Here is a 48,366-nt window from a genome sequence, read left to right on the forward strand (position 1 = left end):
AGAGGATGAAGAGGATGACTTCAGGCGCAAAGTGTTTCCATTAAAATTCAGGATTGGTCATCGCATCGCTAATTAGAGGGAATTGATTGAAATTTTTGCAACAAGCCCGTTAAGAAAAAGGCTACAGAGAGCAGCCTTTAATGGAGTATTGATTAGAACTGATATTATATATTAACGATTCTTAGCTGTATTTTTACACTGATCATCTTTAATTCCATACCCAGTGCAACCCCAGAAGTCGCCATATTTACCATTACGCTTTTTCATTGGTCTTCCACATTTGTCACAAATAACTATTGAGTTACCACAAGAGGTATTTTGACAGGTACTGTGATTACGCATGTCTATAGATGGAGATTGACATAAACCACATACTCTCGCTCGACCAACTTCACATGCTTGACCACTACTACAAACATAAAAATTACTGTATTCACCCTGAATCATGCGGAGAACACCTGATTTACAGTTAGGACATTTAAATATCTTTTGATATTCAGATTCAAAATATGGAGATTGAATGTTTAAGTCATAAACTGGAGAAAGTAATTCCATTACGAAATCTGATGGGGAGGTTGGGCTTGCTATAATATAACATTTTTTCTTGGCACGAGTAATTCCAACATACAATAAACGACGCTCTTCGGAATGAGGATAATCATCTAATGATGGTAATAATGCTTCAACTATAGCATCATCACATCGTTCATTTGGAAATCCTTTAGGACCTTGAGATAGTCCAGTTAAAATACAGTAATCAGCTTCAAGGCCTTTTGATTTATGAAAACTCCAAAAGTGAGTATTTTGATTTAACTTTTCCTTTGTCAGCTCTTTATTTGCATCATTTAATAGACTGTTATATCTGGCAATTACAGCAATACTAGCTTCAGGGTCATTCTTTTTAATGTTTTTGACAATTTCAATAACTCGCTCTATATCACCACCTTTTTTCCCTAAATGATCATCGTATAGATAAACCTGAGATTCTTTCACTTTAGTATGAGTTTTTATATCCTTTTTATATTGCGTTGGATTTTGCATAATAAATTTACCAGCAGTACCTGCAATGCTATTGTTATATCTAAATGTTTTTTGAAGTTTAGTTAATGAATGTGAACCTACCATTTCATCAAAGCTAGTTGTAAGTTCTAGTTTACCACCAGAGAATCGATAGATTGATTGCCAGTCATCACCTACAACGGTTAATGATGGTGAAGGTCCTTTACCTATAATTTCTTTGATGAAATCCATACGAGCAGCAGATATGTCCTGAAACTCATCAACCAGAATATACTTCCATTTAGGAATATACGCACCATCAGCTACTGCGTCTACTGATCGAATAATCATGTCATCAAAATCAATTGCATTTTGGCTTTGTAATTCTTCAACATATGACTCATTCAGATTATTTAATAATGAGGCATATTTTTTTGATTGATTAATTTTTGACACTTTAAGTCGTTGAAATATTTGTTCRTGATTTAATCGCTCTACGCGGATTGCTTGTAAAGCTTTCACCATAAAATTACTCCAAGTCGATAACTGATCTTCTGTATTTAATTTGTCAAAGATCTCACTTGGATGCATTGGATTACATTTCACCCCTAACTCATTTAATTTATTTTTCAATCCTGATAAAAGGTTATCTTCGCACCATTCATAATGAAAGGTTTCGACTAAAGTTGTACCATATTCTTTATGTAACTGATTTTTCTGAAGCATTGATGCATTATATTTTTTTGCATCTATATCAGTTCTTGTATTGCCTTGACGATCAATACCAAAATGTTCGATGTAAATTAAAGTATCTGTAATATGAAAATCAGGTTTATAATCAAAACCAATATCAATTCGACGTTTACTAACATATGGAGCTTCATATTCATAGTTAACTTGATTAATATATAGAAAGTTTGCAATTAAAAGTTCCTGATAACCTTTAACTTTTTCGCCATTCAATGTTCTAAAATCATTGTCACGAACATATGCTTCATAGTCGCCTGTTGAGGCAAAGCTAAAGGGATTAACTGGTGGTGAAGTGAGCTCTATCATATCGAAGATACGAGTAGGATCTTCGGTAATATATTCATATACCCAGGTCGTAACCCAAGCAGTCAACTTATGGTTATCTTCGGTAAAAATACTCATATTTGTAGGTATATGAGCTTCTCTTAATATCTTACGACCTAGAGCATGAAAAGTCGATATTTGAGGCAGTGTTTTTAGTGCAACTCCACTTCCCTTGGCTTTTTCATCTAATCGTTCTTGAAGTTCGTTAGCTGCGGCGCGGTTATAAGCGAGGATTAATATTTCAGATGGTTGTGCTAATCCTCGATCAATAAGATCAAGAGCTTTTGCTACCATCACAGATGTTTTACCAGTACCAGCAGCAGCCAGAACCATATTTCTATCATTATTACGTAAAACACCCAGACGTTGTTCAGGTGTTAAGGGGTTAGATTCTACTTTATCGAAGAAATGACTACGTTGTTCTAGTTGATACTCTTCATGCAGAGCTTGTACATCACTAATATTTACTGGATGTAACTGTACAATTCGTTTGATTTTAGTTCGTTGCTCTTTAGTTAAGTGTAGTTTCCACCCTTGATGGTTTTGGGTATATGTTTCATGCAATTCTGCACATAACTCTTCAATACGTGATATCCATGAATCACGAGGAAACTCTTTCAAAACTAGCATGTTAAATTCAGTTAATATACGAATTAAATATTCATTTACCTGCTCATTAATAAACATATTGATCGCATCGCAAAAGTCATCAATACCTTCTGATTTCAAAAAACGGAAATAACGATATTGCCCACCTACCTGTAAGGTGATCTTATCACCAAATATTGTAGATTTCCTTTCAAGAAAGTAGTGACTTCCAGTAAGAGAATAGTGTTCCTTTTCTTGCTGACCTTTCATGGTAGTTAGCAATGAATTATTAAATGTTATGGTACTAGTACCAGATAGACGACCTATTAGATTAGTGGAGATGCTAGAACTCATTACTATTCCCATATTTTTTATGCGGTTATATCATTATTTTATCAGCATTCCTATCCCCTTATCCAACGAGTTGATGTACCGTTCACCAGTATCCCTTTACCAATCTGACGTGAAGGGGCTGGTTGCAAAAAATCCGTAGTGACCCCAAATATTCATATCGCCTTAGCGGATGGGTAGTCAATGGCCAACAACGAATTCAAATGGAAACACGTCGTATGAAACTTCGGCGCTGACTCCTCTTGGCAACTTGATGAAACCTACATAAAAGTGAAGGGGAAATGCCAAGGGTAAGTATCGTGGCAGACGCGCAAACATGGCCTTGCATCAGGATATACGTGATCAGCTAACGTTAGGCCGCAGTTACTCGCAGATACAAGAGAAGCTGGGGTGCAGTCGGACGACGATAGCGCGGGGGGTGAAGGAAAGTTAGTGTTTTGGCTTGATATGGGGTGTTATCACATCAGCCTCGGATCGCTTTAAATCTGTAATGTTAAATGGCCGTCCATCGTGGCGGTCTTTTTGTATCTGGGCACACGTGGCCACTTGTCGCTGGACGTTACGGTGTATCGGGTTGTTTTAGGGTAAATATGGTTTTCATCGCTAAATGTCACTGAAACGAATCCTCTCTTGATCTATCTTGGAAATCGCCCTGAAACCGTCACAAACTTTCAAACGGATTTATAGGTAATATCGGCTTGGGTTGATGTATGGAATGCACGCTACAGCCGTTCTAGGGATTCTGAGGGCTGTTTTTAGGGGTAAAGTCAGCTATTTACCATAATGGGCACTTAATGCACTAGTGTGTGTGGAATAAATGTTGCTGCATTTGGTATGCTAAGTAACTCATTGTGCGCATTCTGTTACAGGGAAGATGATTGATGATTAAAGTAAATTATGTTTTTAAAGGAAAGCTTGGTGAAATTGAGCTAGGACACTTAACGAGTTTTGAGTCCAAAGAAGATGTTCTAGAATCAGTTGGTACATCTACGCTTGAACACATAATAACTGAAGATGTATTAAAGATATTGAATTCTGAGATTGATCCTACACCTGTTCTCGTAGCAAGAGAGCGAGGTGGTGATAGAGGTGAGCCAATTTCACCACAGTCAGAAGCTGAGCGATTAGGTTTTTCAAAATTAGTAGCAACAATAGATGACTCAAAAGTCGTTATTATCGAATAGCGTTTTCGTTATTTCATGAAGAGATAATAACCGTCACGAATCACCTATATTTACCATAACACCCGTAAACCGAACCACGTGAAGGTCGCTCATTGCAGTCAGATTTTGGATCTTGTGAAATGAAAATAGATAGTCGAAAAGCAGAGCCCCCAGTTGCAGCACGCGGTCGAATTGCTTGTACGTATCTTTATGTAGAACAAACATATTCACAGTACAGTATGAGCAAGGCACTACGTCAGTTGATGGAGGTATAGGACAAGCAATATCCCGTGAGTGCGTGGGAATGCAAACGAGCAAAGCGGCTCGAAAAGTTACAGGGCAACGTAAACACTGTGCTCAAAACACGCTGTGACAACCTAACAAATTGATGACACTATCAAATATTTGTACCAACCATGGAACGATACGGATATAGAAAAGAGGTGCGTAAACTCATCACTTTGAGTTTTACCAACGGCATTATTCGACTTTATTCATCCTGTCAGGTAACTGATCACAAATGGCCAAATTCAACGAAACGAATTCCGCCCAAGCAAACTTAGTTGAATAGTGGCGTTCAAACTGCACAGCGACCCGACAAATATCTGGCCGCTCTTCATATATTTGGCATTGTTTAGACGTTGTATTGAGGTGACGACAAATCCCGTCACCTCGATCCAGATACCGTGTTTGTTCTGACAAATGAACGTTCGCACAACACTTTCCACACCCATTGCATGGAAAGAGTAATTGAGATGAATCAATTAAAGGTTTTTCAGCCAACTTCGTGCGCTCTCAACATTTCCAGCCTCGAACGGCAGGGTGATATTTCGACGTTCCACTTCTTTAGCAAGAACAAAACACCTTTCATACTCACAAGTAAACGACTCTAAACTATCCGTGAATTGACTAATCTCTGAAGCAGACAAGTTAAATTCCAAGGACGACAATTCGATCAAGAACCTATCCAACTCCTGATTCACACTCTGGAAGTATTCAAGCGTGCGCTTCGCCTCAGATTTGTACCGATTCAGAAAAGTCCACACCTTCTGCATGAGTGCGCTGTAGTCCAGAAAATACGTGATCCCTAAGGTCATTAAGCCTGTCGCCATAGCACTTAACACAGCCGCGATTTCCGTACCAAAGGGGAATGTCATCACATTGGCTAGGTGACCATTTAATATCACACCCATAGCAACCGCAACACCCGTAGAGAGAATACGAGTAACCTCCCTAACCAGATCGCCCGCAGATAGTTTATTAGGATTCAAAAACAGCAACTTCGCGGCAGAGACCAAACTTGACCAGGTTTCACGGATCAATCGGCCCAACAATTTCTGCGTCGTAAAAAAAATATTACCAATCGTGGTAGTAAGACTAGATAGCGCACCAGCCATCGCACCATTTTTAAATTCTTCAAGCACATCTTTAAAACGCACCTTGATACGCGACCAAATATCTTTCGCCAAAGATTTAACCCGCGCTAAAAACAGCTCCAACGTAAAATTGTCTTGTGCATCTTTGAACAGAGCAGGCACATGTTCTTTCAGTTCAAACCAAACTTCTGCCAGTAGTACCCCCACGGCCTGGCGAACCCCCATTTTGATCCCAGCCTTAGCTGATTCATATCCCGTGCTTTTCAGAAATTTACTACTGGTGTAATACGCACTATTGATCTGCTGGTTGTAGTGCTCGCGAGCTTGAGCATCCACCTTTMGCATTTCCTCATGATTTAAAGATTCCAACGTTTCAAYATGATCTTTGTCTTTGGCGATTTTGGCTTCCAACTCACGAATTTTATGACGTTGTTCTTTGGTCTCTGTTGGCATTGAGCCCAGCATTTGCTGATTCTTTTTGATGTTAGCTTGCTTTTTTACAATAGTCACCGGCACAACATCGTTAAGGAATGCATCGACAGAATGTGCCGATTTGAGATTATTGATGTACGAATGCGTGGACTGAAAATTAGTGTCTTGATTCGCCAATTCCACACCACTTAAACCGGCAAGGACACGACCAGCATCGTTATGCGCTTCATGAGAAGAAATAACATGGTCAAGTTGCCGGTTTTCTTGCGCTCYCATGGTTTGATCACGGTAGGCGTCATGAAGTGAGCCTTCATTCTGGTGTTGCTTATCAGCCTTACCTCGAGCTATATAATTTGAATGAGTATGATAGAGRTCTTCTTTAACAGGCTGACCTTTTTGATTCAAAACGACATCACCCAAACCATCACGTTTTACCGGTTTATAGTCRCCCCGGTTCGCGTATTCCTGTTTGACTTGCTCAGAAATGTGAATAGATGTGTCGCCTTTTTGGTGTTCACGGACATTATGAACGGTAGCAACCYCYCCCCCTTTTTTGTCTTCAAATAACAAAAAATCAAGAGCAAATGAACTCACTAAACTCTGTACTACCGTTTTATTGAGTTCTTCCATAAGCACAAAATCTTTGCGAACCAATTCTGACATGACTTTCATTCCATTAAATTAGAGGGCAGRWYCTGCCCTCGTTATATTGCGTTATTACTTATTGTTTTTCATGTTTTTCRGCGTCKACCTTTGCCTTATCAAGCGTTTGTTGTAGAGCTTGTTCGTTGAGCACTTGCATACCATCTCTATCAGTTTCAATCTCAACAACCTTATCGTCATTAAGTACAACGTTCCCGCTCTCATCCATTTTTGGTTTAAACAACGGCGTAGTAATAATGTCCGTCAGAATAGCCGCAACTTGGTAGCCATTTTGAATGATTTGAATGACATCATCGCTAATGTTGTCAATATTGGCCCCAACMTTGATCAACTGCTCCATAGCTTTCAAGCTAACAAAGTWCTCGTTGAACAGGGTGTAGATACGACTCGTTTCATCGTAAATMTGGTCAACAAAAATACGTGTTTTCGTCAGTTGCTGACCGCCTTTCTCCATTTTATCTACCGCCTGGTTCACTTCCTCACKAGWTTGCTTGGCGTCGGACAAGGCTTCTTCTGCGTGTGAAGCAAACGCCCACCCCGCAATGGCAATAATAGGGGCCGCTACAACGCCACCCAATACCATTGCGCCGCCGGCCATACCAAAACCGCCAGCGGCAATAGAGCCTCCACCAATAGCAGCCATGGCTGCGTTATAAGCTGCAGCACCGGAAAGTGCAGCAATMGGTGTGCCCGTTGATGCAGCCGCCAAGGCCATTACACCACCATAAACCGCATAGGCAGCCGCTGCGCCTGCAACGCCAGCCCCCGCCACTTGCCCCATATACTCAGCGGTAGAAAGCGCTAAACCGTCAATTTTTTTAAGCTTATGCTTAGGAAAGTCGATGGCWATGTCTTTCGATCCACTTTCATTCAGCTTCTCCAGCAGGCTTTCTGCTATCGTACGGAAGGCTTTAAAGTCTTCACCCACTTGTAGYTGTAATTCACCCAGTTGGGTTAAGCTCTGTGTGGTTYTATTATTGATAACGTCAAAATCAGCTATTTTGGTGTCGTACTTATCKTTTGYAGCCTCAAGAATTTCATTSGCTTCCGTTTTATCTTGATAACCGTCATAGCCCTTTTTGGCACCGTAGCCCGCAGCAGCAATGGCCGCACCGGCCAAAATGAAAGGTAATGGCATTATTAGCACTCCATACGTTTTTTGTGTCTTCAATAAGACAATTTGTTAAGTCACAGCGTGAACTGTGGTTTTGTTTAAAAAAGTAAYGTCTGAACCAAACCCTCTTATCCATCGCTCTAATAAAAGAGAGTCAATCACTGTTGCCGTGATCTTATAATGGCCTTCACATTCCTCGACGATCTGATCGTGTGAAAGCGGGGTTTCTAAAAGGTGGAGACCTGCTTTTTTCGTGATCATGAATTCAATGAGGCAAAGATCGCCCTCACCAAACCCAAACCGACCGTCTGCATCATATTTTTTCAATGTAAAGTCGTTTGGGCGTTGAAAGTTAAACGTAGATACAACAACCTTTTTAATACGATGTATAGCCAACGTTCTTTCGTTATCGAATCCATCAAAACGGCAGACTAAGTACAACCGTACCCCCTGTTGAGCTAACCCTAATGGCATGATTGTCGCCRTCTGCGTTTTATGTTCAGCGTTGTCATATTCAACCGTGATCAGCCTATCTTCATACAATCCTTCGCTAATTAGACTCAGCACCTTTGGGTCCACTTTAGGTGCAAGTAGTGGCATGCTTTCACTGACCACGCGAATTTTATTTCGCCAATTATTAGCTTTCATATTGGTAGGATCGTGCTCCAAGTTATATCGCGCTTCATCAAAATAGGATTCCAGCGAATTCAAAACATTGCTGGGAAGAACCTGTTTAAGATATTGTTCCGCAAGACTGAGTAATAAGGATTCTTGCGTGGTTAAGTAATTAGCACTTAAACCATGATTGATTTTTCGCCAAGAGTAGCCGTACGGTTTTGAGCGTATATCCCGGTTGATCTCAAAGTTCTCTGTGAGTATTTCTAAGTTGCGCTGTATCGTCCGAATGCTTCTTTCAATGCCTATTTCTTGAAGCTGCATATGCAATTCTGGTGCGGTAACTTTCTTATGACGAGGGATCCGCTTTAAAATTTCAAAGGCAAGGATTAGCGACTCTTGCATATTCTTTTTACTCGTCAAAATCACACCACTCAGAAAACCAGAAAAAACCACCGACGAAAAGCAACCTTTTATTATTCGTTTTTTTACTTCCATGTCCACTCTGCGCAACAACGATGTTACCTTCGTCAGCGACATTTTGTGACGCTGCAAATCGATGCGACATAGATGAGTAAAAATAAGACAAGGTTCAAAAAATGAGATTATTTATCCATGTGAAGAGAGGAGGAGAAACAAACACTAGGTTGTTTACCTTGTAAGACGGGGCTACGATTGGATGGTCGAGATAGCGTCGTTCCAGCCCTGATGGCAGAAGTGTAGTAAATTCTGCCATCTGGGCTGTGATGTCTATACCTAAGCTCACGTGTCCACTTGCCATTGGATGTTACGACGTGTCGGATAGTTTTAGGATAAATACGCTTTTCATCGCTAAATTCCACAGAAACAAATGGGCTCAATAACCATTCGGTAAATTGGTCTGAAACCATCACAATTATCTTCGGTTAAATCGATTAACTGGTTGTGTGGGATTCTTAGGGACAGGGCGTTACCCTGTCTTTGGTCGAATTCCATTTACTCGCTATTAATGGTGTAGCAAGGGGTATATTACATAAGTCTAAATACCATGCAAAATGCCGATAAAAATACTGTAAATAAGCATCTTTAACAGAAATACTTACGTGATATATGAAATTTAAAAGTGGAATGTTTCTATGTGTTAAGTTTACAAATTAGCACATACGAACAAATGATTAGTTAATTTTCAAAAAGCTAGCGCTTTGCACTATATTGTTAATGCAAGAAAGTTCAGTTGAAATATTTATAATTTAAAGGATACATGAATGAACAATAACGATTTGATTTGTATTGTACGTAGAGCGTTAATTGAATGGAATACTGCCGGAATGTCTAATGATGAATTTGCTAATATTATAGATCTTAAGGATGAAACGTTAGATGGCGTACCTCATAAAAAATGGCGACTAAATGGGCACTTAGAATATGCAGTAAAACATAAAGGTAAATATAGAGATGGGAGTTTGAAACATCGTCAGCATTTGAAAATAGCGACTCATTATCTTTTAAACTAATTGCTATGATAGCATCAACCAGGCTAGGCCTAGGGTATCTACCCATATTCTTTACCATAACCCCTGTAAACCGTAGGGCGGGAGCATACTTTGCTTATCATTTGACCAGCGCATGCTCGAGCTTAAAATCTGAGTCATTTTTCTCTAAAACATCAGAGAGAATACAAATTTAACGGTTTGATATGCGAGCGCATCGCTCGCAGTTAGAGCCATTTAGTTAGTGTGCTCTCACCCTGCTGTAAACCGAACCACGTGAAGGTCGCTCATGGCGGCCTTTTTCTTTTAGCACTAGTACTCTATCCTAAAGAGTGCCCTGCTTGCCAAGGCGTTCGTCACAGCCACACTGAATGGATAGCTGTGTGTCGATTTTTGCGTAACAGCCAGAAGCCATACTCAAAGAAAATAAGGATGATTTTCCTGTATGAAAAGAATATTCATCATCGCCGCTGTGCTCATTACGTGTAATGCTTCAGCTGCGAACGTAAATATTGAGTCATTTAGTAAAGCTAAGAAATTACTAGAAAAAAGCGTCTATTTTGACCATCGAGAGACGTTGTATTGTGCAGCTAGTTTCGATGCGAAGAAAAACATCACGTTACCGTCTGGGTATAAGTCAGATAAGCATGTGAAGCGTTCAAAACGAGTTGAGTGGGAACATGTGGTGCCCGCTGAAAACTTTGGTCGAACTTTTATTGAGTGGCGCGAAGGAGATGCTCAATGCGTAAACAACAAAGGAAATGCGTATACAGGCCGTCGTTGTGCGAATAAAGCCAGCAAAGAATATCGCTTAATGCAGTCAGACTTGTATAACTTGTACCCCGCGATTGGATCTGTCAACGCAATGCGAAGCAATTACAATTTCACTATGTTGTCTGGCGAATCGTCAGATTTTGGCTCTTGTGAAATGAAAATAGATAGCCGAAAAGCTGAACCCCCAGTTGCCGCACGCGGTCGAATTGCTCGTACATATCTCTATATGGATCAAACATATTCACGGTACAGCATGAGCAAGGCGCAGCGTCAGTTAATGACGGCCTGGGACAAGCAGTATCCCGTGAGTGCGTGGGAATGCAAACGAGCAGAGCGGATCGAAAAGCTACAAGGCAACGTGAACACGGTGCTTAAAACACGTTGCGAGCAACTAACCAAATAGAAACTAACAGGGTATCCCTGTGTGGAAAAATAGTCAGAGGCCATTTACACATGTGTAAAAAGTCATGTTTTGACATACTAACCACGCAGTTTATGTTTTGATGCGACGAGCCTGTCAGCCTTTTTTGTCTCTGGTGTTTCATGATCACGTCAGCTCTGTGACAGGCAGAAAAAAACCGTGGGTGTAGCCACCCACGGCTTTGAATGGGATGTTTTTGGCTTTATACCTAAATAAGAAATTCGTCTAAGCTGGCGCCTGCATCAAGTGCATTTTTTAAAATGCTTGGTGTACGGCCTTGGCCTGTCCATGTTTTTTCTTCACCGTTTTCATCGGTGAACTTATATTTAGCTTGGCGTACTGCACGAGTTTTCTTCGGTGCTTTAGCCGTCATACCTAAAAGTTCTTCTGGGTCAATACCGTCAGACAGCAGCATTTGACGATACGCTTCTAATTTTTCTTCATGTTCTTTATTTGAAGCTTTAGCTTGTTCTTCTTCTGCTGTGCGCTCATTGACTACTTGATTCAGCTTTTCTAACGCTTCTTGTAGCTGTTCTAGTGTCATCGATTCACGAGCAAAAGCACGAAGGCTGCGAATGTTCATTAATAGTTTTATAGCGTCTGTCATGATTTCTGTTTTTACTTAATTAAATGATTTTGTATTTTACTATACAAGGTGTCTTTTACCTATGATGCCTAGCCTTGTGGTCATTTATCCCCTCTTTATGCGGGCTACCTACTGAGTTTTCGACTTGAAAATGTGTTATTTAACGTCGTGTTTTTTACACATGTGTAAATCGTGGTCTGTCTTGCAGTTGGCTATACTTTCCCGGTAGGCGAGCGTGAATGGAGATCAAATGGTGAATATGAAGAAGGCAGCCAGTGATGAAGTCGATTGGGAAAGCATACCGCCGAGGTTTCGTCTCTCGTTTGAACGGCTATGTTGGCTTCTCGATGCCGCCCCCCATGCCGGATACATCCAACACCTAGATACCAAGTGTTATTGCTATTATGACGTGTACCGCCCTCAGCAGCGTGACACCCCCCACGCCAGTGTTGGGTTCGCCCAAAGCTCGATTGACGGCCTATGTCGACTCGGATTGCTTGAGAGGGTCAACGTTGGCGACTATGAGGCGTTTGTCGTCACTGACATCGGGCAGAACCTTTATCGACAGGCAGTAAGCAACGAGGAATGTTTCCCTCCCATATAGGGTACCTATATCACAGCTAACCGCTCTCCGCCCCAACGCTATCGACCCAGTGCAGGCCAATAGCCCCTCACTGAGTAAAGCATCGGGGGAAACGCACCGTCCTAAGGTCACGGTTCAATGTCACACCTGGCAGGCTTCCATTTTTTCACATGTGAAAATTYCCCCTTCACGTCAGATTGGCAAAGGGGGGGGGGGGGAGGTTGGCCGGCTAACGAATGGATCAAAATGAGCTACAGCTTTCACTAAATTAGCCATTAACGGACAACGAGAGGTATTGCAAACCCTCTTATTGATTGGCCAAAATCACTCATTCACTACATTAAGAGCATCGGGCAGGCGATGAATATTCGGTATGATAAAGCAGGTAAAAAGTGCTCCCTCGAATACAGATACTATATTAGTTCAACAGAATTGAGTGAAGAAACATTTGCAGCAGGCGTTAGAGAGCATTGGGGTATCGAGAATAGTCTTCACTGGGTTTTAGACACCGCATTTAATGAAAATGCTTGTCAGATCTATCGAGAGAATGCCGCACAGGTTTTAGCTGCCGTGCGCCACATGGCAGTAAGTGTGCTTAGAAATTATACAACTAGAAAAGCGAGTATACGCCGAAAAACTAAGATGGCAGCGATGGAAATTAGTTATTTAGAGCAAATATTAGCTTCAGCGATAGCTGCTGAACAATAAATGAGCATGCGTGCTCTCACCCTGCCATTAAACCCAACAATATCTAAAAACTCGCACGGTACAGTGTTATGGCATTTTGCCCACTTGAATCGACGCAAACTTGAAAGGAGCCTCCATTAGTGGACCTTACGTATAGTGCTCCTGCACCATAAGCTGTGATGTCAAACGGCTTGCTACTTGAATAGATACTACCTCTTGGCTTACCAAATAACTTCACTCCTGTTCCAACCTCCACTGTCTTACCTTTTGGCATCGCAATGGCGTAATCAATAGACGTTACAATATGATCACTGAATTTGACCCATGTAGAATCTGTTCGTTTGCAAATTTTTGCCTGCGTACTAAAGCTTGTCAAAATTGAAAGAATAGATACAAGTGGGATCGTTATCCTTGAACGATGATATTTCATTGAACATGTCACCATAGATAAATGAGCAAGAACACACATGTCAAAACCAAGTGTGTTCACAAATACTTAAACGTTTTGGTCGTATAAACAACTACTCATCATAAGAGAAGTGGTATATGACTTGATTCGTCAACTTGGTTACGCCATTAAACGACATACCACCCCACTCCCCTTGCGGTATTGGATAGACTTCTGTATGCGCCTTTCGTTCGATGGTAAGGTTAATCTTACGTCCATCCCGCGCAATCCCTTCGAACCGCAGACTTTGAAAGTCTTTTGGAACGACTACTTCCACGGATTCACTGGACAACAATTCGTATTCACTGTCTTTGATGATATCAGATACACGCTCATATTTAGTTACTTGGCCGATGACTCTTATGGTTATCGCATGGCTCCAGTTTTCATGATGAATATTGATTTTCTTACCACCATTGACAACTCTCAGCTCATGAAACTTTCTATAGCCACAGCCACTTGAATGACAACCTCCATCAACAGCACCGACAAATTTTAGATCCCCTTCCCTAGGTTTTAGAATGTTAGTAGGTAGCTCCATTGTCCAACGAAGATGGTGATGTCGGACATCTGAAGATGAAGTGGCGTGGCCAGACGGGCAGCCTTTAGAGGATATCTGATCAAGCTCTGACCTTCTTACCCAATCAAACACTGGCTTAACCATCTGAGCATTGATGTTGGCAATGAAATCCGGAGCGACGGTAATGTAGATAGGTTGCTCCACTACAAATTTATTGTCGAACCATAGGGTGCGGTCCTTGGTTATTTCAAACTTTAATACACAACGAATCTTATTCATCGTGTATTTATCTCTTTCGGCTTCAATGATTCGACTAGGTATCACAAAGTTGACCTGGGTATCCGACACTTCTAACCCGGTAATTTCAAGAGGGCCAGATTCGTCAATATCTATTATGAGCTTAGCGTTGGAGGCCACATCCTCACTATCAAATCCCACCCCAACGCCTTTTGCAATTAACATCCAATCTCCCTTGTGATTAAAAGGTACTAAGGTGTTATCGACCGTATCCAATGAGTAAATTCCACCAATGAATGATACCTTTGCAAGCGTTTGGCGCAGGTCACGGTTAAACTCTTTTGAGATATTAGTAATATCCTCGTTAAGTTGTATTCTGAGTTTCTCCACCGCTGCAACAACGGCGTAGAGCTTGCGCTGTAACTTATCATCTAATGTCTCAACTTGCTCCTCTAACACATCATTTAGTTCCTCGATGATGTCAAAAGCAGTAACCTCGACTTGCCCAAGTAGGTCTTCAGCGAGGTTGTTGGCACTGTTTTGCAATACAACCGACAGGTCTTCAAGGTGATTTTTCAGATCTTGAATTACATTACTTACGACTTTACCGGCAACCAGCGGCCCCGCTATTGCAGAAATTGACATATGTTCTCTCCTTGCTTTTCATCAATATAAGTAGTCATGAAGTGAGCTAACTCATTTGAAAATTTTATCCGTCTCTTTTTCAATGAGTCAGTTATTGGTAATTTATTGCAGAGCACGTTTAGTACAGGGATTAGACTGACTAGGTAGATCAATGGTTCCAGGTTTTCTTTCTTAGGGAAAAGGTCTTTAATGCTTTGTTTGGATGACGTAACAAAAGAGCTATAGTTCAACATCTTATATGCTCCGTAGTCTGAAGCGGTGAAAACTAAAAACTGGAAATCAAATGCAATTGGTACAATCGTATGGTGAAAACTAGTGAGTAATACATTGTGCCCCCGAAGTTTATCGTCTTCCACAAATACTGAGTAGTCGAGGTTTCCAACGAGTATTTCAAGTAAGCGCAGCGTGTTAAGGTCACCAATTTCTAGCCAATGACCAGATTGTTGTTTATACATAGGGCCGATGCGTGTATGAATAGACTCAAAGGACTCAATGAGTATACCCATTGTTCTAACCTTGATGTCATGAGAACGTATGTGAACATTGCAGATTGTGCAGTCAAGAGAACAATCGGTAATTATCGAAACGGCCTTGTAGGAGAAGAACTCCATCCAGAACATATCCTTCGCGCTTGTGTTACCCAATTGCTTTATGGGACGATTTTCAAGTGAATTATCGTCTTCAAGAAGTATCAGGTGGTAACTTCGATCAATTCCATTTGGAGGTGATGTAATTGAGAGTCCCATAAGAGGCAGAAGAGAGCGAAAATTTCCTCTTTTTTCAACGAAACCTTCTAATGGTGTAGCGTGCTTATGTTGAAAAAAAAACTTACAAGATAAAATACTTGAGTCAGCAGTTGACGTTAACTCACCTTCTATGTCCAAATCTAAATTTAACACTTCGTCTTCAAAAAAGAGTTCAGCCCTTTCTCTACCTAAATTTCTAAACTTCCAGGGCATAGAGTCTCTAATCCAATCACCAACCGAAGTTATTTTTCTAATCATAATAATGGGCTCATCACATCAGTTTCGATGTTTGGTTGTGATGCTTGATATTGATGTAACGACAGCACTCCATCCTTTTTTACCTCCGGAAACTCGAACCGAGCTTATCGAAATATCAACAGAATCGGTAAAAACACCAACCCACTCACGAGCAACAAAATTCGGGGCGACAAGATAGGAAACGAAGCACAAGAAACCCAAAAGCCAAGGGAAATCCCAACGATAAAAGTGACTTTCTACATCCTTCGTGAAGCACCAATTGTGTGTACTTTGAGTGCGGTAACCGTCACCAATAATTTCTTTCTTGAACTCTCTTCATTGTTTGGGTCGATGTTACCTTAATACTCACCTTTGTTTATAGTGTGTAATGAATTATAGCAACTTGTTACTTTAGGTGGGGAATGATTGAGTAATGTGAAGTGAATCAAACCCCCTGTGTCAGGATAGTTGTCACTGTTAAAAATTCATCAATTTAGAGGGGCGGAAACAGAGGAAACATGTCTCGTTATTCGCAAGAAAGAAAAGAAGCCATCTTGAAAAAGTTGTTACCACCGTTGTCTCGCTCTGTCGCGGAGATAGCAAAAGAAGAAGGCATCAGTGAAGCAACGCTGTATTATTGGCGAAAACAACTTCGACAATCAGGAGCCGTTGTGCCCGAGAATAATATGAATTCAGAACAGTGGTCAGCGCAAACCAAGCTGGCGATTGTCGCAGAAACCTTCTCGATGACAGAGCATGAGTTGAGCCAATACGGTCGAGAAAAAGGGCTGTATCCCGCGCAAATACACCAATGGCGCAGTGAGTGCATGCAAGGCTTTAAGTCGACCAAAGAAAATGAGGCTGACGCAAAGAAGCAAGCAAAAGCGGATAAGATTGAGATTAAACAGTTAAAAGCAGAACTCCGTTACAAAGAGAAAGCGTTGGCTGAAACTGCTGCGTTACTGGTGCTAAGAAAAAAGCTGAGAGCCTTTTACGGGGAAGAACCCGAGGACGATTAACCTCAACCGAGGAAAGGCAAAGTCTCATCACTCTCATTCAGGAAGCGAAGCAAAATGGCTGTCGATTGGAGCCTGCTTGCCTTGAAGCTGAGGTGAGCTTAAGAACGTATCGCCGATGGTATCAATATGAAACGATTAACGAAGACCAGAGGCCGATAGCCTTAAGGCCTGCGCCAGCAAATAAGCTTTCAGAAGAAGAAAGACAAGCAATATTAGCGGTGTGTAATCAGCCTGAGTATGCGAATTTACCGCCAACCCAGATAGTCCCGACACTACTGGATCACGGTGAGTATATTGCATCAGAAAGTACTTATTACCGCGTACTCGCTGAGGCCGGCCAACTCCGCTCAAGGGGACGCCAACGTAGCCGCCAGAAAGCAGCTAAACCGACAAGCTACACGGCAACAAAGTCGAACCAAGTATATACATGGGATATCACATATCTTCCTTCAGGCGTGCGCGGTCAGTTTTATTATTTGTACCTGATAGAAGATATCTACAGCCGTAAAATCGTGGGTTATGAAGTACATGACCGTGAATGTGGCGAGCTCGCATCACAACTATTACAGCGCACGCTAATGCGAGAGCAATGCTTTAATCAACCTTTAGTACTGCATTCTGATAATGGAAGTCCAATGAAATCATTGACGTTTAAAGCCAAAATGGAAGAGCTTGGCATTATCTCGTCCTATAGCCGACCACGCGTGAGCGACGATAATCCTTATGTGGAATCGTTGTTCCGAACATTGAARTACGTACCGAGTTGGCCGAAAAATGGATTTGAAAGCCTCGGATTAAGTCGAGCTTGGGTCGGTGACTTTGTTCATTGGTATAACACCGAACATAAGCATAGCCGTCTAAATTATGTTACGCCGTCAGAACGGCACAATGGAAAAGATGCAGCAATACTGAGCCATCGAGAGAAGGTGTTATCAGCACATCGAAGCAAGAAACCAGAACGTTGGTCAAAGAATATTAGGAACTGCCAGCCTATCGGGGCAGTACACTTAAATCCCGAAAGAGAAGCAGCGTAATAATTGACCAACTAGTGACAACTACCTTGAAAAACACCGCAAAACACATCACTAAACCTACGTTATGTCTCCAAGATAAGACTACCGCTACACTATCTCATTCGATCGATCGTAGAGTTCTAGGTCTTTTGTCAGTAATGACTCGCAGACCCTACTTCAATAGACACTATGCAGATTAGAAAAAGTAGGTCAAATCGCTATCCGTAGAATATGATTGATAGAAATACTAACTTGAAAAGGGGCAAATTCTGGTTAGCGCACCGGCCAGACGTCACGCCGTGTTTGTTACCCATGCGCCAATCCCGGCTGGCGTCACCGTGCGCCCCAATTTCCCCCGAAACCCGTATCCAAAGAGTGTTAAACTAATAAATACAAGGCATAGCCTTTGTGTGTGGAATTTTCGATGATTTATAGATAATTCCAGAGGTTCGCAATGGCACAAGCCCGATCACTTTCCCGTTCTGAAATAAAACGAGCATTATCAACATGTTTGTTAATGTCTAACCCACTGCAAAAACAAGCAATACTTTCATTGTCTTTCTCAGGACTTAGAGTTACGGAATTAAGCCTTTTGCTCATTGAGGACGTTCTAACTAAGCAAGGCAAGATCAAAACTGAGATTTACTTGCGTTCAGCGATAACCAAAGGCTGTAAAGCTAGGTCGGCTTGGTTGTCAGAAAAGATGATAGACATCCTCTCTAATTACTTTGAATACCGAATTAGTCAGCATCTAGGCACATCGTCAAGCCCTAAGCGTTACAGAGGTCTAAATCCCAAGAGCAAGGTTATTCTTTCTAGCCGTGGTGCATCTTATAGCTTAAAGGCTAAAACCAAGACTATGTATGACGGGACACCTAAAACGTATTATTCAAACGACACACTTGAAGCGTTGATTAGGTCTATCTATTCAAGGTGCGGCTTGCATGGTGCTAGTTCTCACTCAGGGCGCAGAAGCTTAGCCACTTCCCTGAATAAGCAAGGAGTAGAACTAGACGTTATAGCAAAGATTTTAGGGCATTCTGAGCGCAATCCTAACGTAACATTGTCCTATATCGACATTTCGGATAAGCAAATAAGCAAAGTTTTTGAGGTGGCATTTTGATATGCGGCATACGTCAAACATCTTTACCAAAAATATTGATTTCGTAAAGCATTTTTACTAAAGTTAACTTAATGGTAAAGTATTTTGACGGTTAGATGATGAGTTTTAGACCTGTATATAAGCTATCAGACCTGAGTAAAATGGCAGGTTTTAATACAGTTGACGAGTTGGCAGAGTACGCTTGTACAACACGCCAAAACTTAGATAACTGGAATAAAACAGAGTCAAAACAAAACTTTCTTAGGGTTGTAATTATGGGGGCTAAGGTGATGAAAGCACAAGAGATTAAACGCCAAGCCAATAAACGTAATTAGAGGGGTAATCACATGGATAATAACGAATATTTAGAACTACTTCTGAAAGATGTTCAATCGGTAGTTGAAAATCACCAAAGCGAAAATTCAAAATTATACAAACAGCTTAAAAACCTACTCAATCGCCCTAATGAAAAAGGTGAACAACCTTTCAAGGTTCAAGCGCATTAAAGGGGAAATAGTGGTACAGCAAGTTTGTGGCGGTTTTTGGGGATGTTCTCCGTATACCGCTGTTCTGCTGTACCTCTATTTTTAACTAATGGCATTCTTGTTCATTCCTTCATTCCTTCATTCCTTCATTCCTTCCAGCGTTGCAAGCTCTGCTAACAGGCAGGGATATTCTTCATTTTTTATATTTACTTCCTCACCTCCGGTTGGGTCTTGGTTGAAACCAGCTGTAAAATTTCACTTTTATGTGACGGGATTCCTTGTTTTAGTGCTTGGTGTTTATTTTTGGTCGTTTTTTCAATTAAAAAATTGACCAAAAGCTTATCGGTAGTATTGTTTGTTCATCAACTAAACAGTAACGGATGACAAAAATGAAAAAGCACTCAATCACTAAGCAACTAATTGCAGAATTCAACAATGCCACCCAAGAGCTTTTTACTCAGGGATCGTGTGGGGATGATATTGGCTTATTTGATGCTAAAGAAATGACTCTGAATGAGATTAAGGAACGCCTTGACGATGACGCTTATCTCATCGCATTGGCTTTAGTTGAACACCAAGTTACTGGTATGGCTAAGTATCTTGAGTTCATGGTTGATACTGATATGACGGGCACAATGAGTGCTGATTCTGTAGAGCGGATGTTGTTTTCTACCAAAAACTATCGTGCGGTATGTACCATGGTGTTTGGCATACTGAAGTCAGAAGAAGGTTGTGATCCTCGTGAAACCACGGCGTTTTCATCAGTGACGTTAACTTGTGATGTTCTCAATCGACTTGTCAGCCGTGATGAGAACAATATTCGCTCTGTCCTGAGCAAAGATGAATTTGAAGCGTTTGGTGGTGATTACCAAGCAATGTTGGCTTGGGTTCAGGCTCAGCGTTTTTCACAGGTGCCGTCTCACGCGTAATGATGATGCATATAAGGCGTAATGGGGTCACTGTACCCTGAGGGGGAGGTATGCGGTTGTCTTATCATGCTCGGTTGCGGATGTCAGAGCGGCATTTAACGCCGGAAGATATTGCTTCGACACTCGATTATGGCGTGGTCATTAAGGAAAAATCACTGGGTAGTCGGATTGTGTTTGAACACAATGGAGTATGGGTTGTTGCAACATCTGGATGGGATCCCTGTGTGATAACGGCGTTTATTAAATAGTATGTATGGGGCGAACAGCCCCATTCAATGACTTTACATGCAGGAATGTAAACGGGTTTATCTACAAGAATCTAAATTTAGTCACTTTAAGTTTGGTAATATTGACCAGATTTGAGGTGGCCGTTATTGTCCATGACGTAGTTATTATAGGTAAGGGATAAAGTGTGGTGGAATGTCGGATGATCAATCAGTTGTTTGCTGAAGAGGCACATTGTGCACTTCAGGAACTTTGTCTTATAGAATTGAAAGAGGGAGCGTTCAGTGATGCTGTTGGTCTGTTTAATGCTGGGACACTTTTCCTTGATGACATAAGGATCCTTCTTGATGATGACTACATCTTTTCACTGTATATGTTGGAAAGACAAGTTGAAATCATGGCAAAACTCATTGTGTCAGCGACCGAAGCAGACATAACGGGCTGTAATACAGCAGACACAGTGGAACAGATGGTGTTTGCAACTAAAAACTACCGAACATTATGTGCAATCTTGCTCGGCGAGATGAAGCAAAGGGACGGTGAGGACCCAAATGATACCTTGGCTTTTTCGTCGATTGCCCCTACACGTGATGATCTCAATCGTTTAGCTAGTCGTGATGAATACACCATTAGTACCGTATTAGGCGATGATGAGTTTAACGCTTTGGGGGATGATTATGCCGCGATGTTGGAATGGGCGCAGTCCCGTCGTTTTTCACAGGTACCATCTTCAGGACGATATCCATTGACGGATCCTCATGTCGATTATGTATTTGCTGATATGGGGGAGATTAAAGGCAAAATCCTTCCAATGTTGGAGAACAAACTTGAACAGCGCAGCTGGGCTGTTAAAGGCGTCTCTTTACAGGAGACATTGGGTGGGGCTTTAACGTTAGAGCGTTATTGTATGGACCGTGGGGATATCATTAGCCTCGGGCTTCGCTTGAAATTCAGTGTGCCTGCTTTTCTTCCGTGGTTTGAAAAAGCACTGAATGAACAATATCGAAATGTAGGCAATCTTATCGATGCTATGCAATCCGGCGGAAAATCAGATGGTAAACGTGTTTATCGTGAAGATGTAATCGCTGCTTTTGAGAGTTCTGGTATTGTTAAGCATGCCATGTATAAAGCCACAGTAAAGCTGATTCCATTTTCTGTCGGTGATGTGGTGGTTGCCGTTGAAATGGCTAAATTTGGTAGTCTATTTTTACCTAAATATATAAATGGGAAAGATATTTCATCTATCATCTCGGCTGACACTTGCTCTCTCTATCCTGCCGTGACATCAGAGACAAAACCATACGGACGCAATAGTAATTTGCGCCAAATTGCAGAATTGGCTTGGTGTGATTTGGTTAAAGTACGTTTGCGTAACCAGCAAGACCTAGACCGAGTGATTTCATTTTTAATCTCTGCATGATCCTAAGATCATTGTTATCCTGGTCTTAACTGCCTAAATGTATTTCAAATGTAATACATTTAGGCAGGTTACATCCCTGTAATACACGGTATACCGTTGTTCTGCTACACCCCAGTTCTTTACTAATGGCATGCTTGTCCATTCCTTCTTCTGCCAACGTGCGTATGCGTTGATGCAGGTCGAGATCGGCATGCCGGCTCAAGTGCTTTCCCTCTGATTTTGCTTTTTCTCGTCCTTCATAGCAGCGTTGTAAGATCCGCTTACGTTCCATCTCAGCAAAGGCGGATATGGTGGTTAGATCACCCGGCCAATATCACTGTTGATATCGACATCTCCGAGATCATGAAAAACCAGCCCTGCTCCTTTGTTGGCTAACGTATCTGCGATGTGTAAGGCATCGATGGTATTACGTGCCAGGCGGTCTATTTTCATCACATGAATGATGTCGCCTTCTCGGGCGAACTCAAGTAAGGCATTCAGTTGTGCACGAGCTGCATCTTTGATGTGGATTCTATTGATAAATTTATTGGGGATGTGGTGAAATTGGCGGCAGTTTGCCGCCAATAGAGTTAGTTCTCAAAGAATCTGCATTCAAGCGAAGGGGCTTGTAAGTGGACGTTATCGTGGCAATGATAATAGTCATTACCGTTATCTTCAATGAGTGATGAGCTATATGCTCGGAGCCATAGCTTGCGTCTTTCTGCCGAAAGAACAAATCCTTTTCCGGACTCACTATTCGCTAAGCGATTTGGGTAGGCCCATCCATTACGTTGTAGCTCCGTAATAGTTAAGATTAAGTGAACCATGTCGGTTTGTTCTGGGGCTATCACTTCATGTATATGAGGGAAAAAGTCTATATCCCCTTCTGATGCCCGCCAACCGCTACAGCTATTAACGTCATCCAAAGATTCATAAGGATGAGAGTGAAATGTGCCGATCAATTCCAAATTAGGCCAGTAACGCTCAAAGAACTCTTTCTTTGTTTTAATCGAGTCAATGTCTGGCGTTACAGAGCCATGTTCGCGGATGGCTGATGTTTCAATAGTGGCACTTGTGATCACACAACGTGCAGGTTTGTCACCTCTTTGCGGAATAACATGTCCCCATAATAAGCCAAACGTTTCAATCTTCTCTTTGGCTTTGGAGCGGTGAGTCGCCTTATGCTTTATCGCATAAGCTTCAATTGCCGAGGTAAATAGTTGCGGCAATACTGCATCCTCAATAAAGATCGCAGTAGTCATGATGTTATCCTGTCTCAAATGTATATAAGGAGGCAGATATTATCATGCTTTTAGCTATTTTATTGAGAATGATTTCATGTTTTAATTTTATTATTCAATGATTTATTGTTTTCTTACGTATTACATTTGTAATACACTGATTTTTTCGCTGTGGCTTTTCCTATGATAATGCCGCCCAGCGACAACATGCCCGCTTCCTGCTTCAACTCTTTGCTTTCTCTTCCGCCAGTTAGCGGCCTTTTTACGTTCCGTTGGCACGATTTTGGTCACCCATAGGGCGTGGTTACCCACAGAAAGTGTGGATAACAAATGTGTGATCAGTCGTTAGAATGTGCATGTTCTACTGTTCGCATGAAATCCAATTCTATGCTGTGTTTTGTCGGTTACGCACACACATCAGCCCCGTACCATTTCCCGCCTACATCGCAATGATTTAACCGCCAGAATAGGTTCATTTGCATGGTGATTGCTTTGCCGTTTTCTTTTTCAAAGGTTAGGCAATCCACTTTGGCTTTGTTGTTTTTAAAATCAGGGTGGCCACGTAGATTGCCTATCTTCATGCAGGCGTAGTAGTTGTGGCGTTTGATGTTCAGTCCTTTGAGATTGCTCCCTTCTACAAGATATAGCGTGTTGCTGTCCGGGGGACTCCCGGACAGCAAGCGTGAAAAATTTTCACCAAAACTAAGGGGTAAACAATTTAAGGGATTGGTGGGCATCGTCGCACGGTTCGCCACTACCGTTACTTGTTTGTTTGGGCGTTACTCCATTACGTTGTCACGTATTGTTTCGGTGTCTTGGTTACTAATGACTGCCTATTTATTTAGTGTCCCTGGCGTGGGTTTATCCGCAACGCCAAGGGAAATACGTTTCCTTGGTTTTACGATTGTATGTAATGCGTAATTAATGATTTACCTCCCACGGAGGGATAGACAGAACACCTGACGCACTATAACTTCATTTGCTTGGAACAATTAAACTAAACCTATAACTACATAACAGTTTTACCTATAGCTTCCTATGCTTATTTACGTATCTCAACGGATGCTCAAGATGTAAACAATCAAAAACACGGCATTCTTGAATATGCTAATCGCATGGGCTTAGTGAATTTAGTCTTTGTGGAAGATGCCGTGTCAGGTGCTAAAAAGTGGCGTCAACGACGGTTAGGTTTAATGCTTGAAGAAATGATCCGCGGTGATGTGCTGATTTTTTCGGAGGTCACTAGTATGGCCCGCTCTACTATCCAGGTACTCGAAATCTTGGAGCACTGCATGGATAATGAAATAACGATCCATATCGCCAAGCAAAACATGGGGCTTGATGGCTCAATGCAATCGAAGATCATTGCTACCATTTTTGGGCTTGCCGGTGAGATAGAATGGGAGTTCATACGTCAGCGAACCAAAGAAGCATTAGTCGCTAGAGGGGTCAAATTAGGTCGCCCTAAAGGGAAAGCTGCTCGGTTAAAGCTTGATGATAAACGGGATGATATCGAAAAGTACTATAAGACGGGGTTGAGTTTAAGAGAGATAGCAACGCTATTAGGCATAGCATCAAGTACTTTGAGTGATCATATAAAAATCAGAGCGTTAATGCGTTAAATGTATTACCTTTGTAATACGTTTTCTTGCTGTTTATATTTAAAAATGAAATGAAAAAAATGACTATTTTTATCGATTGTGGGTAACTGCGTAAATCTTTGATTTTCTAGTTATCCACAATGACTATAAAGATCTATAAAGACTATAAAGATCTATAAAGACTATAAGATCTATAAGATCTATAGGCTCTGTAAGTCATTGATAAAAATAAGGAAAAAAGCAATTAGATGACACATTTTAGGTGCTCAAGCGACACATTTTAGGTGCTCGAGCGACATTTTTTAGGTGTTTGTGATCTTATTTTAGGTGTTTAGATGACATTTTTTAGGTGTTTGTGATCCTATTTTAGGTGTTTAGATGACACATTTTAGGTGTATTAGCCCTGTTATTGGGGATAAATCGCATTTTCTTGCTGACCAATTTTAAAAGTGACCTTTTTTAGGTCTGTCTTTATCAATAGATGACACATTTTAGGTTTTAATCCTGTTTTACACCTAAAATGTGTCCTATATCTCACTAAGCCAATCTAAATCGCATGCCTGAATATGGCTCCCCCCTAAAAAATGTTACTTATTGACGTGTTTTTAATATTCAGGGTTACCGCTGACTTTACTTAGCGTATCAATCTTATCTAAGAAAACATCAAGATCGTCTTGTGGTTCAGGCTCTGGCTTAGGGGTGAAATGCCGCTTGGCCAAGGTTTCTTCAATCTTCGCCGCTTTGTCGTCTTTGCCAATGTATTGATAGGCAATGGCGAGGATCTCTAATTCCCCATCCGTGAGCTTAATATTTTCCTGTAAGCGCTTGAGTTCGAGTTCTTTAATGGTTTTGATGGCATCATGTTGGTTAAGCTCATCCACCGTCCCTAGCTTGAGCCAGCGAAACAGAAATTTAATGCCGGTGATGTTTCGCCCTTTTTTTACCAACTCAAAACCGAGCTCGCCTTTGTCGCTATCGATAAACAGTAATTCTTTTTTTATTTGTGGGTGTTCTGAGAGATCTTTAATGCTTTGGCGAATACAGCGTTTCATGAACACGCTGTTGTTCTTGAATGAGCTTTTGTCTTTCTTGATTTTTCCTGCTTCATCTAGCAGCCCAAACACGCCCTTAAGCTCTTGTAAGCTTTGCGTGTGCATTTCATAGCCCTTACTCTTAAATCGGCTTAGAAGCTCGTACAGGCGTTTTGAGTACTCTTTCTTAACATCGAAAAAGTTACGGGTATTGATTAACGCAAAACCGTGGTTGTATTCGATGTATTCCGATTTAAGCATGTCATTTGGCACCATGGTTAACACACCGTTCTTGTAGGCGATGTGTTTGAACAATGGCCGGTAATCAAATTCAGTTTCCCCTTTCGCGTTTTCGAGCTTGATCCCAATCTTACGGCTAGCAAGTCGATTAGCCACTGGGCTGAGGTTACTACCAATGTGTTTAGGTTCGAGATCTAACCATTCAGAGAGTTGGTGCGAGGTAAATTCGTAATGGGGGGTGCTGTGATCCCAATCGTTACTCTTCATTTGTGCGATCATCAACGCAAACATATCCGCTTCTCTCGCGGATAAATCTTGGCGGCTAAAAACGAGCTGATGGCCTTTTTTGATATGCTTAGGAAGATTGTCGCTCACGACGGGGTAGTAATATTCTTCGGTGCTCACAAGCGCTGTCCATAGATTACATGACTAATCCTAGTATGACACAATCTAGGTGTTTCTTATAGATTAGCACCTAGATTGTGTTATCTTTTTATGTGTTGCATCGCGCTTCTATAAAGTGTTTTTTATCAATACATTGGGTGCAAAAATGTATTACAAAGGTAATACATTGTTTGTTTTACTTGAGAAATAATAGCCGACAACTGAACCAATCATGGCACTGGTAAATGCGAGTAATTCAGAAAAGTGTTTGCTCTCTGTAACAAGCGCCATCGATAAAAGTGCAAGCCGGAAAAAGAGTAAAGAAATAGCCAATAGAGGAGCAATGCGCTTGCGCAAATTCTATGTTTGGCATAGTCAGTTGGCCTCGTAAATCGCTTGAATTAACTTCTTCTCGTTGAGTTGTCCTCGCATCTTAATTAACCCACGTAATAACTTGGCACTGGTGATCTTCTTGCCGGTTTGTTCACTTAGCTCCTCCAGCCACAGGGCCAGCTCGGCCTTGTCGTTCTCCGGCAGCCGCATCGGGACCGGCGCGGTGCCGGTTGTGACATTGCGGCGGGTGCCGACGGTGGTGATCTTCTCCGCCTTCTTCGGCTCGGTTTCTGCCTCGGCTTTGCGCTGGCTGCGACGGTTTAGGGCCGTCATTCCTTTCAGTTTAGTCATGATTATGTATTACATTTGTTATACATTGCATCTTGCAATAACTTCTTCTGCAAGAGCTTTGTAGTCATTGAGTGCCGTCGAGCTCGGTTTGTAGGTCAGCAGCGGCTCGGAGCTGACACTGGCTTGCCCAATGGCTTCTGTCCGGCGAATCGTGGTTGTCATGACCTTTCCTTCCAGCGCGTTGAGTTGCTCGTCGAGGAAGCTGTTGATTAGCTTGTTGGCCTTGGCGTACTCGTTACGGAATACCGCAAAATTGACATCGTCAGTCTCTTTCACCTCCTCCAGCGCATCGAGCAGATCGGCCAGGCCGTTGAGCGAGAACGAGCCGCCGTCGACGGGGATCAGAAATAGATCGGCGGCCATCATGGCGTTGACGGATGTCAGGCTCAGGTTCGGTGGGCAGTCCAGCAGCACCACGTCGAAATCATCGCGCAGGGTATCGAGCTGCTTGAGCAGGATGCGCTCGCGGTGGACCTTGGTCAGGCTCTGCTCGATCACCCGGCTGAGGCGGATATCTGTCGGACACAGCGACAGGTTGGCGCCGCCGGCCTGAGCCGGGATGATGGCCTCGCGGATCGGGTGCTTCTTGGCGGACTCGAACACGTCCGAGACAGTGGTGCCGAACTCGAACTGTCCCCCGCTCAGTACCACGGTTAGGTTGGCCTGCGGGTCGAGGTCGATGGCGAGGGTGCGCTTGCCTTCTCTGGCGAACTGCGCGCTGAGGTTGATGGCGGTGGTGGTCTTTCCGACGCCACCTTTTTGGTTGATTATCGCTATAATTTTCACTGCATAATCTCCTTATTGTGTATTACAAATGTAATACATCACCAGGTGCTATTCTAATCTTTTGTAATGAAAATTCAATAGTAAAAGTTTCTTAATCTGTAGCCAAGAACCTGCTTTATTTCACACCTCTCCTGCAGTCGAGCCTCCTTGGTATCGCTGTTCAACCAAGCCAAAACGACGCTTCGCAAATGTCTTGGCCCATTCGGGTAACAATCAGGGATCTATTGCGATATGTTAGAGGATACATTTACTGAAATGATGGGGTTATATACGTCGTTGTAGGTTTGATGATGTGAGCCACGAAAGTGGCTTTTTTTTGTTCATAAACAACGAACGAACGATGTTCGTTCGTTGTTTATGTTCGTTCATTCGGTTATGATGTGATTCATATTGACAGGGGGTGGTGGTGATATGAGTGTTTCTCTAAGCGGTAATCAGTTACAAGATAAAGTAACCATGATTTGTAATGACCTTTATGCCAAAGGTCAGAAAGTCAGTGTGCGTATTGTGTTGTCACTATTGCCTGAGGTGAGCAGTACCAGTACGGTCCACAAATATTACAAAGCATGGAAAGACGAGTTAGAAGCGAATCAAAAATCATTGCTTGAAAAGATGGGGTTTTCTGAAGAGTTTACCCGTGTTTTCATGGCTGAAATCACCCGCCATGCGACCGAAGCAGAACGCCGATACCGAGAGATCGCGGAAGACGCCAAAGAGCAAAGCTTGATCGCTATCGATGACTTAGAGCGTGCTGAAGAGCGTTTATATAAGCAAACCGCACTGCTTGATCAACGTGAAAAGCGCATTAAAGAGGTGGAGGCCGAGCTTTCACAGGCCGACAAATCACAACAAGCTATCACCCAAGAACTACGCCAACAGATTGAATCGTTGACCGAGCAACTGAATGATTCCACGGCAAGCAATGAGCGTCTTCGTACTGAATTGGCGAAAAATGAATTACTGCTTGATAGTAATAAAGAGCTTGTGACATCAACCAAAACGCAAAATACGGAATTGAACGATCAGATCAAACTGCTAAATGCTGAGGTGGTTGAACTGTCGAAAACCAATACTCGCCTAGAGTCATCACAAGAAAGCAAGCTAGAGCTGATCGAAGAGCTGAAAGACAGTAAGAAATCAGTACAGGCACAAAATCAGCAGCTGGATCGTGACTTGCGCGAGATCCAGCAAGAGCGCAATACATTACAAGCGTCACTGTCAGATCTGAAATCGACAAACTCAACGAATGCACAACGTTTAGAGCAATCACAGTCAGAAGTGGTTGAGCTTAAAACCAATATTAAGCAGCACGTTGAAACCATAAAGCATTATGAGTCGCTTTATTCTCTTGAGAATAAATAGTGAGTAGCGCCTTGATCATCGTTCGAGGCGCTTAACTGTAGTCGCTCATGCTCACGACTCGCTGAGAGGATGCTGGTCCGTAACTCACAACTGGACACAAACGTGCCAGTTATGCACATTGTCATTGCGAATGTTAAATAAGGGACAGTTTTACTTCTGTTTGCGTCATGATTAACCACCCAACCATGTAATTCGCATAGCTACAATTTATTATCTTGAAGTGGTTAATACTCAGCGTACCCCCCACACCAAACTCACGGCCTCATCGACGAGCACCAAACTTGTCAGGCCACGATAATCCCCTTTTGGCTTACCAGAAAGATGCATCTGCGAATAAAATTTCTCTAACAAAAGACTGACAACTAGGCTTTGTCATTGAGAATCGTACCCGCTCAATTTTATCACGATGATATTTTTACTGACTAACTCGAACAGTGATTTGCACTTACTTCCGTTCGGATGAAATATCTCATAGTCCGATTTATAATCGAACACCAGACTTCCAAAGTCTTGATCATGTATGTCTTTGTTGGTGTAGTTGTAACAGCATGGATTTGACGAGTTGCGTTTACCCCGTCGTCTCCTAAATCGCGGTGTTAGGGTGGTATCATCCAGTGTTGATTCAGGTCATGCGTCTTGTCCTGACCTATATGAATGGCGATTTTACCAATTTCATGTATCGAATTTCGCTGGGTAACATCACGGTAATTTACGATGACACCATTAACGCTCTCTGTGGCCGCTGAAGGCGAGTTATTCTTGATTTTGACCTACCCGCACCTGCAATCCTCGTCGTGCCCCCTGGCTGCGCCACAGGGCTTTTTTTGGGGGGCTCTAGCGGTTATCCTTCCTTCTCCCTTACTTGCCTGATTAATGCTATCCGGAATCTCACAGTCTGCTGTTCTCTACAATGCCGCTCATTGCTTTGTCTGATATAACCAACCCTTTTGATCGATGAGCCGTTGTCAGTATTACGTCTGCTTTCTACTGTTCGACTTTAATGGAATGATTTATCGCGTCGATTAACGTAATACCGGAGTTAATGTCAGCGTCAATAATCTTGACCTGTCTGGATGTTTCGTTATCACAATCAGAGCTGTCGATAATGTCAGCCCATGAGGTGAAATAACGCTTCGAGTAGCTGCGCGTTGGTACGAGCGATAACCATCATGTGATAGGCATGCGTGTAATCAATCGCCTTGTGAATTTCAGTGTTATAACCCAACCTGTAAATTTCTGCGTTGGTTTCTACCGGGTTCAGTGTGGCACTCGCAATATCAGCTACCTGCTGCCCGTTCCTAAACGATGATGTGAGCCGTATGGATTCGTATGGCACTAACTAAAACCTGTCGACAGTCCTGGCTCAAAATTATTTCCAGCATGACAGGGTTTGCGTCTTGAATATAATGGCATCTCATCAAACAAGATGTAGTCACAATCTAGCTTCGGCTTACTTAGATGCCGCTGTTTCAAGTAAGCGTTGTGGGATGCTGGACACGATGAGTCAACAGCCGACTTCGGCCATCGTTGTTTTTATCAATCATTTGAAGGAATGTCGTTTTACCCGTCCCCGCTTTAGCTTCGACTTTAAATGACACGCTATTTTTGAATAGCACGACACCGCAATCTGCTCATCGGTTGCCAGGCATCCATTTACTGTTAAATCACTCGTAACGTGCTTTGAATTTATGAATCGAATTCTGTTGAACCTGAACTCTGTCTTTAATGGGAATGAATGTGAAATCGACACCAGCCTCTTTGGAGTACAGCGTTAGGTTTTTATGCATCGCTCCCAACTGACGAAGTTTTTTCCTGATTAAATGAAGCTGATTTTCACAGTTCATTATCAACTCTAATTCCCATTCACTTGCATAATTGAAACAACCTCGCTTGTAACCATTTACTCCCGGTTGACTCACTGCCTTGTACATTCGTGTGGGTTTGCCATTGATGTGTTTGAAGTAAATTTGTCGCCACCTAACCGCGAATGAATAACGTGAAAATTCAACACGCAATTCATAGTGTGTCTTTTCAGACCCGTTTATCTTCATCTGTCGGCGTTTAACTTCCCGTTTCGCTACTTCATTCATCCACAACGACTGTGTGATTGACGCATCCTCATACGCTTCATCCACTAGCGAATATATACGCTTTTGGATCTCCGCTATTTCATCCCTTTCCAACTCGGTTTTCCCTTCCCGACAATGCCATAAAAAGCAGTTAACAAGTTACACTACTTTTCTACTGAAGTACGAAATAGGGTGCTATTTCGTACTACTAAAAACAGTAGTACCTATTTCGTACTACTAAAATCCCAAGGCTATTTTGTACTACTAAAATTCTAAGTCTATTTCGTACTAATAGAGGATGTGCTGTTGTGAGTATAAGAAGTGAGCAATTAATTGGCTATATTTTTAATATATAGTAAGTTATTTATGGGTCTTTTGTCTCAAAAAAACAAAAAAGAACTTTTTATTTAAATAGAAAACGCAGTTGTTGAACAAAATAACGGAGAGATATTTCATGATGAAAGTGGAAAATACTCGAAAGTTAAACGCTTGGCGGAAGAAAAAGTGGTATAACTAACTAAAGGTATTCGCTTGCTAGGTAATGCATGAAATGATAAAAGTCACGACTATACAGAAGATGATCTTAAGAAGTTTTTTAAGCATCTAAATGATGAAACACGTAAGGAAAAAGAGCGGTTTAAGGGGGGGGGATGGGTTTTTCCTTTAGCAAAAAAAACAACCAACAGAGTTGATTTCACCGGATCTTCTTTCTTTGGTAAGCTAAGATATCACTCTCCAAGTTTCAAATCAGTCTTTGTTTTATTCAGACGAACAGTACCAATATGTGAAGGTCATTTGCTCATTATTTCTCCGTTTCTAGTATGTAAATGGCAGGAATTCCTTCGGGATATACAGAGATACTTTTGATGTTGAATATCTTGTGATTTTCGCTATGAATGAAACCAAAATCATTCTTCTTATTTTGTTCAATATTGCCATCATTTGGATAACCATCACCATTGAAAAACTGGTTGATTGGCAGCGTCACAATGAGTTCGATATTATCTTTTTCTAGATCAGACAGATTTATAACATGATGAACAATTACTCTTGCTTGAGCATGGAATTGATGCGCATTGTTCTATGTTGATAGCTGTTTTTTCTGCTCATAAAACGTCACAAGCACATTCTGGAAGTCATTGTGTTTTTCAATTTAATATACTTATTTATGCTTGAAAAATGAAATGCATTTGTCAATCTCTGCACGGTTTAGCGAGATGGTTGAAACAACTTCCCCATAGATCTCAGTAGTTAGATTGCATTATTTGCCCCGTCATCACATACGACCAAGTGATTATTCATCATTATGTCCATATAAGTGTGATGAATGCACACACATTACATTACCTGATGTTATCAACTGGCAATATGATTGCTGTTATGTGTTGTTTATTTTTAGCATTTTTACAGCAAAAATACACGCGGAAGTTTCATTTTGTTTTTTAACAGTCAAAATGGTTTTTTATATATAACTTTATGCTATTTTTTAGCATTGATTTGTGTCTATTTAAAAACATTTCACACACACCCGAGTTGTGTTGTGTGCGGTTTGTATATATTTAAAAAACAAATAACAGCCAATGTCGCTACCGCAATGGTGATTGTTATTGACTAACCAGAAAGAAACGGTCCTTTATCCCCCCTCCTGGGTTTGTTGTGAAAAATTCAATCTAACCCCAAGATATCACTCACTCACTCACTCACTCACTCACTCACTCACTTAGGCGGTACCTGAAATATTACGGCTTAGACAATCGGCCTAAAACATTACCTCATACACTAATGTGATAACTCGCTTGAAGAAGAAGGGGTGACAGCTAGCGGATTTCGAGCCGTGTATATCAATAATGGAATCGAGTCCGATCATGCCTCATCAAAAAAGCTCATTGCTACCACTGGCAGTTTCAAAAGACGAAAGTGAGTCGGCTCACCAATCCAAGGGCTTAAATCATTATGGATGTTAAACAAGAGGCAATTTGATTTATGGTTACGCAATGATGAACGTGAAACCCTTGTGCGGTAAAGATCCGCCTTCATAAATCGCCTTTTAATGTTAAGGCTGTTTACTTGTAATTCTTAAGCCCATCGCTAGATCAATATGTTTGTTCTGATTTTTTTGCAACAGTCCTGTCGCAACTGTAGGGAAATCGGCTAGGATTTCACTTATTAATATGCTTGTATCTGCATAGTTTTTTTACTGCAGGGGATATTGATGGCTAATTCGGCTTCACAAACCAATGGTTCGTTTGAAAACCAGAGTATGACATTGACCGAGTTGCTGACCCAAGTAGGCCAAGTCCTGCGCCGTGAAATGAAGCAACGTTATTGGTTTACAGCTGAGATTACCAGTATCAAACGCCATGTATCTGGCCATATTTATATCGACCTTTCTCATACCAATGATGGGGGCCAAACCGCTAAGACCTCGGCAACGATTTGGAATCGAAATACTAGCATTGTCTCTAACTTTGAAGCCCAGACCAGCATTAGGTTTGATCGCGATCTTGAAGTGATGCTGCTTGGTGAAATTTCATTCAACCCGCAGTATGGCTTTAAGATCAACATCGTCGATATCAATGCGAGTTTTAGCGTAGGTGCTTTTGAGCTAAAATTGCGTGAAATCCGAAAGCGCTTGCAAGAGCTCAATGAAGATAAGCTCAACAAGCAATTGACTACCCCGCTTGATTTTACTCGCGTTGCGGTGATTGCTCCTTCCAAGGCCGCCGGTTTAAGTGACTTCAAAACCAAAGCGGAACGCTTACAACATCATGGTTTATGCCATTTCGATTACTTTGAAGCGATGTTCCAAGGTGTACATCGAGAAAATTCGATCATCATGGCGTTCACTGAATTAGTTCAAAATAATCATAGCTACGATGCGGTGTGCTTGATTCGTGGCGGTGGGGACCGCGCTAGTCTCAATGAACTTGCTGAAGCAAAGCTTGCGCGCGCAGTGTGTCGTTGTCCCTACCCAGTATTCACGGGCATCGGACATGAGACCGATACGAACTTATTAGATGAATACGCACATAATGCATTCAGTACCCCGTCGATGGTCGTCTCTCATGTGTTTGATACCATTGTGCGTAATGCCCGTGATGCTAGTGAAAACTTTTCCTCGGTGCAGTACATTGCCCGCCAGATAAGTAGCCACGCAAAACAAGATGTCGAGCACAAGTGGAGTGGGATATGCGAAAATAAAGCCATAATATTATCGACTTGGCGCAACAGTTTGGAAGTTACGATTGAGCGAATTTTCACTACCTCAAAACAAGCAGTGGCCGATAGCCGTTATCACGTGGCGGAAGGCTATAACGCTTTGATGCGTGATACTCGAAATAACGTCGTGCAGCAAAAAGAGTACGTAAACCAACTAAATGAAGCCTGTCGTTATCACAGCGTGCGCCATGTACAGTTAGCCCGCCAACAAAACCGCGATATGTTTAACCGTCTCTATACCGGTGGGAGCAAACAGATCACAACTAACAAGTTTGACTTGGCCCGCCATTACAGTGAGATACAAAGCCGTGCCGGTACCCATGCGCAAGCTTCCAAGCAAGAGCTTAACCATGCAGTGAAAGTAATGTTCAATGGTGCTAAGCATTCATTAAACGCGCAGCGCGATAAAGTCACCAACAACTGCCAGCTCATCGATGCCTTCAATCCGCAAAATGTATTAGCCAGAGGCTTTGCTCTTGTGACCAATGACGCGGGTGAAATTGTTAAGCAAATTAGCCAAGTAGACCCTTACCATTCGATAACCGTCCAGCTCAAAGATGGCACAGTTACCGCTAACCCCGTATTTATCCAAGGAACTTATGATGAGTAACGAAACCACTTCTACTTATATGGAAAACTATATGAAGCTGCAGCAGGCAGCTAACGAATTGTCACAGCAAAACGTCCCGGATGTAGACAAGATTATCCCACTGGTAAAACAAGGCAGTGAAGCCTATACCCACTGTATGAGCCGCATTAATGAAGTAGAGCGAATATTAGCTGACATCGAAAATAAAACCGCGCTGACAAATTCTTGATGTGAATGTGTAGTGCGGTACTCAGCCGTACTACGTTCCTTATCTGCCCACTTTAGCGATCCCGAATTAAATGTAATTCTTTGGTGTCTCCGTTGTTATGGTTTAACGGAGATTACTTATTAGAAGAGATATAACGCACTATAACTATACCAAGTTTAAAACAACACAAACGAACTATGACTGCAGGGTCAGAAAAACGCAGAGTTGAAAGAGATCATTAAAAAGCGGCTGAGTAAGCGTTAAGATTTTTCTGGTTTATGGGTTAGTTGCTCGATAAGCGCAGCTTTATCCTCATCACTCATCTTGTCAATGGCACATGCCAGCGAGGCACTTAGCTCACTCTCACAGAAAAAGTAGTTCAAAGGCACGTTAAGCTCATCAGCCATACGGCGTAGTGTACCAATGTCAGGCGTATGCCGCCCCTTCTCATAGTGATTCATCCGTCCACTTGCAGAGCTCGGTTCCATGCCAATTCTTATACCCAGTTCTTTCTGGGTAATACCGGCTTTTTTACGGGCTTCTTTGAGCCTCGTAGGGATTGGGTTGTCTTTTTGCACTGAGCCATATCTGGTTGACCTATTTCGACTTAGATTGTCTAAGTTTTACGGATTTTTGTATACTTAGCAATCCTAAGTTTTTGTGTGTGCAGTATCCACGATGAACCGACAAATACCACTGAATAAATGGTTACATAAAGCATTGATAGAGAAGGAAATGGATGGTTTTTCTGTCTTGGAGATAAGAAATACACTACTACCAGATACATATATGCTGTTTGATAGAGAAGAATTACGAAAGCTGCTATACCGCCAACTCTACAATTTGCTTGCTCATGGTTATTTGGAAAAAATGCGTGATGAAGTGACACGTGAGAAGCGGTATTTCAAGACGGATGCATTTAGGGCATTAGAATTCGTAGCAGCGAAAAGAACCCAGTTATCTTTGGCACATGCCCACTTGAAAAGCCGTGATTACAATCCGTTTATTAGCCATGTATCCAGAGAAAAAGCGCAGTTTGAAGCAGAGCTTCGTATCGTGTTAGGTGAGGTGGATGTCTATAAGCGTGTGTTAACAAGTTTTCCTGAGCAATCCGCTTTGGTCGAACCGTTGTATGAAAAATCTAAAGACTATTCAGCTGAATTATTGGGCAGAATTAATGCGTTGAGTAAGTTGAGTGCATTGCCGCTGTAGGTGGCGATAATGATACTTGGCTCTCGTATTTTATGTGGTATGGGGCTTGTTGTAAAAATTCAATCTAGCCCCAAGATTTCACTCATTTCCCTCTAATCTAGCGATGCGATGACCAATTCTGAATTCAAATTGAAAGACTTTGCGTCTGAAGTCATCCCTTGGTGTCTCCGTTGGTATGGTTCAACACCTATGAGTTATGCCGACCTGAGTGACATGCTGGCCGAGCGAGGGATATCGTTCAACCATTTATCGCTGGTTTATTGAATATTCGCCGGCATTACGGAAAAAGTTACGTTATCCCCCGTTTATCCGTATGCACTCACTTATCAAGAAACGCGTTGGGTTAAAATACGAAACATGCCTGGTCAATGATCTAGGGGGGGAATCATTACGGATGTTGAACCCTGACAATATGTCCGATGAAGAGGTAAAAGATAGCGTGAAATTTAAGGAGGAATCCCTTTAATTTCAATAAATAAGCACTCGCCTGAAATTCACTTTTTCATTCCCGCAATCAGACTAAGAAACAGTTAAATTTGTCAATTTCATGTTTCTATTAACAACCTCCACACTAGTTTATCTCCCACTTGTTTTCATCCTTATAATTCGTATTGTTACGCGCATGCTTGCATATCTGGTTCCGATGCGGGAATAAGTGTTTTTATCTGACTTTAATTTAGAACAAATGGGGTCGCACGATGGGAAAACCTGCTGCTCGTCTTGGGGATAACCATGTTTGTCCTAAGGTAACGTCTAAAGTGCCGCATGTGGGTGGGCCAGTCGCTGCTGGCTCTCCCAACGTTTTCATTAACGGGATGCCTGCTGCTCGTCAGGGCGACATGATGGTGTGTGTTGGCCCGCCAGATTCGATCAAAGGTGGCTCGGCCAGTGTGTTCATCAATGGAAAACCTGCTGCAAGAATGGGGGATGCGACCTCACACGGCGGTGTTGTGATTGGTGGCAGTGGCAATGTATTTATCGGCGATAAGGCAGGGGCGAGTCCCGGCCAAACGAAAACCCTATCGTCCTCAGCACCATTCTGTGAAGAATGTGAAGAGTGTAAGGGCGGCGAGTGCGCGATCTAATTGTTAAGGGAAACGACGGTTGAAAAGGTATTTAGCATGCAGTTAGTGAGGTCGCCTGCCGAGAAAAATGTCCATCAGACGGATCATTCAGCCTCCGTCACGGTGGCGGAACAAGCTTTGACTCAATGGTTAGCTGAAGTACCTGCGTCCCATCATATCTATGCGGTGGTCAGTGGGGTATGTGATACCAAGCCCTTTGAACGTTATCAAGCGCTAGAATCCCAGCCGAATTCTGTCCTACTTTACACCACTGACCCCTACAGAATGTGGGTGGATGTGATGCCACGGTTAGTCCTTGTTGAGAAGGATTCGCCATTTTTGGATTGGTGTGCGTCGCAACCGTCTCGCGAATGGGGATGGCTATTAAGTACGGAACAGCCAGCTTACGTGCTCATGAATTATTTTTCTGGCTTGACGCAAGTGAGAACACAGCAAGGTAAAGCGGTATTTTTCCGCTATTGGGATGGTCACTTTGTTAACATCATTTGTGACGTAATCGGCGCAGAAATGGCGAATTGGATCCCTGTGGTTAATCGGTTCTGGGTGAATAGCATCAGCTATACCACTCAAGTCTCGTTGCCACTTCAACCTCAAGCATCGCCATGGTGGACGTTGCCACCGGGCTTAATGGAGGCCATTGCACACGCTGATCCCGCGCCAGTAATTGCCAACCTGTTGCAATTCATTAAAGAAGAGAAAGCCCACCTTTACTTCGCTTTTCCTGAATCCGTTGTGAAAGCAAAAGTGATGCGTTTTTACCATCGCTGGCGACAGCAAGAAGCGCACAACGCGCACGATAAAACGGAAAACCACAAGGTGTTACTGTCAGCATTATGCCAATCGTTGCGTGATGACATGACGCCGTAATTCCTTCCGCATTACTACCCCCCAGAATTTATGGAACGTTATTGAGTATGGATACCAACGCGACCTTATTGCCCGCCGACCAGATCAAAACCGATATTGTTGAAAGTTATCGCAACTGCCTGTCTACCTATCGAGAGCAGACAGAAGAGGTGTTCTACAGCGGCTTGTTACGCGGCTTTCGCATGGATCAGAAACTGGTCGTGGAGGGTAACCAAGAAAACGATGCCATCATTGATATGCAAGACAACCGTGCGTCTGTCATTGCTACTTGCCCAAAGAGCGGAAAGCTAACCATCTATCATACTTTTCAGTCTGTCTATTACTTGCCGATTGCGAATACCCCCTTTGAAGTGCGCACAGGTTCAAAGCCAAAGAGTTCTGGTTATGGCTATACCCCTGGCGAGATAGTCAAAGCGGGGACGATTGGCCCCGATGGAAAAGCCACTGTTGACGGGTTAGAACCAGGAAAACGTTATCAAATCATTTTCTACCCTGATGTGACTGACGGTGATCTAAAGGGCCTGTTTTCTTCTTATGATACGGTGATCAATACCAATGTCGGCTGGTTGAATGCGCAATGGGCCACCTTTAAACCCGAATGGGATTACTGGCTGAGTTTAAGCGAGGGAGAGCAACGTCTGCTGTTGGTCGCAAGTAGGGCAGAAGGGGTGGTAAAAGGCATTGGTGCGATATTGGAAGGCATGTGGGAGGTATTAAAGGGTGTGTGGGATGCCCTTAAAGGCCTCTTGTCCTTCCTGCTGGATCCGATAGGGAAGACTTTCAGCCTCGCAAAATCCATGATGGATTTTGATTTGAGTCAAATCCCTGAGTTACTCAAAAAAGCCAACACCTCAATCAGTAATGGCTTAGCCATATTGCAAGATGAAGCTTACCTGTTTCTATTTGGTGCTGCGTTTATTGCCTGGGCAAAAATGATCCCACCGCAAACATTAGCAACACTGTCGGGTGAGCTATTGATAGGTATCGTGTTTGATGTGGTCATTGGTGTCGTACTCACGGGTGGGATAGGGCTAGCGGTAAAATACGGGGGTAAAACAGTAAAAACGGGTGCCAAGTTGGCGGATAACCTCAACGGGATCAGAAAAGCGCCGGATGAAGACACGATCATCGCCGCGGTTGCCGATTTGCTTGGCAATGCCAAAGCATTGATGAAGCCGCATTTAGCGATATCCAATAAAATTCATGGGAATACTCTCGCACCATTAGATTCAGGCTACAGTGGTGATACGCAATACAAAAAACCGCAAAGCATAGCAGCACAACAGCCCTTACTCAGCACCTCACAAAAAAACGTTGCCCCAGAAGCCCTATCTGGTAAGCAGGAAGACTTCATACCGAGTGATGAGCCTTCGACCTCGATAACTAATGAAGGACAACCGCACACCACATTGATGGAATCAAAATTAACCGATTCGGAAAGTACACCCAGTACCAACGACAATGGCGATGTTGCTAAGTCCGATAGTAAAACGACCAAAAAGAGTGAACCCATCTCCATGGTGACAGGGGAAGAGTTACTAACGCTACACGATGCCTCGCTAAAAGGGATGATGGCGTTTGATTGGCACCGCTATTACCGCACCAGTGCGGTTGATCAGGAAGGGGTATTAGGCTACGGCTGGGTACACAGCCTAGAGCACCGACTGTGGGTTGCTGATGGTCAGGTCTATTGGCGTGATCATGAAAGTCGTACCAACCAGTTTTCTGTACCGACAGCCTCTAAACCTGCGATTGTGAACTATAACGCAGGCACGGCGATCTACTTAGGGCCATCCCCAACACCGAGCGAGCAAGCCCAAGGGGTCATTGCGGAATATATACTCTGTCAGCCCAGCCAGCCGTTCTACCATTTCCGCATTGTCCGTTCCGCAGATAGCACCGAGGGATCCACCGGCTACCTTGTTGCACTGAGTGACGCGTATAACAACCGTTTGGCTGTGCGCTACGATAATCACTCGCGCATCAGTACCCTTGAAACCGAGCACAATACCGCGTTGCGTTTTAGCTATCAGAAGGTAGCCACTCGTACAGGCTTGAAAAAACACCCTCGCGACCGCTTAGCTAGCGTTGAATTTGAATCTCGCGTTGACTATTTCTCCGACCCCAGTCGCACGACCCTCATGCGCTATCACTATAACGATGTGGGCCAACTTACGATTGTCGAAAATGCCGCCGGTGAGCGGGAATATTACGGCTATGACGCCGATCATGTGCTGACTTCCCGCCAATTTGGTGGTGGGCTGAAAATCCAATGGCAGTGGCAGGGTAAAGGCAAGCAGGTAAAAGCCCTTGCGTGCAACAGCAAAGCCCCCGCGTTCAGGGCTCAATTCCAATGGAAACCAGAATCAGGGAAATCCGTCGCGCGTCTTGATGACGCCACAGGCATAACCTATTTTCATGATGAACACGCCAACTTAGTCAAACAGGTGGCGGCCGATGGCACCACCACATTGTATGAGTACAACGACGATGGCTTGTTGCTGCGCGAGGAAGATCAAGATGGCATCGGTAAATCCTACCATTACGATAACAACGGCAATGTCAGCACACTCATCGATAAAGACAGCACTGTCACCCACTTTGACTACCACAAAGGCTACCTTCGCAAAGTTGAACGTGGTGATCAACGCTGGTTATATCAACGCAATGATCAAGGCGATATTATCGCCAAAACCGACCCAAGCGGCGCACTCACTCAGTATCGATATACCGAACAGGGTAAACTGAAAGAGATCCGCTATCCCGATGGTGGATTGCATCAACTTGAATGGAACCATAGCGGCGAACTGGTCGCAGAGCGCTTGCCAACCGGGGATCACCGCACCTACTGCTACGACGAATACCACCGTTTAATCACACTGAAAGCTGAAAATGGTGCGATCACTCAATATGAATACGATGCCCTTGATAGGGTTATCTGTTTACGCGATTCAGGTAACCACACTCAGCATTACCGTTATAACGCGTTGGATAAAGTAACACACTATACCGATGAACTAGGGCGCACCACGCAATATCTCTACGATGTCGATACGGGGTTATTGCGTGAACAACATAACCCCGATGGCACGAAGCTACGTTATCAATATGATGAGCAGCGTGGCTTAATTACTGATGTCGAAAATGAATCTGGCGAGCATTACCTTTTAAAATACGACGTTAATGGTCGTGTTATTCAAGAAATTGACTTCGCGGGTCGTAACACCCAATACAGCCTCAATGCGCAAGGTTACCTAATAGCCAAAAAAGAAATCGGCAGTGCTGCGTTTGACTCCCCCGAGTTAATCACTGAGTTTGACCGCGACGTAATGGGGCGCATTACCCAGAAGCGCTTAGCTGACGGAAGGGTGATTGACTACCAATACAACGAACAAGGCAAACTGCTGTCGGTGGATGATGGCGAACGGCCACTTTTCTTTGAGTATGACGAACTTGGCCAGCTAACTGTTGAGCATCAAGGCTACGCCACCTTGCGCTATGGTTACGACAGCCAAGGGCGCTTAACTAAAATGAAGCTGCCCGATGGTAACCGCCTCCGCTATCACTATCAGGTTGGCAGCTTACTCAACGGCATTGACCTAAACGGCGAGCCGCTCACCCGACATGGCTACCAACACGGGCAAGAGATCTCACGTCGGCAAGGACAAGCAAAAAGCCATTATACCTATGACGAGCAAGGCCGATTAACCCAGCAACAGCTTACCTTTGGCAATAGTCAGCACGCCAATGCCCGCGTACACCATGGCAGCGATTACAGTAAAGTGTTGCAACAACGCGACTACCGTTACAACGTCACCGGTCTACTGGCAGAAATCACCGACAGCCAAAAAGGCAAGTTGTGGTACGACTATGATCCGCTCGACCGACTCACCGCTGTGCGCGGCGCGGTAGAAGAGCGGTTTGAGCATGACGCCAGTGGCAATGTGCGAGGCATGCACAGTCAAGACGAGGCGCATAGCCAGGACAGACACGCGTCCAGTGAAGTAAAAGGCAACCGACTGACGGTACAAGGTGATCGCAAGTTCGCCTACGACGCCTTTGGTAACGTCGCCACCGAATACCGGGGGAAGGGGCACAAGCTGGTCACTCATTATGAATACGACTGCCAGCATCGCTTAAGCAAAGTACACCTGCCCAATGGCACTATCGCACAGTATTTCTATGACCCCTTCGGGCGCCGTTACAAAAAACAGGTGAATGGCATTGAAACGCTGTTTTTCTGGCAAGGTGAGCGGCTAATCGCCGAAGAGGTAGCAGGGCAAGCGTATCGAAGTTTCATTTATGAGTTAGGCACCTTCCGGCCACTGGCTCAACTGGAAGGAGAAGGACAACAAGCAGAGTGCTACTACTACCAGTTAGACCACCTTGGCACCCCACAAGAGCTGTTCCATGCCAATGGCAATTTAGCTTGGATGGCGCAGTACCGAGCCTACGGTAATGTGAAGCGAAAAGTGGTGCACATGGTCGACACGCCACTGCGCTTCCAAGGCCAATATTTTGATGAAGAAACCGGCCTTCACTACAACCGTCATCGCTACTATAACCCTAACACGGGCTGTTTTTTGACGCCCGACCCAATAAAGTTATCGGGCGGAATAAATAACTACCAGTATGTGCTTAACCCGATAAACTGGGTGGATCCGTTGGGGTTAAGTGCGGAAACGGGTTGTAAGCAAACGCCTACTACTGCAGAACAAGATCAAGAGCTGCAGGGGCAGAGGGATGAGGGGATAGTACCACCCAAATCACTTATGGATAATATTATAGATGAAGCGAATTTAGTTGCCGCTGCTGGAGGTGAAATTACTGATACACAAAGGTCCATATTAAGACAAAATCTGCCGGTTGTTCAACGTAGGAATCCTTTTCAAAATCGATTCATGAGGTCCGAATTTGAGAAAAATCAGAGATTACTTATGGCTTCTTGGTCTGAGGCAACTGGTAGGTCTTGGCCAATGAGAGAAATTAATGGAGTAATGAAGCCAGCAACGCCTCATCATATAATACCTCTTGAAAGTGGTGGGTCTAATAAGTGGTGGAATCTGATGCCTACATTTGGGAGACTACCAAACCACTCATTACCAGGTATTCCTGGGCCTCATGCTCGTGATGGGGTGTTGAGAGAGACAATTCAACGAGGGCCAAAAGCTTTGCCTGGTGGTACCATAACAGATCTTCGTGGAGAGAAATAATGAAATACTCTGAATTAATGAAAATACTAGATAATATAAATTGGTTTACATTCGTTGGTAACTATAAAAGCGAAGGTAATAAAATTGCGATCCATAGTTTAGAAGCTTGGGATAGTGCAATTTTCCCTTCAGACATGGATGATAAATTAACTCGTTGTGCATCTTTGATGAATTGGTTACCAACCTCATGGGAGGAAGTTGACCCTATTTATGGCCATGAATTATTAGATTCTGCTCATATTGTTCCAGATAATAAAAAATTAGTAATGGCAGCTTACAAAAAAGCAATGAAATCATTAAGAGAGTTCAATAAGACGCAATTTAAGAGTGGTCGAAATGATTTTTCTTTAGCGGCAAAAGGAGCAGCACTATATTGTGTGAAAATGACGGCAATTGAATCATTGGCTGGGAAGCCGGGATTGTGGACTGAAATATTTAAGTTGTATATAGATGGTTATTGGCCTTGTGGCCTTATGCCAAATGGTGAATTGGTTGTCTATTGATAATACACAAGCCAAAACCAACAGCTTGATCGTGACTTGCGCGAGATCCAGCAAGAGCGCAATACATTACAAGCGTCACTATCCGATCTAAAATCTACAAACTCAACAAATGCGCAACGTTTGGAATAATTACAATCAGAAGTGGTTGAGCTGAAAACCAATATTAAGCAAGCACCTTGAAAATTCTCAAGGCGCTTAATTTACTTGTAGTCGTCTATTTTATGATGTCTGCTGGTAAATCACGACTAGATTCTACGGACTGTTAATGCTTTTTAAGCTCGTAACAGAGCCTGAAACCAGTCTTAATTCCTTTGTATTTTCCAGTTGAATCTTTAGGGCCACAAGCTCGTAACACATAATCGTCCATATAGAACGAAGTGAGGCTAGCTGTTCGAATTTGAACCCCTTCGAACAGCCACTCGCAAAAATAGTCAGAATCAATAAATCGTAATCCGTTCACTTTGAAACTACTTAGAGGCAGTGGGAAGTGAAGGTGTAAGTTATCAAAGTCATTTTCAGACATATAGGGGGGGTGAGAGGCGTACTTTTCGCCCTGACTGTTAACAAACGTCATGTCACTGTGCTGTCCTCGTTTTACTTGTGACCAGTTTTCACCTCTCAATGCCTTGTATTCTGAGTAGGTTAGAAGACGGATAGGAACTCCTGTTTGTTTCTCCAGCCAGTTTACATAGGATAGAACATCAAAAAATGTACATGATGCAGGTAGGGTGACATCACGTTCACTATTGACTGGTGCAAGTAAATCACCTTGTCGACTTTCTCTATAATCTGAGTTTTGTTCTAGGAAGTTGATGAGATCACTAATCGTTATTAGTTCGGAAATCATCATTTCTTTTTCATCGATGGATACTTGATTGAAACCATCTAGACGAATGTTAGACGTTCTGTGCTCAGGATGATACTCCCCTCTAGATTGATAATATTCACGCAATATAGCCTGAACACCAGGGTAGTTTTGCATGAGGCCACCATTGTGATAGTAATGCATTTCTGAGCAGTGGCTATCCCACTCTCGGTACCCTTCATATTCAAAATAGTGCCAGCGTTCAAAACGGTAATCTTCGATAAAACTCGGGATATCAGCTCGTTTTAAATTATCGCCATATACCTGATGTGAAAAGACTCTGTCACGCTGGTTTTTGATTAGGAAGTCAAAGTTTCCGTAGCCATCCGATAAAAAAATCAAGTTGTCATTGTAGGGCAAAACGTTCACCCAACCTCTATCACTGTCTTTAAACCGTGCTGTGAGAAGTGTTTGAATATATTTTTGAGATTCGATATCGATAGTCGCTTCTACCGAAGTAGTACTTTGAGCATAAAGTTTGATATGAGCTGTTGTATTAGGAATATTGGTTAAAGCATTCCCTAAAAGATGATAACTGCTGCTACTAGTGGTACTTCTGTTATTTAGCAGAATAAGGTCGACAATTTTCACCGAAATTTGTTTGTATTGTGTTTGTTGTTCTACTGGCTCTGTGATTTTATTAGTTATGATGTCTAATATAGAAGGCAAGTTTTCTCGGTCCACAATAGATAGTGTAATTTCAGATGCCACATCTAGGTTGAGCAATTCCTGTTGTCGAAATGGAAGCTTGCTCACATCAAAGCTACTGTCGATTATCCGTCTTATGTGATAATTATTGAGTATAATATGTTGCCAATCGCAGTCTTGCCGTAAAGCATCATGCAAGTCGCCGTTGTGCCATCCGAATACATCAGAAAAGTCAAAATCATGCCCAGTGAACAACTTTTGAGGGGTAGGACCTTCGAAGAAGAATAACCTCTCTGATACTTGCTGATGAGTGAAAGAGTTGTATAAGTGATACGTCCCCTTTCTTTTGTGTTGGAGTAGGTCTTTGCGCTTCCTTAGGTTATGTTTGGCCATAAATGGCAGCAAGCTTTCATTGTATTCTTCCTCATAGGCTGCAAAACCACCACTGATTCCAAGGCGCTTGGCTATGGCGTTTAACTTTGTCGTATGAGAAATTTTTTCACGATCGTGTGATGTTCTTTTCGCAGATGTTTTGAGTTCAGCTGGAGACAGTCCTGTTAGGGTAACAATATGGAACTTTTTTAAAGGAATGTAGGTGGATTTTATTGTATGCATAGTCATTCTAAAACCTTGATTAATTAGCTAGCCCCATCATGATTTAATGACGGTGTACTTCCGGCTATAAGGTCCGAGAATGATAGTGAGATCGTGAGTAAAGAATGATTTTCCAACGATGTGAGTGCTTTGTTTTGTAAGAAGTACATTACAAACCGCAGGTAAGCCTCAGCCCTTAATAAAAACTAAATCAAAACCACAACCAAGTCAATAGGTTTCATGAAATACATAAGTGATTTCAAACCAACAGAATTAGGTCTTTCTTTGAGCCTGAAGTCATCCTTTGGTACCTCCGTTGGTATGGTTCAATACCGATGAACTATGCCAACCTTAGTGACTGTAGTGGAATGGAAAATTTGGCCTTCTAATTGGAGGATCCTTCGATCTTGGAGTCAATGTTATTGATGTGCCATCTGTTGCGTATGCTCAAGACGTTGTGTTAAACCGAAAAAGGTAGATCAGTAAAAAAGCTAAAATTGAACAACAAATGGCAGTTCAAAAGGGTATACCCCAGCGAAACCACTCGCCGTACCTCATCACCCCGCATTGCAGTCATTACAAAACCACTTATAATGAACCAAATTAGGAAACCAACTTAAAATAAACCGATTTGGTGATAATGATGCTGATCCGTGCCTACCTTCGTGCTTCTACCTCAGAACAAGATGCCCATCGTGCAAAAGATGAATTACGTGAGTTTATTGCCGGCTTTAATAAGCGCATAGCCGGTTACTACGCGGAAAACCAATCCGGCACTAAGTTAGAACGACCAGAGCTCAATCGGCTGATAGAAGATAGCGAAGCCGGTGATGTTCTGCTGATTGAAAAAATGGATCGCCTCACGCGTTTGCCCTGGGGGGAGTGGAAAACCTTAAAGGCAAAGATCATGGCCAAGGGGTTGGTGATAGTGGTGGCCGATCAGCCGATGACCCATGCCGTGTTTAGTTCCGGCAAGCAAAACAGTATCACTCTCGCACTAACGGAATTTATGTTAGATCTCGGGGCGGCCATGGCCCGTGATGATCACGAAACCCGCCATAAACGTCAGGCGCAGGGAATTGCTAAGGCCAAAGCCGCAGGTAAGTATCGTGGCAGACGAGCAAACGAGGCCTTGCATCAGGATATACGTGATCAGTTAACGTTAGGCCGCAGTTACTCGCAGATACAAGAGAAGCTGGGGTGCAGTCGGGCGACGATAGCGCGGGTGGTGAAGGAGAGTTAGTGTTTAGCTTGGAATGGGACATAACAGTTATGCCCAGAAATCATTTAGCGCTAAAGCTCATACATATTCTGTTTATGTAATTATCGGATACAAAAGATAATGGACGGGAAAGCGCCCTAACCTATTGATTTTACTAAATTAATTGCACATAAGTCACCTGTAGTGGTCAACTAAAATTGGCCACGGTTTTAGAGTTTTTCCAATATAATCGCTCTGATTCATTCGGTGTCAGTCCGCCGTTATATTGATGGGGGCGAAGCTGGCAGTAATACCCAATGATATATCGAATGATCTCTTGCTGAGCCTCAACAAAACTCCGATAGCCCACCGAAGGTATCCATTCTGTCTTCAAACTGCCATGATGAATCTATTCGGGTAAACTGGTGATGGCGTAACTTCTTACGTAATGCCGGTGAATACTCAATGAACCAGCGATAAATGGTTGAGCGATTCACCGATATCCCTCGCTCGGCTAACATGTCACTGAGGTTGGCGTAACTCATAGGTGTTGAGCAATACCAACGGAGGCACCAGAGGATGACTTCAGGCGCAAAGTGTTTCCATTAAAATTCAGGATTGGTCATCGCATCGCTAATTAGAGGGAATTGATTGAAATTTTTGCAACAAGCCCGTTAAGAAAAAGGCTACAGAGAGCAGCCTTTAATGGAGTATTGATTAGAACTGATATTATATATTAACGATTCTTAGCTGTATTTTTACACTGATCATCTTTAATTCCATACCCAGTGCAACCCCAGAAGTCGCCATATTTACCATTACGCTTTTTCATTGGTCTTCCACATTTGTCACAAATAACTATTG

General features: G+C 42.8%; 37 protein-coding genes and 6 pseudogenes. 22 read left to right on the top strand and 21 right to left on the bottom strand.

Annotated elements, in window-relative coordinates; all coding sequences use genetic code 11:
• Window positions 1-171: 171 nt before the first annotated feature.
• On the bottom strand, window positions 172-3,015 hold the full coding sequence (locus L4C36_RS17120) for a UvrD-helicase domain-containing protein (protein WP_428479023.1): 2,844 nt from the start codon (window positions 3,013-3,015) through the stop codon (window positions 172-174).
• Window positions 3,016-3,893: 878 nt separating this feature from the next.
• Here L4C36_RS17120 and L4C36_RS17125 point away from each other — a divergent pair.
• Window positions 3,894-4,196: a hypothetical protein gene (locus tag L4C36_RS17125; RefSeq protein ID WP_428479024.1), complete on the top strand. Its 303-nt coding sequence runs from the start codon at window positions 3,894-3,896 to the stop codon at window positions 4,194-4,196.
• Window positions 4,197-4,655: 459 nt separating this feature from the next.
• On the opposite strand, the gene L4C36_RS17130 is transcribed toward L4C36_RS17125, so the two are convergent.
• From L4C36_RS17130 to L4C36_RS17145, 4 genes are read right to left on the bottom strand one after another with little or no spacing between them, the layout of a single operon-like run.
• Entirely contained in the window at window positions 4,656-4,958 is a 303-nt protein-coding gene (locus L4C36_RS17130) for a YkgJ family cysteine cluster protein (protein ID WP_428479025.1), read from the bottom strand.
• A complete protein-coding gene (locus L4C36_RS17135) occupies window positions 4,940-6,646 on the bottom strand; it encodes an ATPase (RefSeq protein WP_428479026.1) in 1,707 nt (568 codons plus the stop codon). Before L4C36_RS17135 ends, L4C36_RS17130 begins: the two co-directional genes overlap by 19 nt.
• Before the next feature lie 58 nt (window positions 6,647-6,704).
• The gene (locus L4C36_RS17140) at window positions 6,705-7,784 is read right to left on the bottom strand and encodes a chemotaxis protein (protein ID WP_428479027.1); all 1,080 of its coding nucleotides are present in this window, start codon (window positions 7,782-7,784) and stop codon (window positions 6,705-6,707) included.
• 45 nt (window positions 7,785-7,829) lie between these two features.
• Window positions 7,830-8,798: a helix-turn-helix transcriptional regulator gene (locus tag L4C36_RS17145; protein WP_428479055.1), complete on the bottom strand. Its 969-nt coding sequence runs from the start codon at window positions 8,796-8,798 to the stop codon at window positions 7,830-7,832.
• Between the two features lie 821 nt (window positions 8,799-9,619).
• On the opposite strand from L4C36_RS17145, the gene L4C36_RS17150 reads away from it, so the two are divergent.
• Both L4C36_RS17150 and L4C36_RS17155 read left to right on the top strand, forming a co-directional pair.
• Window positions 9,620-9,868, top strand: a complete 249-nt coding sequence (locus L4C36_RS17150) for a hypothetical protein (RefSeq protein WP_428479028.1) — start codon at window positions 9,620-9,622, stop codon at window positions 9,866-9,868.
• A 421-nt stretch (window positions 9,869-10,289) separates the two neighbouring features.
• Window positions 10,290-11,021 carry an endonuclease gene (locus L4C36_RS17155; RefSeq protein WP_428479029.1) on the top strand — a complete coding sequence of 244 codons (732 nt, stop codon included), beginning with the start codon at window positions 10,290-10,292 and terminating at the stop codon, window positions 11,019-11,021.
• A 226-nt stretch (window positions 11,022-11,247) separates the two neighbouring features.
• On the opposite strand, the gene L4C36_RS17160 is transcribed toward L4C36_RS17155, so the two are convergent.
• Window positions 11,248-11,646 (bottom strand): H-NS family histone-like protein, encoded by a 399-nt coding sequence (locus tag L4C36_RS17160; protein WP_428479030.1) that lies wholly within the window; start codon window positions 11,644-11,646, stop codon window positions 11,248-11,250.
• A gap of 859 nt (window positions 11,647-12,505) precedes the next feature.
• On the opposite strand from L4C36_RS17160, the pseudogene L4C36_RS17165 reads away from it, so the two are divergent.
• Window positions 12,506-12,916 (top strand): annotated as a pseudogene (locus tag L4C36_RS17165) (ISAs1 family transposase); the annotation flags it as partial.
• Between the two features lie 500 nt (window positions 12,917-13,416).
• Here the strand turns inward: L4C36_RS17165 and L4C36_RS17170 are convergent.
• Together L4C36_RS17170 and L4C36_RS17175 are read right to left on the bottom strand one after the other, a co-directional pair.
• Window positions 13,417-14,745, bottom strand: coding sequence for a hypothetical protein (locus tag L4C36_RS17170; protein ID WP_428479031.1), 1,329 nt, complete (start codon window positions 14,743-14,745; stop codon window positions 13,417-13,419).
• Entirely contained in the window at window positions 14,727-15,749 is a 1,023-nt protein-coding gene (locus L4C36_RS17175) for a hypothetical protein (RefSeq protein ID WP_428479032.1), read from the bottom strand. The genes L4C36_RS17170 and L4C36_RS17175 overlap by 19 nt, the downstream gene beginning before the upstream one ends.
• Before the next feature lie 497 nt (window positions 15,750-16,246).
• On the opposite strand from L4C36_RS17175, the gene L4C36_RS17180 reads away from it, so the two are divergent.
• The 6 genes from L4C36_RS17180 to L4C36_RS17205 all read left to right on the top strand — a co-directional run bounded on the left by L4C36_RS17180 (window position 16,247) and on the right by L4C36_RS17205 (window position 21,921).
• Window positions 16,247-17,781 (top strand): IS3 family transposase gene (locus L4C36_RS17180; protein WP_428479033.1). Its coding sequence is split into 2 segments (ribosomal slippage): window positions 16,247-16,700 and window positions 16,700-17,781, totalling 1,536 coding nucleotides; the frame shifts between segments, so codons are not numbered across the junction.
• A gap of 433 nt (window positions 17,782-18,214) precedes the next feature.
• Window positions 18,215-18,883 carry a tyrosine-type recombinase/integrase gene (locus L4C36_RS17185; RefSeq protein WP_428479034.1) on the top strand — a complete coding sequence of 223 codons (669 nt, stop codon included), beginning with the start codon at window positions 18,215-18,217 and terminating at the stop codon, window positions 18,881-18,883.
• Between the two features lie 326 nt (window positions 18,884-19,209).
• Window positions 19,210-19,368: a hypothetical protein gene (locus tag L4C36_RS17190; protein ID WP_428479035.1), complete on the top strand. Its 159-nt coding sequence runs from the start codon at window positions 19,210-19,212 to the stop codon at window positions 19,366-19,368.
• A 368-nt stretch (window positions 19,369-19,736) separates the two neighbouring features.
• On the top strand, window positions 19,737-20,276 hold the full coding sequence (locus tag L4C36_RS17195) for a hypothetical protein (RefSeq protein ID WP_428479036.1): 540 nt from the start codon (window positions 19,737-19,739) through the stop codon (window positions 20,274-20,276).
• A 50-nt stretch (window positions 20,277-20,326) separates the two neighbouring features.
• Window positions 20,327-20,524 (top strand): DUF4258 domain-containing protein, encoded by a 198-nt coding sequence (locus L4C36_RS17200; protein WP_428479037.1) that lies wholly within the window; start codon window positions 20,327-20,329, stop codon window positions 20,522-20,524.
• A 179-nt stretch (window positions 20,525-20,703) separates the two neighbouring features.
• Window positions 20,704-21,921, top strand: coding sequence for a hypothetical protein (locus tag L4C36_RS17205; protein WP_428479038.1), 1,218 nt, complete (start codon window positions 20,704-20,706; stop codon window positions 21,919-21,921).
• Between the two features lie 25 nt (window positions 21,922-21,946).
• Here L4C36_RS17205 and L4C36_RS17210 read toward each other — a convergent pair.
• The 3 genes and pseudogenes from L4C36_RS17210 to L4C36_RS17220 all read right to left on the bottom strand — a co-directional run.
• Window positions 21,947-22,422, bottom strand: a pseudogene (locus L4C36_RS17210) (recombinase family protein); the annotation flags it as partial.
• A gap of 68 nt (window positions 22,423-22,490) precedes the next feature.
• Window positions 22,491-23,162 (bottom strand): hypothetical protein, encoded by a 672-nt coding sequence (locus L4C36_RS17215; protein ID WP_428479039.1) that lies wholly within the window; start codon window positions 23,160-23,162, stop codon window positions 22,491-22,493.
• Window positions 23,163-23,545: 383 nt separating this feature from the next.
• On the bottom strand, window positions 23,546-23,896 hold the full coding sequence (locus L4C36_RS17220) for a hypothetical protein (protein ID WP_428479040.1): 351 nt from the start codon (window positions 23,894-23,896) through the stop codon (window positions 23,546-23,548).
• Window positions 23,897-24,169: 273 nt separating this feature from the next.
• Between L4C36_RS17220 and L4C36_RS17225 the strand changes: the two genes are divergently transcribed.
• Window positions 24,170-24,763, top strand: a complete 594-nt coding sequence (locus L4C36_RS17225; RefSeq protein ID WP_428479056.1) for a recombinase family protein — start codon at window positions 24,170-24,172, stop codon at window positions 24,761-24,763.
• Between the two features lie 584 nt (window positions 24,764-25,347).
• Here the strand turns inward: L4C36_RS17225 and L4C36_RS17230 are convergent.
• The 3 genes from L4C36_RS17230 to L4C36_RS17240 form a co-directional block, all read right to left on the bottom strand.
• The gene (locus tag L4C36_RS17230) at window positions 25,348-26,418 is read right to left on the bottom strand and encodes a replication initiation protein (RefSeq protein ID WP_428479041.1); all 1,071 of its coding nucleotides are present in this window, start codon (window positions 26,416-26,418) and stop codon (window positions 25,348-25,350) included.
• 354 nt (window positions 26,419-26,772) lie between these two features.
• Window positions 26,773-27,081, bottom strand: coding sequence for a hypothetical protein (locus L4C36_RS17235; RefSeq protein WP_428479042.1), 309 nt, complete (start codon window positions 27,079-27,081; stop codon window positions 26,773-26,775).
• 18 nt (window positions 27,082-27,099) lie between these two features.
• On the bottom strand, window positions 27,100-27,867 hold the full coding sequence (locus L4C36_RS17240; protein WP_428479043.1) for a ParA family protein: 768 nt from the start codon (window positions 27,865-27,867) through the stop codon (window positions 27,100-27,102).
• A 411-nt stretch (window positions 27,868-28,278) separates the two neighbouring features.
• On the opposite strand from L4C36_RS17240, the gene L4C36_RS17245 reads away from it, so the two are divergent.
• A complete protein-coding gene (locus L4C36_RS17245) occupies window positions 28,279-29,229 on the top strand; it encodes a DNA-binding protein (protein WP_428479044.1) in 951 nt (316 codons plus the stop codon).
• A gap of 1,664 nt (window positions 29,230-30,893) precedes the next feature.
• On the opposite strand, the gene mobI is transcribed toward L4C36_RS17245, so the two are convergent.
• Together mobI and parM are read right to left on the bottom strand one after the other, a co-directional pair.
• The gene (mobI, locus tag L4C36_RS17250; protein WP_428479045.1) at window positions 30,894-31,412 is read right to left on the bottom strand and encodes a conjugative transfer protein MobI(A/C); all 519 of its coding nucleotides are present in this window, start codon (window positions 31,410-31,412) and stop codon (window positions 30,894-30,896) included.
• A 688-nt stretch (window positions 31,413-32,100) separates the two neighbouring features.
• Window positions 32,101-32,343 carry a plasmid segregation protein ParM domain-containing protein gene (gene parM, locus L4C36_RS17255; protein WP_428479057.1) on the bottom strand — a complete coding sequence of 81 codons (243 nt, stop codon included), beginning with the start codon at window positions 32,341-32,343 and terminating at the stop codon, window positions 32,101-32,103.
• 674 nt (window positions 32,344-33,017) lie between these two features.
• On the opposite strand from parM, the pseudogene L4C36_RS17260 reads away from it, so the two are divergent.
• The 3 genes and pseudogenes from L4C36_RS17260 to xseB form a co-directional block, all read left to right on the top strand.
• Window positions 33,018-33,321, top strand: a pseudogene (locus tag L4C36_RS17260) (DDE-type integrase/transposase/recombinase); the annotation flags it as partial.
• Between the two features lie 189 nt (window positions 33,322-33,510).
• The gene (locus L4C36_RS17265; protein ID WP_428479046.1) at window positions 33,511-35,127 is read left to right on the top strand and encodes an exodeoxyribonuclease VII large subunit; all 1,617 of its coding nucleotides are present in this window, start codon (window positions 33,511-33,513) and stop codon (window positions 35,125-35,127) included.
• Window positions 35,120-35,335, top strand: a complete 216-nt coding sequence (gene xseB / locus L4C36_RS17270; protein ID WP_428479047.1) for an exodeoxyribonuclease VII small subunit — start codon at window positions 35,120-35,122, stop codon at window positions 35,333-35,335. Before L4C36_RS17265 ends, xseB begins: the two co-directional genes overlap by 8 nt.
• Window positions 35,336-35,574: 239 nt before the next feature.
• Here xseB and L4C36_RS17275 read toward each other — a convergent pair whose 3' ends face one another.
• Window positions 35,575-35,892 carry a helix-turn-helix domain-containing protein gene (locus tag L4C36_RS17275; RefSeq protein WP_428479048.1) on the bottom strand — a complete coding sequence of 106 codons (318 nt, stop codon included), beginning with the start codon at window positions 35,890-35,892 and terminating at the stop codon, window positions 35,575-35,577.
• A 100-nt stretch (window positions 35,893-35,992) separates the two neighbouring features.
• Here L4C36_RS17275 and L4C36_RS17280 point away from each other — a divergent pair, with 100 nt between their 5' ends.
• From L4C36_RS17280 to L4C36_RS17305, 6 genes and pseudogenes are all read left to right on the top strand, one after another.
• Window positions 35,993-36,526, top strand: a complete 534-nt coding sequence (locus L4C36_RS17280; protein WP_428479049.1) for a hypothetical protein — start codon at window positions 35,993-35,995, stop codon at window positions 36,524-36,526.
• 108 nt (window positions 36,527-36,634) lie between these two features.
• Window positions 36,635-36,821 (top strand): annotated as a pseudogene (locus L4C36_RS17285) (IS6 family transposase); the annotation flags it as partial.
• A 403-nt stretch (window positions 36,822-37,224) separates the two neighbouring features.
• Window positions 37,225-37,611, top strand: coding sequence for a PAAR domain-containing protein (locus tag L4C36_RS17290; RefSeq protein ID WP_428479050.1), 387 nt, complete (start codon window positions 37,225-37,227; stop codon window positions 37,609-37,611).
• A gap of 36 nt (window positions 37,612-37,647) precedes the next feature.
• On the top strand, window positions 37,648-38,478 hold the full coding sequence (locus L4C36_RS17295) for a DUF4123 domain-containing protein (protein WP_428479051.1): 831 nt from the start codon (window positions 37,648-37,650) through the stop codon (window positions 38,476-38,478).
• Window positions 38,479-38,525: 47 nt separating this feature from the next.
• Entirely contained in the window at window positions 38,526-43,691 is a 5,166-nt protein-coding gene (locus L4C36_RS17300) for an RHS repeat-associated core domain-containing protein (protein ID WP_428479052.1), read from the top strand.
• On the top strand, window positions 43,691-44,194 hold the full coding sequence (locus L4C36_RS17305) for a hypothetical protein (RefSeq protein ID WP_428479053.1): 504 nt from the start codon (window positions 43,691-43,693) through the stop codon (window positions 44,192-44,194). Before L4C36_RS17300 ends, L4C36_RS17305 begins: the two co-directional genes overlap by 1 nt.
• A 262-nt stretch (window positions 44,195-44,456) precedes the next feature.
• Here the strand turns inward: L4C36_RS17305 and L4C36_RS17310 are convergent, their stop codons facing one another.
• Window positions 44,457-46,328, bottom strand: coding sequence for a hypothetical protein (locus tag L4C36_RS17310; protein WP_428479054.1), 1,872 nt, complete (start codon window positions 46,326-46,328; stop codon window positions 44,457-44,459).
• A gap of 616 nt (window positions 46,329-46,944) precedes the next feature.
• On the opposite strand from L4C36_RS17310, the gene L4C36_RS17315 reads away from it, so the two are divergent.
• A complete protein-coding gene (locus L4C36_RS17315; protein WP_428479058.1) occupies window positions 46,945-47,544 on the top strand; it encodes a recombinase family protein in 600 nt (199 codons plus the stop codon).
• A 166-nt stretch (window positions 47,545-47,710) separates the two neighbouring features.
• On the opposite strand, the pseudogene L4C36_RS17320 reads toward L4C36_RS17315, so the two are convergent.
• From L4C36_RS17320 to L4C36_RS17330, 3 genes and pseudogenes are all read right to left on the bottom strand, one after another.
• A pseudogene (locus L4C36_RS17320) lies at window positions 47,711-47,899 on the bottom strand (IS3 family transposase); the annotation flags it as partial.
• A pseudogene (locus L4C36_RS17325) lies at window positions 47,889-48,083 on the bottom strand (IS6 family transposase); the annotation flags it as partial. The pseudogenes L4C36_RS17320 and L4C36_RS17325, both read right to left, overlap by 11 nt.
• A 155-nt stretch (window positions 48,084-48,238) precedes the next feature.
• On the bottom strand, window positions 48,239-48,364 hold the full coding sequence (locus L4C36_RS17330) for a hypothetical protein (protein ID WP_428479059.1): 126 nt from the start codon (window positions 48,362-48,364) through the stop codon (window positions 48,239-48,241).
• Window positions 48,365-48,366: the final 2 nt, after the last annotated feature.

Origin of the sequence: Photobacterium japonica, assembly GCF_050337005.1 — a bacterium.
In the GTDB taxonomy this organism is placed as follows: Bacteria; Pseudomonadota; Gammaproteobacteria; order Enterobacterales; family Vibrionaceae; genus Photobacterium; species Photobacterium japonica.

Excerpts from the sequence above, each read along its gene's own strand:
- L4C36_RS17125 (WP_428479024.1), top strand. The coding sequence starts at position 3,894 with ATGATTAAAGTAAATTATGTTTTTAAAGGAAAGCTTGGTGAAATTGAG.
- L4C36_RS17150 (WP_428479028.1), top strand. The coding sequence starts at position 9,620 with ATGAACAATAACGATTTGATTTGTATTGTACGTAGAGCGTTAATTGAA.
- L4C36_RS17155 (WP_428479029.1), top strand. The coding sequence starts at position 10,290 with ATGAAAAGAATATTCATCATCGCCGCTGTGCTCATTACGTGTAATGCT.
- L4C36_RS17160 (WP_428479030.1), bottom strand. The coding sequence starts at position 11,646 with ATGACAGACGCTATAAAACTATTAATGAACATTCGCAGCCTTCGTGCT.
- L4C36_RS17170 (WP_428479031.1), bottom strand. The coding sequence starts at position 14,745 with ATGTCAATTTCTGCAATAGCGGGGCCGCTGGTTGCCGGTAAAGTCGTA.
- L4C36_RS17175 (WP_428479032.1), bottom strand. The coding sequence starts at position 15,749 with ATGATTAGAAAAATAACTTCGGTTGGTGATTGGATTAGAGACTCTATG.
- L4C36_RS17185 (WP_428479034.1), top strand. The coding sequence starts at position 18,215 with ATGGCACAAGCCCGATCACTTTCCCGTTCTGAAATAAAACGAGCATTA.
- L4C36_RS17190 (WP_428479035.1), top strand. The coding sequence starts at position 19,210 with ATGGATAATAACGAATATTTAGAACTACTTCTGAAAGATGTTCAATCG.
- L4C36_RS17195 (WP_428479036.1), top strand. The coding sequence starts at position 19,737 with ATGAAAAAGCACTCAATCACTAAGCAACTAATTGCAGAATTCAACAAT.
- L4C36_RS17200 (WP_428479037.1), top strand. The coding sequence starts at position 20,327 with ATGCGGTTGTCTTATCATGCTCGGTTGCGGATGTCAGAGCGGCATTTA.
- L4C36_RS17205 (WP_428479038.1), top strand. The coding sequence starts at position 20,704 with ATGATCAATCAGTTGTTTGCTGAAGAGGCACATTGTGCACTTCAGGAA.
- L4C36_RS17215 (WP_428479039.1), bottom strand. The coding sequence starts at position 23,162 with ATGACTACTGCGATCTTTATTGAGGATGCAGTATTGCCGCAACTATTT.
- L4C36_RS17235 (WP_428479042.1), bottom strand. The coding sequence starts at position 27,081 with ATGACTAAACTGAAAGGAATGACGGCCCTAAACCGTCGCAGCCAGCGC.
- L4C36_RS17245 (WP_428479044.1), top strand. The coding sequence starts at position 28,279 with ATGAGTGTTTCTCTAAGCGGTAATCAGTTACAAGATAAAGTAACCATG.
- L4C36_RS17265 (WP_428479046.1), top strand. The coding sequence starts at position 33,511 with ATGGCTAATTCGGCTTCACAAACCAATGGTTCGTTTGAAAACCAGAGT.
- xseB (WP_428479047.1), top strand. The coding sequence starts at position 35,120 with ATGAGTAACGAAACCACTTCTACTTATATGGAAAACTATATGAAGCTG.
- L4C36_RS17280 (WP_428479049.1), top strand. The coding sequence starts at position 35,993 with ATGAACCGACAAATACCACTGAATAAATGGTTACATAAAGCATTGATA.
- L4C36_RS17290 (WP_428479050.1), top strand. The coding sequence starts at position 37,225 with ATGGGAAAACCTGCTGCTCGTCTTGGGGATAACCATGTTTGTCCTAAG.
- L4C36_RS17295 (WP_428479051.1), top strand. The coding sequence starts at position 37,648 with ATGCAGTTAGTGAGGTCGCCTGCCGAGAAAAATGTCCATCAGACGGAT.
- L4C36_RS17300 (WP_428479052.1), top strand. The coding sequence starts at position 38,526 with ATGGATACCAACGCGACCTTATTGCCCGCCGACCAGATCAAAACCGAT.
- L4C36_RS17305 (WP_428479053.1), top strand. The coding sequence starts at position 43,691 with ATGAAATACTCTGAATTAATGAAAATACTAGATAATATAAATTGGTTT.
- L4C36_RS17310 (WP_428479054.1), bottom strand. The coding sequence starts at position 46,328 with ATGACTATGCATACAATAAAATCCACCTACATTCCTTTAAAAAAGTTC.
- L4C36_RS17315 (WP_428479058.1), top strand. The coding sequence starts at position 46,945 with ATGCTGATCCGTGCCTACCTTCGTGCTTCTACCTCAGAACAAGATGCC.